The sequence below is a fragment of the Anaerotruncus sp. G3(2012) genome, from assembly GCF_000403395.2.
Taxonomy (GTDB): Bacteria; Bacillota; Clostridia; order Oscillospirales; family Ruminococcaceae; genus Anaerotruncus.
Genome location: NZ_KE159657.1, coordinates 147,413 through 205,083, shown reverse-complemented (window position 1 = coordinate 205,083; position 57,671 = coordinate 147,413). Strand labels below are relative to the sequence as shown.

Sequence of the window (57,671 nt, the reverse complement as noted above, 5' to 3'; positions counted from 1 at the left end):
TTGTCGCGAGTGGCGCAGAGATCAAGGGCAACATCCTGGCGGAGAAATCTGCGGTTCTGGGCGCCAACACGGTTGTGGACGGCAACGTCCGTACCGGCACGCTCAGTGTCAGCGGAAGGGTAACCGGTAATGTAATTGCGACCGAATCCGCAGTCATCAGCAGCACTGGTGCAATCACCGGTGACATTACCACTCCAGAGATGGAAGTCAGCAAGGGCGCGATTGTCTATGGTTCTGTGATTATGCAGCAGAAGGAACCGGAGCCGCCCGAGCCGCCGAAACCGGAAATCAAGATTGAGGCCCCAAAGCCGGATGACAAAGCCCCGGTTTTCTCCAAGCCGGACGACAAAACCCCGGATGGATCTGGATCCGACAGCAAAGCTGCGGACGATTCCAAGCCGGAGTTGAAGTTTGAGCGTCTGGATCCTGCTGAATCTGCCGCCAAGCCCAATGCAGAGCAGGAGAAAAAAGAGGAGCCTGAAAAGGCGACCGTTTAAATTCGAATGTCTGGTTCCCTGCGGGTCGGATGCGTTTTTCTCGCTTCGGGACAGTCAAAGCGGTTTCAGGCCAACAAATTGACTGCGAAATTCCACGGTATGCCGCTGGCAGAATTCGTGTTCAACCGGTTCCCGGTTGAACGGTTCTGCCAGACGGTTGCCGTTACCCGCTGTGCGCTGGTCTCTGCCAGTGCACAGCGCTATGGATTTCAGGTGGTCAAAAATCCCGATCCCGCCAGTGATATTGCGCAGACCATTCGTCTCGGTTTGAATGCATTCGATTGCTCGCTTGATGGCTGCCTTTTTTCAGTCTGTGACCAGCCCTTGGTGCGTGTGCGGAGCATCTATACACTGGTGGACCGGTTTTGTTCTGAACCGGATGCTATTGTTGCGCTCGGTTGGAAGGGCAATCGAGGTAATCCAGTCCTATTTCCCTCTTCCCTTTTCTCCGCACTCGCCACACTTGCACCGCACCAGTCGGGCAGCTCGGTGATCGCGCAGTATTCTCATCTGCTGCGGATTATCGAGGCAGAGGGACCGCAGGAATTGCTTGATATTGATACGCCAGCTGATCTCAAATATTTGGAGCAGCTATGTGTCAGTTTGCGCGCTGATTCTTAACCAAGGATCGTCTATCCCGGAAATGGTGACATTGCCGCAGCCTGTGCTGTTGACGACAGCTTCAGGGCTGTAACGCAAGAGCAATGCCGGCATACGGCAGCCAAAACCATCTGGATATAGCTGCCGGTTTTTTGTTTGTATACTATTGTGTATGCGAAAGCCCTCCCATTTTAGGGGAGGGCTTTCGCAATAGACAGACTCTAAAAGTTTACAAAATTAAGATAGAACATCCTCCATCTTCATGATATCCTTTTTAAAAGATCGGTGGAAGGGAGGTACTGGAATGAAAAAATGTCTTGTTCCCCTGCTCTGCATTCTTTTTCTGCTCACAGGCTGTGCAGTACAGCCTTCTCCACTTATGGGAAAGATTTCCTCGGAGCTTTCCTCAGTGGTTATGACACGCTACGACTGCGAAGGACAGACTGAATTTTCCCTTGCCGACGAACAGATAGAGATGCTCCGATCGTGGGCATCCGGGCTTTCCCTAAAACATGAGCGTTTCAAGGAGGGAGATTCCCCGAGTGATGTGAGCGGAGGAGAAGTCTACCATTTTTCACTTCCTGATGGCGATTTTTCCTATCGAATCAACGGGCCGGACAGCTGCTATCTATATACGGACGGCGAATGGTACAGGGTCAGAAATCCATCTTTCCCGTTCGTTTTGAAATAATAGGTGCATCTTGACAGATTGCACAAAAAACGAAAGGAAAATGTTTCTTTATTTTCTTCAATGCCATATTGTCAAAACTTTAACAATGTGGTATACTGATCGTAACAGCTAAAAGGCTGAACAGGCACCCCAATCTATAATTATTAAATTGAGAACCAAGGAGGTCACTGCGATGGAAAAGGCAAATACCCAGCCCGCTGTACCCGAAGTAGACATCGACAAGATGATTGACGATCTGGTACAAAAGGCTGACAAGGCGCTCAAACAGTATATGGAGATGGATCAGAAAACGGTCGACAACATCGTACAGGCGATGTCGCTTGCTGCGCTTGACCAGCATATGGCACTTGCGAAGCTCGCGATTGAAGAGACCGGTCGCGGCGTCTATGAGGATAAGATTACCAAAAACCTGTTTGCTTCCGAGTATATCTATCACTCGATCAAATATGAAAAGACGGTCGGGATTATCGACGAGAATGACATGGAAGGCTATGTCGAAGTTGCAGAGCCGGTAGGCATCGTCGCGGGCGTCACCCCGGTGACCAATCCCACCTCCACCACCATCTTTAAATCTCTCATCACCCAGAAAACCCGTAACCCGATCATCTTCGGCTTCCATCCGTCGGCACAAAAATGCTCCGCGGCGGCAGCAAAGGTGGTCTATGATGCGGCAGTCAAAGCGGGCGCTCCCGAAAACTGCATCCAGTGGATCGAATTCCCTTCGGTCGAAGCAACCGCAGCGCTGATGAACCATCCGCTTGTCTCGCTCGTCCTCGCTACTGGCGGCGCGGGCATGGTCAAGGCAGCCTACAGTTGCGGCAAGCCGGCCCTTGGCGTTGGCCCGGGCAACGTCCCCTGCTACATCGAAAAATCTGCCAACCTCGAGCGTGCCTGCACCGACCTGATGCTCTCCAAGACATTCGATAACGGTATGATCTGCGCTTCTGAGCAGGCGGTCATCGTCGACGAGGAAATCTCGGCTCCGTTCGAGTCGTTTATGAAAAAGCATGGCTGCTATTTCCTCACCGGTGACGAGATCGATAAGGTCACACGCTTTGTGATGCGCGCTGACAAGGGCGCAGTCAATCCGGATGTTGTTGGTAAATCCCCGTTCTGGATCGCAGAGCAGGCGGGCGTGAAAGTCCCTGAACTGACCAAAATCCTCATCGCGAAGCTGCCTGAACCCTCCCGCGAGTATCCGCTTTCTCTCGAGAAGCTCTCCCCTGTTCTGGCATACTTCACCGTCAAGGACTATCATCAGGGCTTCGAGTACGCCTCCCGTATGCTCGACCTCGGCGGGCTGGGCCACTCGGCGGTTATCCACTCGACCAATTCCGAGCTTTGCAATGCTTTCGGCGAGCAGATGAAGGTTGGACGTATCATCGTTAACTCTCCGTCCTCTCAGGGCGCGATCGGTGACATCTACAACACCAATATGCCATCTCTGACGCTGGGCTGCGGTTCGTTTGGACATAACTCTACCACTTCCAATGTCTCTTCGGTCAACCTCATCAACAAAAAACGCATCGCGAAAAGGAGAGTCAACATGCAGTGGTTCAAGATTCCGCCCAAAATCTATTTCGAGAACGATTCCATTCAATACCTCGAGAAGATGCCGGACATCAGCCGCGCGTTTATCGTTACCGACCCGATGATGGTTCAGCTCGGCAATGTTGACAAAATCCTCTACTATCTGCGCAAACGCCTTGAATATTGCCATGCCGAGATTTTCTCGGAGGTTGAGCCGGATCCGTCGGTCGAAACAATCATGCGCGGCGTCGCAGCCATGAACAGCTTCAAGCCGGATGTCATCATCGCGCTGGGCGGCGGTTCGGCGATGGATGCGGCGAAGGGCATGTGGTTGTTCTATGAGCATCCCGACACTTCGTTCGATGGCCTGAAGCTCAAATTCATGGATATTCGGAAACGTACCTATCATTTCCCGAAACTCGGCAGCAAAGCACAGCTTGTTTGTATCCCGACCACCTCGGGGACCGGTTCGGAGGTCACCTCCTTCTCGGTTATTACCGACAAGGCAAACGGCAATATCAAATATCCGCTGGCAGACTACGAGCTGACCCCGGATGTTGCAATCATCGACCCGCAGTTTGTTGTATCTCTGCCCAAATCCGCCACTGCGGACACCGGCCTTGATGTTCTGACCCATGCGCTGGAAGCTTATGTATCGGTGCTCGCTTCCGACTACACCGATGGTCTTGCAGTCCACGCGATCGAGCTGGTGTTTGAGTATCTCCCCCGCGCATACAAGAATGGTTCTACCGATTTTGAAGCGCGTGAGAAGATGCACAACGCTTCCTGTATCGCAGGTCTTGCGTTTACCAACGCATTCCTTGGCCTGAACCACTCGATGGCGCACAAACTGGGCGGCGAATATCACATCCCGCATGGACGCGCAAACGCGCTGCTTCTGCCGTATGTGGTTGAGTACAATGCAACCGAGCCGACTAAATTCACCATCTGGCCGAAATATGAAAAATTCATCGCCGATGAGAAATATGCGAAAATCGCCCGCTATCTCGGTCTGCCCGCCAAAACCACACAGGAAGGTGTGCAGAGCCTGATTAAGGCAATCCGCGACCTGATGAAAGAGGTCAACATTCCTGAGAGCATTCAGGCTTGCGGCATTGATGAGAAAATCTTTATGGCAGGGGTCGATCAGCTCGCTGACCGCGCCTATTCCGACCAGTGCACAACCGCGAATCCGCGCCAGCCACTCGTTTCGGAGATTGCCGAGCTTTACAAAAGAGCTTTCTACGGTAAATAAGCGCCGAACCCCCGCCGAATGGCGGGGGTTCCTCTTTTGGTATCTCCCCATTCTTTCGGAGGAGACGCTTCCGATCGGTACGGTACAAGCTCACAACAATTTCTACCTGCTGACCATTTGTAAGCAGGCTTTTGCCCTAATCCAAAATTTCAAAATGTTTCAGAACCAGCACATCTTTTGAGAAGGTACAGCGATTTTCAATCGTCATCCTCTTCCAGGTGGGTGCATCCATCACCATCATCAAGTATCTCTCCGACCCGCATCTGCCGGCTGCGCTTCATCTCTTCGACTTGGCGGTGGATCAGCTCCTTGACCTCGCGTGGCTGTCTGATATTTTTCAGTTCCAATACAGGGGTGGTCTTGTCCGAAGATGCGAGAACGACACTTCCAACTCTGAAAATCCTCTGCCCAAGCGAGATTTTCAAGGTCATATCCCGCACCCGATAGAGTATGACCTCCTCACTGCACAGGTTCAACAGGCCCGTTTCCATAAAAATACGGTCCTCGGTCAGTGCATATTTCGTGAATGAGATCGGCATTCCCAGAATGCGTTTACGGTCTTTCCACAGGTAAGTCAACGGTTCCATCAGTTTGCTCCTTTCAGCAGGGATGCGATCCGCTGCATTGCTTCCATCGTTTTTGGCTGACTGCCGAATCCGGTCAGACGGAAATAGCCTTCTCCATTTATACCAAAGCCTGCTCCGGGTGTGCCGACGATTGCGGCATTTTCCAGCAAATAGTCAAAAAAGGTCCAAGAGTCCATCCGATCAGGGCACTCCATCCAGAGATAGGGGGAATGCACACCGCCGAAAAAATGCACCCCACATCGTTCAAGGGTTTCCGCCATCACCGCGGTGTTCTTCTTATAATATGCGACCATTTCCTGAGACTGCCGGACCCCCTCCTCCGAAAAGGCCGCTTCTGCCCCTCGCTGGATGATATAAGGCACGCCATTAAACTTGGTGGCCTGACGGCGATTCCACATCCGGTTTGGGGACATCCCCTCAATCTTGAGCGTTTTGGGTATAATGGTATAACCACAGCGGGTTCCAGTAAATCCGGCGGTTTTAGAAAGGGAACAGAACTCGATTGCGCACCTTTTGGCATCGGGCAGCTCAAAGATACTGTGCGGAAGAGAAGAATCCCCAATAAACGCTTCATAGGCCGCATCGAACAGCAAGACAGCATCCTGCGCAAGCGCATAATCTATCCAAGCGGCAAGCTGCTCCCGTGTGTAAACCGCACCGGTCGGGTTATTGGGGGAGCAAAGATAGATCAGATCCGTGCGGACTTCGGGATCTGGCATCGGCAGAAATCCGTTCTCCGCATTGGCATTCATGTAAAGAATCTTTCGTCCATTCATCAGGTTGGTGTCAACATAGACCGGATAGACCGGGTCTGGAATCAGAACTGTATTATCAGCCGAGAACAGGTCGGTGATGTTCCCGAGGTCGCTTTTTGCACCGTCGCTCACGAAAATTTCATCCGGGTCGAGCTGTACCCCAAAACGAACATAGTATGCCCTGATTGCATCCCGTAAGAAGCCATACCCCTGCTCCGGGCCATATCCACGGAAGGTTGAAGCGTCAGCCATCTCCTCTACTGCGCTGTGCAGGCTGGAGATAACCGACGGCATCAAAGGGAGGGTCACATCGCCTATCCCCATACGGATGATCTCTTTTTCCGGGTGCGCCTGTGAAAATGCTGCTACCCGGCGCGCAATATCCGAAAACAGATAGCTGTCCTTCAATTGCCGGTAATGCTGGTTGATCTTTGCCAAAGCAATCCTCCCCTTTCAATCTCCATCCTAATATTGCTCTTTAAAAAACTGCCTTCGGCGCGGGCTGCGCTCAAAACATATGCTGCGGCCTGCAGACAAAAACCACAATTCAAAAAAATGTGCAAATGTTCGGATAACCAACCGCCTATTGTCCTGTTGGTTATAAATCGAGCTCAATCTCTCCATCAAATACATGGGTTGCAGGACCGCGCATCCGTACGGTGAAGTCTGAGGTACAGGTAATCTTGAGGTCTCCGCCGCGCAGGTGAACCGTGATCTCCCGGTCTGGATCACAATGGCCGTTCAGCACCGCTGCAACGACCGATGCACAGGCACCGGTGCCGCAGGCGAATGTTTCGCCGCTGCCCCGCTCCCAGACCCGCATGCGGAGCGTCTCCCGGTCGATCAACTGAATAAATTCGGTGTTGACCCCTTCCGGAAACCGTTCATGATGTTCGAACAGTGGCCCGATCACTGGCAGGTCGAGACTGTCAATCTCCTCGCAGAAGATAACCGCGTGGGGATTCCCCATCGAAACGCAGGTGACCAGATAGACCTCCCCACATACCAACATCGGCTGGCTGACGAAGTCATCGTAATCTGTGGCAACTGGGACCGACTTCGCACATGTGGAAGCCTCTCCCATATCGACCGACACCCACACAACTTGTCCATTTTCAACGGTCAGATCAAGGTATTTCACGCCGCTGCGCGTTTCGATGGCCAGACCCTGGGTCTTTTCCGTCAACCGGTGGTCATAGACGTACTTCCCCATACACCGGATACCATTACCGCACATATTGCCCTCCGACCCATCCATGTTGAACATCCGCATAGCAAAATCCGCCCGGTCAGAAGGACAGATCAGAATCAGGCCGTCTGAACCGACTCCGCAGTGCCGGTCACTGATCAGCCGCGCGACTTCCTGCGGATGTTTCAATTTTTCCGAAAGGCAGTTGATGTATACATAATCATTCTTCAGACCATGCATCTTTGAAAAGTGAAGTTTCAAGTTGATCCCCCCTGCTGAAAACGGCTCCGGTTTGAGTCGCATAAATGTCATCGTGAACTTGTCTAACTATATCGCAAAACTTCACCGATGTAAAGTGAAAAATGAAGAAACCTCCGTTTTTCATAAAAATACAGCCAAAACCGGGGAGAAATCCGGAAAGATTGCAGCCCGTCCCCCGCTTGTTTGAAGAAACGGATTGTGGTAAAATGAAAAAATGCGAAGAGGTGATTTGATAGATGAAAAAGATCGAGATTTTCGATTCCACTTTGCGGGATGGGGCACAGAGCGAAAATGTCTCCTACTCGGTGGAGGACAAACTGAACATTGTCCGCGCGCTCGACGCAATCGGGATCGATTACATTGAAGCAGGCAATCCTTACAGCAATCCAAAAGATGCGGAGTTCTTCCGCCGGAAAGGGGAGCTTTCACTGACCCGATCCAGACTGGTAGCATTTGGGTCTACCCGGCGTCGGGGCATCCCGGTCGCGGAGGACAAAAACTGCCAGGCGATGCTCGAAGCTGGGGTTGAGTGGGTCGCAGTGTTCGGAAAAAGCTCGGAATGGCAGGCGCGGGAGGTTCTCGGGACGACTCCAGAGGAAAATCTGGAGATGATTGCGGATACAGTTGCCTATCTCGCGCGGTTTGGGAAGCGGGTGATCTTTGACGCCGAGCACTTTTTTGATGGCTACAAGCAGAACCCCTATTATGCAGTACAGACCCTTCAGACAGCCAAAGACGCGGGTGCACGTAAGCTGGTGCTCTGTGATACCAATGGAGGCTGCTTTCCAGATGAAATCGGACGCATCACCGGGGATATGGTCCGGAAGTTTCCCGGCATGATCGGGGTGCACTGTCACGACGATACCGGTTGTGCGGTCGCAAATACGATTGCAGCTGTGCAGGCAGGCGCTGACCAGATTCAGGGCACCTACATCGGCTTTGGGGAACGGTGTGGAAATACAAATCTTTCCACTATGATTGCCGACCTTCAGATCAAGATGGACTATACCTGCATCCCTGAGGATCGGCTTCCCCAGATGACCAAGACCGCCCGTTTTATCTCGGAAGTATCCAATATGCGCCTGCCCCACTCGATGCCCTATGTCGGAAAGGCGGCATTTGCCCATAAGGGTGGGATGCATGTTGACGGCGTAAAAAAGAATACCGCTGCATTTGAGCACATCAATCCCGAGATGGTTGGCAACCGTCGGCAAATCCTGCTTTCGGAGGTTTCGGGCCGCACCGCCCTGATGACCAAAATTGTCGATCTGGTCCCCGGGCTATCTAAGGACTCGCCTGCGCTCGTCCGGCTGGTTGACCGGCTCAAGAAGCTGGAATTTGAGGGGTACCAATTTGAGGCTGCAACCGCCAGTTTTGAGCTGGTGGTACTCAAAGAACTGGGACGGTTTACCCCTTTTTTCCAGTTGGAATTGTTCCGGATCATCGGTGAGCAGGATTCTGCTGACAGACATATGGCGTCAGCGTTGGTCAAACTGCGTGTAGACGACCAGTTCGAGATCACTGCTGACGAGGGGGATGGCCCGGTGCACGCACTTGACCGGGCACTGAGAAAGGCACTCGAAGTCTTTTACCCCAGTCTCGGCGGGGTGCGTCTGATCGACTATAAAGTGCGGGTCATGGAGGCAGGACGCGCGACAGCGTCGCTTGTTCGGGTACTGATCGAATCGTCGGACGGGGAGACGAGTTGGACAACTGTGGGCGTCTCGACCGATATCATCAACGCTTCGATCCGCGCCCTGGTCGATTCAATGGAGTATAAGCTCTACCATGACCGGACTGGAAATGGTAACAAATCCTTTCAACCCTGATCGAGTCGTATCTGATGGACGAAACAACGCTGATGCCAGACAGCAAGCACTACAGCCAAAGTTCGCCAGAACGCCAGTGGAGCCAAAAAAGAGAGACTATTTTAAAGCATATTCTGGAAACACAAGATGATTTAAAGATTTTTCCATTTTTGGTGTTTTTTAAGGTGGCATTTTTTGGATATTTGCGTTTGGCTTGACGCGCCATAAAGTAAAAAAACAAGTAGGTATGACTTTTATTGATTGCCATACCTACTTGAAAAGCATCCTGTTTTGTAACTACACAATTTTCAATTTGTTAGTAGATGCTGTCTTGATAAGCAAGCTGCCTTTCGGGGGAGCTTGCTTTTTTATCCATGCATGGCAGCTTCTCGAAGTGCCACTTCAGAATTCTCCCGAAGCGCTTTCTGATAGTTCTCGTTTGCTTCTCGGATGAATTCCTCATCGTCCCGCTTCTCGGGCGGGATATATGCATGACCCATTCTCCGCTGACGCAGATTGAACTGACGCATCTCCTCTTCCAGCAGTTTCGCATTCTCTCTCATCTCGTTGCTTGCGGCGGCAGCTTCCTCACTTACCGATGCATTGGCCGTAATCGAATCTCTGATCAACTCGACCTGTGTATGCATGCGGGTAATTGCGTTCTCCTGTCTCTCGGACGAGTCAGAGATGTTTGAAACCACTTCAGTGATTCGGTCGAGGTCTTCGACAATATGCTGGAAGGTGTCAAACGCCTCTGAACTGATCCTGCTTCCTTCGGTAGTTGCACGCATTGTCGCCTCAATGAGATTTTTGCTCTCATCTGCAGCCTCCGAACTTCTGAGCGCGAGTGTACGCACTTCATCTGCCACAACCGCAAAGCCTTTTCCTGCTTCTCCGGCACGCGCCGCCTCTACCGCGGCGTTCAAAGCCAGAATATTGGTCTGGAACGCAATATCATCAATCAGCTTAATCACATTCGCGATCTTCCGGGAGGACTCATTGATCTCTTTCACCGAGCGGACAAGCATTTCCATCTTCTCATTGCTGTACTGCACATCCTGCCGAATCGACTGGGAAAGCCCGGTCGCATGTACCATCTGCTCTGCATTTTTCTCCACAAGCGCCTTGGTTTCCTCGGTGGAATCGTTGAGTTCCTGTACCGCAGCAGCCTGCTTCACAGAAGTATCCGCTAACATCTGGCTCGCATTCGCAATGTCATGTGAACTGGACGCAACCGACATCGCAACCTTAATAATCTTCGCAAACATGAAATCATTCGACTGCACAAGATGATAAAGGCTGCTTCCGAGCACATCGTCTTCCGAACGGATATTGACAAATACCGTCATATCTCCCTGGGCGAGCCGCTGAACTACCGACACATTTTCGTGTATGCTGTCCACCATTCTCTGGAACGAAAGAATCATCGCGCCAATCTCGTTATCCTGGTTGCCTGCCAGCATCTTTTCATCGAACTCGATCTCATCCGCACCCTGAGAAAGCCTGTTCGACCAGTCGGCTACAGCGACAATCGGACCGGAAATCTGTTTGGAAGAGCGATTGCCATAGAATGCCGCAACCAGAAAACCCACCAGAGCGCCAAGGATGCTAATTACAATCAGGGAAAAAATCGTACTCTCCAGTTTTTCAGAGGTTTCGTCCGCAACCTTCTCATACTGGCCTGAAATCCGCCCCAAGCCCTCGATTACCTGATTTACCAGCGGCTTGATCTCGTTCATGTACCGACCGCGCGCTTCCTCTCTGTCCCGCTTTGAAACGGACAAAACTTCGGTGGCCAGGGTATGCATCTGCTCATGCGGGGGCTTAATCATCTGCAATGTGCTTACAACCACCGGGTCAGAGAGATCCTCCTCATTCAGATCCGCGAGCCACAGCCCGAGCTGGCAGGTGTTGTGGTTCAGGCTACCTTTAAATTCTACCCCATCCTGTATACTGTCATTGAACAGCTCCAGCCACTCATAGTGTTTCGCCAGTGCAGACTGGGTGTGCGCCTGATTATTCCTGTTTCTGGAAACCACTCGATAACTTTGCTCAATACGCACCAGAGAGACCAACGAGAGGGCTACCAAGAGAAGCATCACCAGCATGATGCGGCTGTAACCCAACATAATTTGCTTTCGAATAGACTTGCTTTTTTTCTTCATGCGCTTAATCCCCTCTACTTGGTATTCTACCTGGAGACTGTTTGAAAAACGGAAAATGTTATCTCTCTTACAGAACAACAGATACCACATTGAAAACGTGTGGAGCACATCAGGCACTCCTGCATTTTTCATCCTGATATCCGCTTGTTATCTACAAAAATCCATCTACTTTCCTGTTTTCAGACAAACTCCTCGGGGGCATTTCATAGCCATCTCACGACGTCCAGAAACTCTCCCCCATGTTTCTGCTGGATACCGGAACGTCTGATATGATGAAATGTTTTTATCCAAAAGCAACTCTTCCCACGATGCTTTTATACATCTATATCATACAAACGGGTCCTTTTATTACTATAGCAGAGCATTTCCGTTTGGTCAAGCCTGGATTCCCAACAATCATTTTTTTCCCGAAACGCACAAAAAAGTGGCTTGTATCTATATCTTTTGGACATGGGTACATATCCGGTCCAGCAAAGATTGAGAATGGCTGACCACTACCAGACCGATTCCCCGCTTTTCGGTTTCGGTCATCAGAAAACGCCAAAGCTGGCTTTGGGTGATGAGATCAAGCATCGCGCTGATCTCGTCGGCAAGCAGGTAACGAGTGCCCCGGCCAAGTGCGCGAGCGATGCAGAACCGCTGCAGTTCCCCGCCGGAAAGCTCGGAAGGATACCGGCTCATCCATGCAGGCTCGATCCCCAGCCCGTCGATCACCCGTTGTTCCAGCCGGTCTGCCTCTGCAAGCGTCCTTCCCAGCCGCATCCTTGGATCGACTGCCAGTTCCGGATGCTGCCAGACCATCTGAACCGGACAGTATCCGCGGATGCTGTCCAGAGGCTTTCCATCGACCAGGACACACCCTTCATCCGGGTGCTCATAGCCCGCCAGAATTTTGCAGAGCGTTGTTTTTCCGCGACCGCTCGGGGCGGCAATCCCCAGCCGTTCCCCCGGCGCAACGGTCAAGTCGAGCTTTTGGAGAATCCTCCGTCCGCCCTTCTCATACCGGAACGAAATCTGTTCCGCTGTCAAAGCCATCCATTTCCCCCCTTATCCAGCCCGGTATGAAAACACCGCGCCCACCCGTCCCCAATCTCCCGGACCGGCGGCTCTGCTGCGCAGTCCGCATCGCGCAAAGGGCATCTCGGCGCAAACGGGCATCCTTCCCATTTTTTCCCCGCATCGGGCTGTACTCCCTCGGCCGGCTCGAATCCGTTCTGCGGCATGGCCCGCCAAAGCGCGCGGGTATACGGATGCCGCAGCGTTTCCTCCCGCGCAAAATCTGCTGCCGATGCCTCTTCGAGCGTCCTGCCCGCATAAAAGACCGCCACCCGGTCAGCAACAGCCAGAGCCAGCTCAAGGTCATGGGTAATCAGCAGAACCCCCGCCCCTCCATCGGCGATCTCCCGGAAGTGCCCTAGAATCCGTTGTGCGGCTTCGGGGTTTAACCCTGGCGTCGGCTCGTCCGCGATCACCAGCTTTGGTATACAGCGCACAGCCGCCGCGATCATCACCCTGCGCGCCATCCCGCCCGAAAGCTCGAACGGATACATCCGTTCGACCTCTTCCCCCAAGCCATACCGGGCAAGCGATTCCCGCGTGCGCCTTCGGGAATCGGGATCTCTTTTCGCTCCATTCAGCTGTGCGCCCACCTGCATCAACGGGTCGAGGTAGCTGACCCCCTGCGGCACCAGGACAATTTCCCTTCCCCGCAGTTTGCGCAGGCGTGCCTCATCCAGCGGTTCCCCCAGGAAGCTGCATGTCCCCTCCATATGGGCGTTATAAGGCAGCAGGCCGAGGATGGCATGGGCGAGCAGGCTTTTCCCGGAACCGCTCGCCCCCACAACCGCTACGACCTCCCGCTCATAGACCGACAGGTCAAGCCCGCGCACGACATGAAGCTGTTTCTGCCGCATCCCGTGTCCATACTGTAAAAACGACACAGAAAGACCCTCAACCTTTAGAATCGGGTCGGATTGCCGCATAACAGAACCCCCTATTCCTGTACGCTGCCCGGGTCAAGCAGACAGCGCAGATTCTCTCCAAGTGTAAAAAACAGCATCACTGCGAGAACCAGAAGCGCACCGGGAAAAACCGCCAGCCACCAGCGTCCCATGGCAAGATACTGCATACTCTCCGATAAAATGACCCCGATAGCAGGCTGCTCGGGCGGAAGCCCAAACCCCAGAAAGGTGATGCTCGCTTCGTGCAGGATTGCATGTGGGAAAAGGAGCACCAGCCCGACCAGAAACTGTGGAAGCAGGTGCGGGAACAGATGCTCTCTAACGATCCGCAGACGTCCGATCCCCAGTTTTTCAGCAATCCGGATAAACGGGCTTTCCCGCAGTTGGAGCAGCTCTGCACGAAGCAGGCGGGCCAGAGAAGGCCAATGGGTCAACGCAATGCCAGCCACCACCCCGGTAAGCCCTCTGCCGCAAGCCAGGGAGATCAAGATCAGCAGAAGGATATGCGGAATCCCCATCACCAGATCAATCAGCCAACCGGTCAGCGCGTCTCCGACGCGTCCGGAGGTTGCCGCAAAAAGCCCGATCACAAGCGCGGCAACCGCGCTGATTCCGGCAGTCAATGCGCCAAGCCGCAGGCTCATCGAAAGCCCTGCCAGCGTGCGTGCAAACATATCCCGCCCCATCCAGTCGGTACCGAACGGATAGGCCATGCAGGGCGCAAGATTTTTGCGGGAAAAGTCGGTGACCATCGCCTGTCCGGAAAGCAGACCGCCCGCGACCGTCACTGTGAGCAGTGCTATAACCGAACAGAACACCAGCAGGAGTGTCCGCTGCCGCCGGTTGAGATGTCGGCTCATCGGCGGGCACCACCTTTCCGGACGCGTGGGTCGACCACTCCATAAAGCAGGTCGGCAGCGAGGTTACCGCCAAAAACGATCCCTGCGCTGATGACGGAAATCCCCATCAAAAGCGGCAGATCGCTCCCCAGCCCCGCAGCCACCGCCGCCTGTCCCAGGCCGGGGTAGGAAAACACCTGCTCAACCAGCGTCGACCCGCCAAAAATCTCTCCGATCGCGCCAAACTGCAAGGTGACCGCAGGCAGCAGGACATTGCGCAGCCCATGCCGCAGGACGATCTGCGCTGTCCGTTCCCCCCTCGCCCGCGCAAACAGCACATAGTCGCTCTCGAGCACCTCCACCATCTTTTCCCGGGTGTGCAGGGCGATATTGGGAATCCCGGTAATGCTCAACACGAGTGCGGGAAGTGCCGCATGGTGCAGACGGTCGGCAAGGCTGACATACGCCGCCTCCATACCGATCGGGACACTCAATCCGATCGGGAACCACCCCAGCCAGACTGCGAACACAATCAGCGCCATCAGGGCAATCCAGAAGGACGGGGTGCCCGAAACCAGAAGACAGCCGCCCTGGATCAGCCGATCGGAGAGACTGCCGCGTCTCGCCCCGGCGATCATCCCGAGCGCGACCCCCAGCACCCCGGAGGCACACCATGCAAACCCCATCAGCCAGACCGAATGGACCATCTTTTCAGCGATCACCCGGGAAACCTCCTGCCGGTAGAGCAGCGAAACACCGAGGTCCCCCCGGAGGAATCCGGACAGCCAGTTCAGATACCGTTCTACCGGCGGCTGCCCCACGCCCCAGTAGCCCTGCAAACGAGCGATCTGCTCCGCGCTCATGCTGCCAAGGGCGGTTTGCCCGATGTTCGCCTGAAGCGGGTCGAGCGGGGAAAGCGAAACCAGCGCGAATGCCGCCACGCTCACCCCCAATGTCAGAACTACCATCCGGATCAGTTTCCCGCCGATCCACCAAAGACGTCTTTCCAGTTTGCATCCTCCTCTTTTTAGTCCCAGTTCCAGCGATCCACATTGTTGACGATCGACCAGCCATGTCCATGTGGATGAACCTTCTGTTCCGCAACCCGCAGCCCGTCCCGGACCCAATAAAGATGGTCGATGTTCACCAGCCAGACCCATGGGATATCCCCCTGCTGGGTCACACCGGTTTCCCCGTCCCACTGGGCAGCCTTCCACAATCTATAAGCCTCCTCAAGGGAATCCGCCGCGAGCGCAGCGTCCATATAGCGGTCGACCCTGCTGTTAAAATAGGGGGAGTAGACCGCCGACTCTCCCTCCGGCCTGCTATGATAGATGTTGTACAGCTCCATCGGCGTATGCGCACCCCATCCCCATGCAAGCGGCTCGGAAAGTGCGCGGTCGTAAGCGGTATCCCATCCAACCCCCTCCGGAACCGCTTCGATCCCCAGCCTTGCGAGCTGGTTGGAAAAATCTGCGGACAATGCCTGCCGCACCGAATCCCCCGCCGGATAAAGCAGGTGGAAGGATGCGCGCACCCCGTCCTTCTCCCGGATACCGTCTGTCCCTGCTGTCCAGCCTGCATCGTCGAGCAGCCGGGCGGCAGCATCCGGATCGTATGGTACCTCGGACGCCGGATTGTACCACGGCATCCGGTCGCAGACGCTGTAAGCCGGTGTTCCATAGCCGTTCAGAACATTTTCAATCATCTCCTGACGGTCCACCCCGATATTGATTGCGCGCCGCACCGCAAGGTCACCGGTCACCGCACTGCCCACCGGCACGCCATCTTCCTCCGGAAATACGCCCGGATACTCCGCCGGGAGGTTGAATCCCCGGTTATCCACCGTCTCGACCGCCATCAGCTGGTAGCCCGAAACCTTCTGGTCCGCATACGAAGCCGCCGTATACGCCAGATCAACCTGCCCCGCCTTTGCCGCCAGAAACGCAGCATCCTCTTCCATAAACAGGATCGTCACCCGTTTCATACGGGGCTGCTCGCCATAATAATCAGGATTTGCCTCAAGTACCACCTGCTGCCCGCGGTCCCACTGCCTGAGCAGGTACCGTCCTGAACCGATTGGGTGCTGCCCATAGGTGGACGGTTCATAGGCGTGCTCGGGCAGAATCCCCACAACTGCCATCGTGTAGGGCCAGATCGAAAACGGTTCCGACATATGAAACAACACCGTCGTATCCCCAACCGCTTCGGCATGGTCAAGCATTGTGAAGTCATTGACCGAACTGCCCGCCTTAACCGTATTATAGGTGAACGCGACATCCGAGGCGGTCAGCTTTTCCCCGTCCGAAAACCGGACGTCATCCCGGATTTCCACCGTCCAGAGCATCCCGTCCGCACTCGCATCCACTGCAACTGCCAGGTCATACCCAATCTCAAGGTCTTTGCCGGTCACCGTCAAGGTGCTTTGGATCAGCGGTTCATGTACGTGTTCGCCCGCGCCCCAGCCATAAACCGGGTCGAAGCCCGCTTCCGGTTCGGAGTTTGGCCCCATCGCCACCACAACTGCATCCCTCTCCGCAGGCTTCGAAACCGGTGGGACGCTGTTCTGGGATGCGCAGCCGGATACCAAGAGGCAGGCAATCAATATGCCTGCAAAAATCTGTTTTAACAAATGTATTCACCCTTCCAGGACGCAAAAAAGCGCCACGAATCAGGCGGCATCTGCTGCGCCGCACTGTACCTTCATGGCACCTGCTATTTTATCTTCTATTATAATAGTATAAGGAAAAACCGGCGATCTGTCAAGCCGCGCCCGACCATATAAATTCTCCAAAGGATTTTTAAAATTTTTTTGCAAAACCACTTTAGATAGCGTCTACACGCGTTAAATACGTATACGCCATCTAAGAACCTGTATTCATAACCATTCGACACCGTCTGAGCGGGTCTTTTGCCGGCCTGCTGCGTTGAAAAACCTTGCAATACACAAAGTATTGTCTGCGTTTTTTCGCCTTGCAGGACAGCAAAATCCCTCGCCCATCCGGTATCCTCTGATTATGAATACAGGTTCTAAGTTTGAAGCGAATCAAAATACTGAAGTTGAACTGGATGGTACTGGAACAGAAGGACTTGACTTCCAGAAAGTCGTGCTTGAGGCGCAGGAGCCTGCTGCCGGCGCTGCTAAAGCGGCTGTTGCTGATGCGCCTGAAAAGCCGGACTTCAGCGGGGCGACTGCACTCACTTTCGACGACGCAAATGGTAACGGTGCTTCCGCAGATGCTAGCGGTTTGAATGCGGATGCGACCCAGGCGGCGCTTGATGCGGCTGCGGCAGCAGATCCTACTGTGACTGGCGGCAATATCACGATTGAGCTGAATCAGGCAGGTGACGGATACGAGCTGAAAGCTGGCAATGTTCTGCTTGGCAGCACCGGCAATGCAGCAAATAATAGTATCGTTGGCGCAGACAATGCTGGTACGGACAAAGCATTGGTATTCACTACTGCGGATGGTACAGCACTTGGAAAATCCGAGAACATCCAGGCCGCGAACAGCCGTATCCGCGACACCGATATGGCCAAGATGATGATGGAATACGCCAAGGTCAACGTGGTTACCCAGTCTGCACAGGCGATGCTCACGCAGGCCAACCAGCAGCCCCAGAGCGTGCTCCAGCTCCTCCAGTAAGGATTGCCGCAAGCATTTTTCTGTGTCTCTTCTCTCAAAACAGCCGGACGGTAAAAACCGTCCGGCTGTTTCCTTTGGGAAATCGCACAAACAAATCTTGAATTGTTTGTGAATTTTTTTGGATTTTCTTGACTTCTCCCCCCTGTTTGGATACAATTCTGTTAGACGGTTAATTATTAGCCGTTTAATTTTTTTATCGCTGAAAGGAGTGTCCGCTTGGAAACGCTATGCGGTATCCTACAGATGGACTGGGAAATCCATGCACTGCAAAAACAGTGCCTCAACAAGCTGCTTTCCGACCGGGGCATCCACTTTGGGCAGCCACCGCTGCTCTTTACCCTGCGGCAGCTTGGAAGATGCAGCCAGAAGGACCTCGCAAAGTCGCTGTGTGTTTCCCCCGCTTCGATCGCCGTGTCCCTCAAGCGGATGGAGAAAGCCGGGTTGATTATGCGGGTGCCTGATCCGGACGATCTGCGCTCCAACCGGATCGAGCTGACCGAAGCCGGCAAAGCCTCTGCCGATTATGCCGAACAGGGGCTTCGGGAGGTTTCGGGCCAGAGCTACTGCGGGTTTTCAGAGGAAGAATTTTCGCTGCTGATGGATTTTTACCGACGTATGCGGCAAAACCTGACCGACTATAAAGAAAAACTGGAGGGATCCGATTGAAACTGCTTTTTCCCTATCTGAAACCTTATCGGAAATCGGTTGTCATCGCCATTCTGTTCATGCTCTTTGACGTGATCTGCGAGATTCTCCAGCCGATCCTGATGTCCAATATCGTTGGCGCCGGCATCCAGAGCCAGAATATCCCCTATATCCTCGGGATTGGCGCTGTGATGCTCCTGCTCGCCGTTTTTGCGATCTTCTCCGGGTTCGGCAATGCGAAACATTCTGCCACCGCAGGCGTAGGCTTTGCCGCCAATCTTCGCAAAGGACTGTTCACCAAGGTGCAGCAGTTTTCGTTCAAAAATATCGACGATTTTTCTACCGCCTCCCTCGCGACCAGGCTCACCAACGATGTGACCCTGCTGCAAAACTCCGCGATCATGGGCCTACGCATCCTGATTCGTGCACCGCTCATGTTCCTCTTCGGGCTGATGATGGCGCTGCGGATGAATCCCGAGCTGGCGATGATCCTTGTGGTTGCCATACCGGTACTGTTAATCGCGCTCGGGCTGATTATCCGCACTGCATTCCCGCTCTTCAACCAGATGCAGGAGCGGATAGATGGCCTGAACGGCAGCGTTCAGGAAAACCTGACCAATGTCCGGGTGGTCAAATCGTTTGTCCGCCAGCAGTTTGAAAAGCAGAAGTTCCGCACCTCCAATGATGGCCTTACCGATGCATCCCTGCGCGCAATGAATGTTGTCATCCTGAATATGCCGCTGCTCATGCTGGTCATGAACCTTTCTACCCTCTCGGTTATCTGGTTTGGCGGTCAGCAGGTGATCGGCGGATCGCTTGATGTCGCGCAGATGACTGCGTTCATCAACTATATTTTCCATATCCTCATGTCCCTGATGATGCTTTCGATGATGTTCGTGCTCCTTTCCCGCGCGTCCGCATCGCTCAAGCGCGTCACCGAGGTGCTTCGCACCACTGTCGATCTCACCGATTCCATCCATGCCGGGGAATATCCGATCCAGGGTGAGGTCAAATTTGAGGATGTATCCTTCAAATACGATCCCAAGCATCCGGAGAATATCCTGGAGGGCATCAGCTTTGAGGCGAAGCCGGGCGAGGTGGTCGCGATCATCGGCGGGACCGGCGCGGGCAAAAGCTCGCTGATCCAGCTGATCCCGCGTCTTTATGATGTGACCGGCGGACGGGTCTTGGTGGATGGCCGGGATGTGCGTGACTATTCTCTGGACTCACTGCGCGGCCAGATCGGCGTGGTGCTCCAGAAAAACACGCTTTTCTCGGGCACCATCCGCGACAATCTGAAATGGGGCAACCCAAATGCCACCGAGGAAGAGGTGGTCGCCGCGGCGCAGGCGGCGCAGGCACACGAATTCATCAGCAGTTTTCCGGATGGGTACGACACCTGGATTGAGCAGGGCGGTGTCAACGTGTCGGGCGGACAGAAACAGCGGCTCTGCATCGCGCGGGCTATGCTCAAAAAACCGCCCATCCTGATCCTCGACGACAGCACCAGTGCGGTTGATACCGCCACCGAAAGCAGGATCCGGGAGTCGTTCCATACGATGCTGGCGCATACCACCACCTTCCTGATCGCGCAGCGGATCAGCTCGGTGCGGGATGCCGACCGGATCATCGTCCTGGATGACGGGCGGATCGCCGCAGTCGGCACCCATGACGAGCTGATGAAAACCAGCGAAGAATATCAGGAAATCTACTACTCCCAGCAGGAAAAGGAGGCGGATGCATAATGGCTCCTCACAACAAACCCGCTGCCATCCGAAAGCCCAAAAATTTCGGTGCGTCAGTCTCATTCGTCTGGTCCTACCTCAAACGCAGGAAAGCCATGCTCTTTCTGGCCGCGGTTATGGTGGTCGTGAACATCGGCGCATCGCTGGCGGGGACTGCCATGCTCCAGCCGATTATTGATAACTTTTTACAGCCGGTGGAGCAAATCCCGGTTGCCGCGCGGTTTGCCGGACTGCTCAAAGGGGTCCTGACCCTCCTGTGCATCTATCTGGCCGGAGTTTGCGCAAGTTACCTGCAAATCCGCCTGATGCTTTCCGCTACCCAACGTTCGATCAATGACCTGCGAAGGGAGCTGTTCGATCACCTCCAGGACCTCTCGGTCCGCTACTACGACACCCACACCCATGGCGAGATGATGAGCCGGTTCTCGAATGACGTCGATACCCTCAACGACGCGCTTGCCAATTCGCTGACCTCCCTCTTTTCAAGTGTGATTACCCTGGCCGGTATCCTCTTCCTGATGCTGCGTCAAAGCTGGGTGCTCACCCTGCTTACCCTCGCAATGACACCTGTTATGTTCCTCGCGGCGGGCAGCCTGATGAAACGCAGCAGTAAATATTTCGTTGCGCAGCAGGCCAATCTCGGCAAGGTCAACGGTTATGTCGAAGAGATCATAACCGGGCAGAAGGTGGTAAAGGTGTTCTGCCACGAGCAGGACGCGATTGCGGAATTTGACGAATATAATGAGGCCCTCCGCCAGACCGCCACTACCGCACTCACCTATTCCGGCCTGATGATGCCGGTCATGATGAATATTTCCACCATCAATTATGCGCTTGTTGCAATGATCGGCGGCCTGCTTTCGATCTTTGGATATCTGAGCGTCGGCGGGCTGGTCGTTTTCCTCCAGCTCACCCGCCAGTTCTCGCGGCCGATCACCGAGGCTTCCAGCCAGTACAATGCAGTCATCACCGCAATCGCGGGCGCAGAACGGATTTATGAGGTCATGCTCGAACCCGCCGAGGAGCCTGACCCGCCGCATGCCGCTACGCTGGTGCAGGAGGAGCATGACTTTTTCTGGCAGCAGTATGGCGAAGACGGAAAACCATCCGGACGGGTGCCCGTTGCCGGGGATGTGCGGTTCGAGGAGGTCTCCTTTGGGTATGCCCCCGAAAAGCAGATTCTCAAACAGATCTCCCTCTATGCAAAACCCGGCCAGAAGATCGCGTTTGTCGGATCAACCGGTGCGGGCAAAACCACCATCATCAATCTGCTCACCCGGTTCTATGACATCGACCAGGGCAGGATTACGGTCGATGGAATCGACATCCGCAACATCCGAAAAGACAGCCTGCGCGAAGCAATGTCGGTCGTGTTGCAGGACACCCACCTGTTTACCGGCACTGTACGGGAAAACATCCGTTATGGCCGTCTTTCTGCCACCGATGAGGAGGTCGAACAGGCAGCCCGCCTTGCAAGTGCACATTCGTTCATCACCCGCCTGCCCCAAGGCTACGATACCGTGATCGAAGGGGACGGCGCAAATCTCAGCCAAGGCCAGCGGCAGCTTCTGAACATCGCACGAGCAGCGGTTGCAGACGCGCCGATCTTGATTCTGGATGAAGCGACCAGCTCGGTCGATACCCGGACCGAACGCCATATCGAGCATGGACTGGACCGTTTGATGCAGGGGCGCACAACGTTCGTTATCGCGCATCGGCTCTCAACTGTCCGCAATTCCAAAGCTATCATGGTTATGGAACATGGACAGATTATCGAGCGCGGCACCCATCACGACCTTCTCGAACAGAAAGGCCGATACTACCAGCTCTATACCGGCGCGGTTGAACTGGACTGACTACGATCGGTAACTAAAAAAACGACCCTCTCAGGCCGGCACCGCATAGAGCAGTGCCGGCCTTCCTCTTAGAACCTGTTCCGTATTTCTTTATGCAAGGGGGCTTTTTCACTTGCAAAAAGCCCCCTCTTGCCGCTTCGCGGCAATTCACCCGAAAAACGCGCTTCACAGGATAAAGGATTTCGCTCATTGCGATGAGCGACCAAAGGCTCTGCCTTTGGAAACCGCGATTTTTTGGAAAAAATCGAGTAAAACTTTAATTTTGGAAAAAAGCGGCACCCAGCCCGAAAGGGAGGGGCCTACGGGGAGGGGTCACCGACCCCTCGCCCGTAAGGCAAACTGAGGGGGCGTCGCGCGAAGCGCGCTTCGGGCTGAAAGCCCGAGAAGACCCCCGAAGAAGGGCGCTTGCGCCCCGGAAGTTTGGTCTGGAACCCAAACTTCCGTTGCCTCACTGCCCTTGGAAACCGCAATTTTTTGAAAAAAATTGAGTAAAACTTTAGATGTTAAACAGGATCTTAAAAATCTATAAAGGACATACTGTCTGCGGGAAATGCCTGTACCGGAACATCTTCCATCAAGGGAACGATTTCTTTCTGCGAAAAACCTCGGCATAACAGGAAAACTTAAAATCACCGGCAATAGGGGGGCTTGCAAACCTTGAGCCCGCCGCAAGTTCTTATTCCGTTTTTCTCTGCCGTCCCGTATGGTCAAGCGCATAGGGCGGCTGATAGATCAGCTCTCCCACCGTCACAAACCGGTATCCCTCAGCGGTCAGGCGGTCGAGAATCTGCTCTAATGCCGCAGGAGTATTCGCCTTTCCCGCATGGAAAAGCATGATATCTCCGTTTTGCGCCCTTCCGCAGACCCGCTCGACCATCTCCCCGACCGGCGGGGTCTTCCAGTCTACACTGTCATTCGACCACTGAATCACCTCAAATCCCAGTTCCCGAGCGGTCGCGACGACCAGATCATTATAAGCTCCGGACGGTGGACGGAACAGTTGGATCTTCTGCCCGGATGCTGCCTCAAGTTTCTCCTGGGAGCGGGTAAGCTGCTGGACGATCTCCTCCCTGGAAAGCCGGGTCATATCGGGATGCGTGTCCGAATGACTGCCCAGCTCATGTCCTGCCTCCGCGATCTGCCCAACTGCTTCGGGATAGCGGTCACACCAATCCCCCACCACAAAAAAAGTGGCTTTTATCTTCCGCGCGTCAAGCAGTCCAAGCAGACGGTCGATGTCGCTGTCATCCCACGCACAGTTAATCCCAAGTGCAGCCGTTTTTTCGGAGGTCTCAACCGAATAGATGGGCAGTTCCCGCGGGCGTACGGAAGCCCCTATCGCCCTGCCTGCCGCCCCCGCTATGCCAAATCCCGCAAAAACCAACAGACCGAGCACAGCAATCGCTTTTTTCCATGAAAAAACGCCGTACATAAACTTTCACCTCAGTGCAGTTTATGCGGCGTTTTCCAGTCTATGCCTGCGCGGCGAGGTAGCCGCCTGCTTCAAATGCGGCGATTGCCCCATCTCCGGCGGCAGTCACGATCTGACGCAGGGTCTTTGTGCGGGTATCCCCCGCTGCGAATACGCCGTCCAGGTTGGTCCGGGTATCCTCCCCTGCAACAATATAGCCGGATGGGTCAAGGGTGAGCTGTCCGGCAAAAAGCTGGTTATCCGGTTCGAACCCAACCGCGACAAACACCCCCTGAACCGGGATTCCGGTTCGGCCGCCCGTCTTGACATTCTCTACCTCGATTTCTCCCACCATCGGCTTTCCTTCGGCCTGCCGGATTTCCACGGGAATCGTGTCATAATGGATCGTAATATTTTCCCGCTTTTGCAGGGCATCGGTCAGCACCCTACCCGCGCGGAATTCATCACGGCGGTGAATAATGTGCACCCGCTCGCAGAGGTTGGAAAGATAAAGCGCATCCTCGACTGCTGTGTTGCCGCCCCCCACAACAAGGGTATGTTTCCCCTTATAGAATCCACCGTCACAGGTCGCGCAATAGGATACCCCCCGCCCCGCAAGCTCCTCCTCACCAGGAATCCCCAGCTTGCGGCGTTTTGCACCGTTCGCGACGATCACTGCACGCGCACGAAAAGTCCTGCCCGACTGGGTTTCAACCGTCTTTTCCGCCTCATAAAGCCGAACAGCGGATACCCCGTCAAACTCGATTCTCGCACCCTGCTCAACCGCTTGGTTATACAGGCTGGTGCTCAGCTCCACCCCGCTGATCCTGCTGTATCCGGGATAATTTTCGATCTCGGGGGTATTTGCCATCTGCCCGCCGCAGACATACGCCTCGAGCACAACGGTTCGCCAGCCCGCCCGCTGCAGGTAGATCGCCGCTGTCAAACCTGCCGGCCCTGCGCCGATAATGATTGCATCATATTGTTCCACTGTTTGTTTCCTCCCGCTATCATCGAAGTAGTTGAAAAGAATCTTTCTGACCCTTTTTAGGCCTGCCAATATATCCGATGTGCCGGCAGGCTTTCGCCCATCCCCAAAAAACAAACGCTTTTTTTGGGGACTGTCTATCGGCCTTGTGTGGTTTCTATTGTATCCCAATCGCCCGGGATATGCAACCTTTTCCAAAAATATCTGCCATTCTTTCTATCAGTTGTTTAAATCGCTACTATCTTTTTTGAGTACAATTTGCTATACTGGAATCGAATCCTCTGAAGAGAATCAACTGGTGGTGAAATCATGGCATTTTCAGAACAACTGTCTCTGCGCGCGGTCGGGATCGTTGGCCTTGGATTGATCGGCGGTTCGATGGCGCGTGCTTTTCAAAAATATACAACCTTGCGGGTCTACGGCTGTGACACCAACCCACAGACCGCCATGCAGGCCGAGCGGGACGGCGCGGTCGATGCCGCAGGCGGTCCGGAACTGCTCTCCCGGTGCGGCCTGGTGCTGGTCGCACTTTATCCCCAGCAGACGGTCACCTTCGTCCGGGAACAGATCGAACGGTTTGCGCCGGGAAGCATCCTGGTCGACCTGTGCGGGGTCAAACGCTATCCGGTGGAAAACCTGACCTCTCTCTGTGCCGAGCATGGGGTCACCTTTATTGGCGGGCATCCAATGGCAGGGAAAGAAACCTGGGGATTTTCCGGCTCGGATGCCGATCTTTTCCAGCAGGCAAGCATGATCCTGACCCCGGACGACCACACCCCGCCGGACGCACTTGCGCTGGCTTCTGAGCTGTTCCGGCAGATCGGGTTCGGGCGGATCACCCTGACCACCCCCGAAGCGCATGACCGTATGATCGCGTTCACCTCCCAGCTGGCACATGTGGTCTCGAGCGCATATATCAAAAGCCCGCGTGCGCTCCAGCGCAGCGGCTTCTCAGCAGGCAGTTACAAAGACCTGACCCGGGTAGCCAAACTCAACCCGGAGATGTGGACCGAGCTGTTTCTGGAAAACGGGGACGACCTGGTGGAAGAGATCGACGAGATCGTCCTTCATCTGAATGAATACCGGGATGCGATCTCCCAAAAGGACGGAACCCGTCTTTACACCCTGCTGGACGATGGCAGACGGATCAAGGAGGCTTTACAATGAAAACCATACAGGTCAATACGGGCAGGCCGTACCGGATTCAGATTGGCAGCGGGCTGCTCGATCAGGCGCCTGCATTGATTGCGCAGGCCTACGGGGATCGGCGCCCCCGGCTCGCAGTCATCACCGATGATACGGTCGACCAATTCTATGGGGACCATCTGACCGCTCTGCTCGAAAGGGCAGGGTATCCGGTCTGTAAATTTGTATTTCCACATGGGGAGCAGTCCAAAAACCTGCAAACTGTCCACGCGGTATACGGATTCCTCTCGGAAAACGGGATCACCCGGACGGACGTCATGGTTGCGTTGGGCGGTGGGGTGGTTGGCGACCTCGCGGGCTTTGCTGCCGCAACCTGGCTGCGGAGCGTCGATTTTATCCAGATTCCCACCACCTTTCTTTCCATGATCGACTCGTCGGTCGGCGGCAAGACCGGCGTTGATATTCCACAGGGAAAAAACCTGGTCGGCGCGTTCTGGCAGCCGTCCCTGGTCATCTGCGACCCTTCAACCCTCGATACCCTCCCCGCTGTATATTTTTCCGACGGGATCGCCGAAGCGGTCAAATACGGCGCTATCCTCGATGACTCCCTTTTCCGGCTGTTCGAGGAGGGCAGGCTGCGCGAACAGCTCACCGAGGTAATCGCCCGGTGCATCGACCTGAAACGGCTGGTCGTTGAGCAGGACGAACGGGACACAGGGCTTCGCCAGCAGCTGAATTTCGGCCACACCTTCGGCCATGCGATCGAAAAACAGGCACAGTTCACGATCACCCACGGGCAAGGGGTTGCAATCGGGATGGTGCTGATCTCCCACGCCAGCGAACGCGCCGGCCTGACCCCATCCGGAACCGCCGACCGAATCCGCTCCTGCCTGTGGCAGTACGGGCTGCCAACCTCCACCGACTACCCGATCGGCCTGCTCTGTCAGAATGCAATGGGGGATAAAAAACGCTCCGGTTCGAAGATCAAGCTGGTCGTGCTCGAACGGATCGGCCAAGCCACCCTGCATCCGGTCGATACCGACCGCCTGCTCTCCTTTATGACGGAGGAATCCGATGCCTGATTATCTTCTGACCCCCGCCCGCCCGCATGGGGAACTGCACGCGCCTCCTTCCAAATCTGCGGCGCACCGGGCGCTGATCTGCGCCGCCCTTTCAGGGGAGCCCTGCCGGGTCTCCCCGGTGTCGAGATCGGCGGACATGGATGCGACCATGGGGGTGCTCGCCGCAATGGGCAGCCGGTTCACGCGGGAGCAGGCTGCGGTCGTCTTTTCAGGCGCAGGCTGGGCCGCTGCGCCTGCCCTGCTCAACTGCATCGAAAGCGGCTCCACCCTGCGGTTTCTGCTGCCCGTTGCCGCCGCGCTCGGCATCCCCGCAACCTTCACCGGGGAGGGCCGGCTCCCCGACCGCCCAATCGGGGTGCTCGCCGAGCAGATGAAACGACATGGCGTTTCGTTCTCTTCCGATCGGATGCCGTTTACCCTCTCAGGACGTCTGACCGGTGGTCAATACCTGCTGCCCGGAAATGTCAGCTCTCAGTTCATCTCGGGGCTGTTGTTTGCGCTCCCGCTCCTGCCCGAAGGCGGGGAAATCCTGCTCGATTCCCCGCTTCAGTCGGCCGGATATGTCGAAATGACGCTCGAGTCCCTGCGTGGCTCGGGCATCCGGGTGGAGGAACTCCAAAACGGCTGGCGGGTTCCTGGCGGACAGGCATACAGCAGCGGAGACCGAACGGTTGAGGCAGACTGGTCCAACGCAGCCTTCTGGCTCTGTGCGGGGGCAATCGGCGGAAAGATCCGCCTGACCGGGCTTTCCCCCCATTCTGTACAGGGGGACCGGGCGATTCTGGAAATCATCCGGCGGTTTGGCGGGCAGGTTTCGCAGGATGCGGATGGGGTATGCACCTGCGCCGCGCCGCTGCATGGCTGTAGGGTGGACGCAGGGCCGATCCCCGACCTGATCCCGGTGGTTGCGGTGATGGCAGCATTCGCCCATGGTGAAACCGAAATTTACAATGCCGCCCGCCTGCGGATCAAAGAGAGCGACCGGCTTGCAACGGTCAGCGCCCTGCTCCGCAGCCTCGGCGGGACGGTTGCTGAATACCCCGACCGCCTGGTCATCCAGGGCGGCGGGTTGCATAGCGGAACGGTCGATGGTGCAAACGACCATCGGATCGTGATGGCGGCTGCGGTCGCAGGGATGTTCTCCGACGGACCGGTAACAGTCACCGGTGTGGAGGCGGTAGGAAAGTCCTACCCAGACTTTTTTGCAGACTACCAAAAACTAGGCGGCTTTTACGCCCCGACAGGAGGTTAACAGCATGTCATCCAGATGGGGCAGACAGTTTCAGATTTCGATTTTCGGAGAGAGCCATGGGGCCGGGATCGGCGTCGTGATCGACGGCGTCCCCGCTGGGTTCACGCTCGATCTCGAAGAACTATACGCATTCCTGAAGCGGCGCGCACCCGGCAGGAACCGCGCCAGCACCCCGCGTCAGGAATCCGACCTGCCGGAACTTGTTTCGGGCGTGCAGGATGGACGGACAACCGGCGCACCGCTCACCGCATTGATCCGCAACAGTGACCAGCACTCGAAGGATTATTCCGAGCTGGCCAGCACCGCACGTCCCGGGCACGCCGACTATACCGGCTACCTGCGTTATGCAGGCTGCAATGATGTGCGGGGCGGTGGGCATTTCTCCGGGCGGCTGACCGCACCGCTCTGCTTTGCGGGCGGGGTCGCCAGACAGCTCCTTGCCGCACGCGGCGTTCTGGTGGGGGCACATGCCGCGCGTATCGCAGGGATTGACGACGCCCCATTCGACCCGGTTGGCTTGGATGCTACAACCCTGCTCGCCCCCGGGAAAGCGGAGATCCCTGTCCTAGACCCGGAATCAGGCAGGCGGATGCTCGATGCGATCGAACTGGCGCGGATGGAGCAGGACTCGGTGGGCGGCGTGGTCGAATGTGCGGTGCTCGGGATGCCTGCGGGCGTTGGCTCTCCGATGTTTGATGGGTTGGAAAACCGGATTGCCTCGATCGTATTTGGCATCCCGGCGGTCAAAGGGATCGAATTTGGAGCCGGATTTGATGCTGCCGAACTGCGCGGGAGCCAGAACAACGACCCGTTTCGTATCCGTGACGGGAGGGTTGTCTGCTCCACAAACCATGCGGGCGGCATCCTTGGGGGCATCTCGAACGGTATGCCCATCCTGTTCCGGGCCGCGTTCAAGCCCACCCCGTCGATCTCCCAGCCGCAGCAGACGGTCGATTTTGTCCGGCATACCGAGCGGGACCTGACCGTCCATGGACGGCATGATCCATGCGTTGTCCTGCGCGCGGTCCCGGTGGTGGAAGCCGCAGCCGCAATCGCAGCCGCCGACTGCCTGCTCGAGGCGGATGGTTACCGGCACTTCTGAGTGCCTGCCCTTACGGAAAAAAGTGCTCTTCCAGAGCGAACTGATCCTAAAAAAGCCCCCGGAACCGTTTCCAAGCGGTCCCGGGGGCCTCCTCTTTTCACCTATTATTTCCCTGTCGCATTGCGAAATGCCTGCCGGGTCGCCTTGATCTCGGTCAGGGACTTGACCAGCACTTCCTCGGTCTTGTAAAGGCAGTTGTCCGAAAACTCCTGCGCCGCCTGACGGATCTCACGCGATTTCATCTGCGCTTGGGTCAGGATTTCGGATGCTTTGGCCTGTGCCGCCTTGACGACCTGTTCCTGCGCCACCAGGCTGCGTGCACGATCCTCAGCCTTCCGGATGATCGATTCCGCTTCCTTTTTCGCGCCCGAGATAATGTCGGTACGGTCGGAGACAATCGCTTTCGCCTGCTTGATCTCAGACGGGATGTTCAGGCGGATATCGTCGATCAGGTCGCGCACCTTGTCCGCATCTACCACGCAGCGCCCCCCTGAAAGCGGAAGGCTCCAGGAACGGTCAAGAAGCTCATCTATAACGTCCAGAATTTCATCAATATTCATCTGAGGTTTCTCTCCTTTTTCGGAACTGTTTGCAACTCAAAACGGTTAGATGTCCGCATGGTACCGTCTGGCGATCCCCTGGGACACCGTCTCAAGGATGCAGTCGGGTACAAACGGGCTGATGTCCCCGCCAAAACGTGCAATCTGGCGCACCATACTCGAGGACAGATACATCATCTCACTGCTCGAGGTGAGAAAGACCGTTTCGGCGTCCGGCTCCATCTTGCGGTTGGTGAGCGCCATCTGGAATTCATAGTCGAAATCCGAGACCGCGCGCAGCCCTTTAATGATCGCAGCCGCCGAACGCCTCCTTACATAGTCTATCAGCAAACCACTGAACTTGTCAACTTCTATACCGGGAAGCCCGCCAAACACGGTACGGATCATCCCAACCCGCTCCTCCACCGAAAAGACCGGATGCTTGTCTGGATTCTCGCTGACCACGACGATGACCCGGTCAAACAGTTTGCGGGCCCGCAGGATAATCTCCTGATGCCCCTTGGTGATCGGGTCAAAACTGCCCGGACAGATTGCGATTCGCTCCATCCTTACTCGTCCTCCGCTGTCTTTTTGTAGGTGGTCACCTTGGCCTTGCCATAGCGGTAAACCTTATAGATCGAAAATTCCCCTGCCTGCTCGGGCAGCTCCTCGGTGCGCTCGGTCTCACAAACAATGATCCCGTTTTCGTTCATCCGTCCAGCGAGCTGCGGGAGCACTTCGTCGATCTTTTTCTGCCCATAGGGTGGATCGACCAGCGCGATGTCAAACCGATCGGTGCATCCTGCGAGATAAGCGGAAGCATCCATCGCGGCAACCCGGCTGTTCTGGGCGAGCCGGGTAGCATTCAGGTTGCGCCGGATGATCTCCTGTGCCTCACGGGAACTGTCCACGAACACCGCGAATCGTGCCCCCCGGGAAAGAGCCTCTACCCCGAGCTGCCCGCTGCCCGCAAACAGGTCGAGCACCATCGCCTGTTCGATCTCAAATTGCAGGATACTGAAGATCGCTTCCTTGGCCATATCCGAGGTTGGGCGGGTATCGGTGCCCGCGGGCGCTTCCAGACGCATCCCCCGCGCCGAACCGGTAATTACTCTCATAATTTTTTCTCCTGTTTTCTATTTCATCTGTTCGGGTCTTTTGGAACCTGTTTTATATCTTGGACCCTGCGCTTGTTTAACCGCCGCAGCGACACATTGTGACTCTATTATCCGCAATTTATGCGGATTTGTCAATCTTCCTCATGCAGAAACTGGTACAACCGCTCCGCTGCCGGGTGGGACATCCCCTTGACCTGCGCCAGCTCATCGACCGAAGCCGCCCGGATCGCCTTGACCGTTTTGAACTGTTTGTAGATTTCCGCAGCGCGCTTATCGCCGATCCCTTCGCATTGGGTGAGCGAGAGGGCGAATGCGCTCTTCTGGTGTTTCGACCGGGAATACTGGATCGAAAACCGGTGCACCTCCTCCTGAATCGAGGAAACGAGGGTAAATGCACTGCGGTGGGAGGCGATTGCAATTTCACCGCCGCTTTCAGCGATCGCGCGGGTGCGGTGCTTATCATCCTTGACCATACCGAACACCGGCACCGAGATCCCCATCCCTGCCAGCATGGGTACAATCGTCCCCACATGCCCCTTGCCGCCGTCGAGCAGAATCAGGTCGGGCAGCCGGTCAAATGCCTCGTCCTGTTTGTCCGGGTCGAGATACCGCTCAAACCGGCGGCGGAGCACCTCGCTCATGCTTGCATAGTCGTCGGTGCCTGCCACCGTCTTGATGCTGAATTTGCGGTAGCATTTGCGCAGCGGACGCCCGTTTTCAAAGACAACCATCCCCGCAACCACCGTATCCGAACCGATGTTGGAAATATCATAGGACTCGATATACCCGGGCGGTTTTTCCAGCCCGAGCAGACGCGCCAACTCATCGAGTGCGGCGACCTCCCGCCCGGTCCGCTGGCCGCGCTGGGAGAGTTTTTCCGCTGCGTTCTTTTTGGCCATTTCCATCAGTTTGAGCTGTTCCCCGCGCTGTGGGATGCGGATTTCGACCTTATGGCCCGCCTGCTCGCTCAATAGCTGGGCCACAATCTCCACATCCTCCACCGGCCCGTCGAGCTGGATCTTCCGGGGGAGGTCCTGACGGTTGGAGGTGGTATAATACCGCAGCAGGAATTCCTGCCGGGCTTCGTCCAGATCGTCTACCGCGCCGAGCAGGAAATCCTGCTTGTCCACCAGGCGCTCGGTGCGGAATTTCAGCACCACTGCACAGGTTTCGGTATCAGTCCGCTGCAGGGCAATCACATCCTGGTTCGCAACGCTCGTAAAGACCACCTTCTGTGACTCGCTGATCTTCCCGATCGCCCGGATACGGTCCCGAAGCTGCGCCGCCTTCTCAAACTGCATATTTTCGGCGTATTCATTCATCTGGCGGGTCATCAACTCGACACTCTGCGAGCTGCCGCCTTTGATATACTCGAGCGCCTGCGCCAGAATTTCATGATACTCTTCGAGCGAGATCCTGCCCTGGCAGACCCCCATGCACCGTTTGATATGGAAGTTCAGGCAGGGGCGCCCCTTCCCGAACTCCTGCGGGAACCGTTTTGAGCAGGTGGGCAGCAGGAACACCCGGTTTGCCTCGTCGATCGTCTCCTTGACCACATAGGCCGAGAGGTACGGCCCGATATATTCCGCACCATCCTCCTCCCGCTGGAAGGTCTGACGGATCCGGCTATATTCTTTCGGGAAAATTTTGATATAGGAATAGCCCTTGTCATCCTTGAGCAGGATGTTATATTTGGGGGTATGCAGCTTAATCATGCTGCATTCGAGCACCAGCGCTTCGAATTCGCTGTCGGTCACAATATAATCGAAGTCAAACACCTGCGAGACCATCCGGTATACCTTTGGCAGATGCTTTTCCACCGAGCGGAAATAACTGCTCACCCGGTTTTTGAGCGCTTTTGCTTTGCCGATATAGATGATATCGCCCGCCTTGTTCTTCATGATGTAGACTCCCGGCAGCAGCGGCAGCCCATGTGCTTTGTCCGAAAGGTACGGAAGCCTTGGGTTGTCCATCCGATCCCCCTTTTCCAACTTTCCCGATGGTTTACAAAAAATGCACCGTCCTACACAGGAACGGTGCAATTTTCAGGCATCAAAACCAAACTTACTCTGCGAAGCCCGACTCTACGAGCTTGACCAGCCCATCTACTGCAAGCTGCTCGTCCGAGCCGTCCGCGATGATCCGGATGGTAGTGCCGCCCACGATTCCGAGCGAAAGCACACCGAGCAGGCTCTTGGCATTGACACGGCGCTCCTCCTTCTCAACCCAGATCGAGGATTTGTACTCATTCGCTTTCTGAATGAAGAAGGTTGCAGGGCGTGCGTGAAGGCCAACCTGGTTCTGGACAGAAACTTCTTTTACAAACATAGCAATACTCTCCCTGTTCTAAAAAATGTAAATGTACTGGTTTGCCTGCGACTTATTTTTATTATAAGCGGAAGTTCCCCGAGCGTCAATCGAATTCGGGTTCGATTACAAATTTTTCGGGATTTTTCTGCTTGTTCCCCAATTCCTTTCAGATTCTAAAGCAAGATAATTGTGCAAGTTTACCACAAAGTTTTCAACAATTGTGACAAGATACCCTGTCGAAACGTTGTATTTCGTCGAATCGCAATTAAATAACAATCAGTCCCGCACAGGAGTGAAGCAGCTGCCAGGCCACCGGAACGGCCAGAGCGGGGAGCAAATTTGCGGTGCGGATGGTGGTAAACTCGAGAAAATTGATCCCGATACAGAGGACAATCGCATAGCCAACCATGCAGATTCCGCCAAGCAGTGCGTCCGAAACGAACGGGGACAGAACCCCCGCAAACAGGGTAATCCCACCCTGATAAAGCGCGACTGGCAGCGCGGAAAAGAGCACACCAAATCCGAGTGTCGAAGCAAGGATGATCGAGCAGACGAAATCGAGCGCACTTTTAATGTAGAGGATGCTGCTGTCCCCGGTGAGGCCATCGTTCAGCGCACCGATAATCGCCATTGCGCCGATGCAGTAGATCAGGGAACCGTTGATAAAGCCCTTGGCAAATCCCTCTTTTCCAAACCGTTCTTCGATCCGTTTGCCCATCCGGGTGAGTTTGTCGTCGATCTCCCACAGCTCACCCGACACACCGCCAATCACCAGGCTGGCGATCAACAGGAGAGAGCCGTCCGACGAGAGGGAGCCGTCTGCCCCGACCGTAACCATCGAAGTCACCACCCCGTTGAAGCCGATGATAAGCACCGAAAGCCCCAACAGCTTCATTGCAGCGCCCTCGACCCGCTCGGGCAGGCCGCGGCGGATCAACAGCCCGATCAGGCTACCGGCTACCACCGCGATTGCGTTCACCAATGTCCCCATCTCATGGCTCCTCCTTCCAGCCGAGTGTCCGCAGATACCACCGGTCTTTCTCGGTGAGCGGAGCGGTTTTCAGCATCTCCGGACGTTTTTCCCAGGTATTTTTGAGAGACATCTCCCTCCTCCAGCGGGCGATCGCCGCATGGTTGCCATTGGTGATGATCTCAGGAACAGCTATGCCATGCCAGACCGCGGGTTTGGTGTACTGCGGGTATTCGAGCAGACCGTTAAAATGGCTCTCCTCGGTGAAGCAGCTCTCATCCGCCAGAACCCCGGGACAGAGACGGCTCACACAGTCGATCAGCACGAGTGCGCCCAGTTCACCGCCGGTCAGCACATAGTCGCCGATCGAGATTTCCTCGTCCACGATCTCGTCAAGCACCCGCTGGTCCACCCCTTCGTAGTGCCCGCACATAATATAGAGATGTTCGAGTTTGGACAGCTCAAGCGCACGCTGCTGGGTCAGCGTGCGGCCCTGCGGGGACATATAGATGACATGCGGCCTGCCTCCGCGCGCTTCACATGCCGCCTCCCAGGTGCGGAACATGGGGTCTGCCTGCATCAGCATCCCCTTGCCGGGGCCATAGGGGGTATCGTCCACATTGTTGTGCTTGTCCACCGTATAATCCCGGATCTGCCAGCAGCGGATGTCCAGATAGCCCGCCCTGCGTGCGCGCCCGACAATGCTTGTCCCCAGCACTGTCTCGCACATCTCGGGGAAGAGCGTTGCAAGGTCAATCTTCATCATCAAACAATCCCTCCAACGGCCGGATGGTCACAATCCCCACATCCAGATCACGGGAGAGCACCACATCCGGGATCGCAGGGACAAGCCGCTCAACCCCCGCCGCATCTTTCAGATAATAGACATCGTTCGCCCCGGTCGGGCGTACATCGTAAATTTTCCCGTAGTCCCGCCCGGTATCCGCGTCGAGTACTGTACAGCCGATCAGGTCCTGCACAAAATACTCCCCTTCCTTCATTGGAACATCCGCCCGGTCGAGATAGAGCACCTTTCCACGCAGCGTGACCGCCTCTTCCACCGTCTCGGTCCCTTTGAATTTGAACACTACCACATTTTTCTGTACACGGGAGCGCTCGATCTCAAGAGAGGACCTGCCGCCATCGAGATAGAGGGTATCGAACCCCAGCAGAAAATCCGGGGAATCGCACCAGGGCTGCACCCGGACTTCGCCTTTGATCCCCTGCGTTGTGACAATTTTACCACATTCCAGAAACTGCTTACGCAATCTACCGCCTCCTCTCCGGCCCTTTCAGAGCCTGTTTGATCTATAAAATAGTTACCCATTTTCCACTTCCGCCACAGCGATATGCACAGCCCAACCGGCGTGAAGCGGCAGCTTTTAAATTGAGGGAAACAACCACAGTTTCAAAGGAAATGCCTTCGGCGCAGAGACTGCGCAAAATACGCTATCCTGTGAAACACCTTTTGGGGAGGAATGGCCGCCCAACATGCGGCAAAAAGGGGCTTTTTGCGAGCGAAAAAGCCCCCTAAAAAACAGGGCATGAAAAAAGAGGAGCAGTCTGCTCCCCCTCTTTTCAGTCGATTTCGACGGCAACCTTCGTCTCGGTTTTGTTGGCTGCCGCTCTGACAACGGTGCGGATCGCCTTGGCAATCCTGCCCTGTTTGCCGATGACACGGCCCATATCGTCGGGAGCAACGTGAAGATGGTAAACCACCATTCCTTCGTCATCCGGCGGATCAACAGTAACGTTGACCGCGTCTTTGTTCTCGACCAGTCCGCGTGCAATAGTAACGATCAGCTTATCCAAAACGACTTACCTCCACCCGCAGATTAGAGCACGCCTTCAATTTTCAGCAGCGCCTTTACGGTATCGGTCGGCTGGGCGCCATTGGAAAGCCACTTTTTCGCCTTCTCGGCATCAATCTTGATAACCGACGGGTCCTTAGTCGGATCATAATACCCAACTTCCTCAATGAATCTGCCGTCTCTGGGATAACGGGAATCCGCTACAACGATCCGATAGAACGGAGCCTTTTTTGCACCCATTCTTCTGAGTCTGATTTTAACAGCCATGTATGTCACCTCCTAATGATTTTGTTTCGTCTAATCAGGTCCTGCTTGAAAGCCAGAAAGCACTCAAACAGCCCTGCTTCAGTCAACCGGTCAACCGGATGAAAGTGAATTAAAAGGGCATTCCACCCGGCGGCATCCCCATTCCGCCCATCCCCGCGAAGGGATTCCGACGGCGCTTACCGCCTTTTTTGGAGCCGCCCGCAACGCTCCGGAACAGCTTCTGCATCTGGTCATTCTGCTTGAGCACCCGGTTTACGTCTGAAACTTCGGTCCCGCTGCCTGCCGCAATCCGGCGCTTGCGGGAAGGATTGATCAGAGCCGGCTTTTCCCGTTCTGCCGGGGTCATCGAAAGGATAATCGCTTCCACCTTTTTCAGTTCGCGTTCGCCCTGTTCGGCATCCTCATCCTTCAGCTTCCCGGCGACCCCCGGGATCATATTCATCACACTCGAAAGCGGCCCCATCTTTTTGAGCTGCTGCATCTGCTCGAGCATGTCGTTGAAATCAAACGTGTTGGCCTTCATTTTTTGGGCCATCTCGAGTGCCTTTTTCTGGTCGAAGTCGCTCTGCGCCTTTTCGATCAGGGTCAGCACATCGCCCATCCCCAAAATACGGGAGGCCATGCGGTCGGGATAGAATGGTTCCAGCTCATCGAGCTTTTCGCCAGTACCCACAAACTTGATCGGCCTGCCCGTGACCGCACGCACCGAAAGTGCTGCACCGCCGCGGGTATCACCGTCCAGCTTGGTGAGGATCACCCCGTCGATCCCCAGTGTTTCATTGAATTTTTCCGCCACATTGACTGCATCCTGGCCAACCATCGAATCGATTACCAGCAGGATTTCATGCGGCTGAACGGTGGATTTGATCGTCTGCAGCTCGCCCATCAGCGTCTCGTCGATATGCAGCCGCCCGGCGGTATCGAGGATCACCAGGTCGTTCCCGTGGTCCTTGGCGTGCAGCACTGCCCGCCGCGCAATCTCAACCGGGTCATCCTGCCCCATTTCAAACACCGGGACGCCTGCCTGCTCACCGACCACTTTCAGCTGGTCAATCGCCGCCGGACGATAGACGTCGCACGCAACAAGCAACGGGCGTTTGCCCTGTCCCTTGAAATGGAGTGCGAGTTTTGCCGAATGGGTTGTCTTACCGGAACCCTGCAATCCACACATCATTACAATCGTCGGGGGCTTGCTTTGGAAGTTCAAACGGGCATTGCTTTCCCCCATCAGGGTAGTCAGCTCGTCATTGACGATCTTAATGACCATCTGTGCCGGGGTGAGGCTCTCAAGCACCTCGTCGCCGACCGCCTTGGCAGTCACATTTGCGACAAACTCTTTGGTTACCTTGTAGTTGACGTCCGCTTCGAGCAGCGCAAGCCGCACTTCCCGCATTGCTTCCTTGATGTCGCTCTCCTTCAGTTTCCCTTTGTTCCGCATCCGCTTGAATACGGCGGAAAGTTTGTCAGAAAGCCCTTCAAACGCCACAAAGCCTGCCCCTTTCCTGTTTGAGATTCGATTGATCCATCAGCCTGTTCTACTCGTTGATACTGTTCGCGATCCGGACGATCTCCGCGCTCCGCTCACTGATCTCTTTTGAGATCCCATAGCGGCTGCTGTAGTCGCCAATCTGTTTCGCGTTGCGTATGATCTGATCCAGCCCATCCTGTATCTGGCGAAACTTCCGCGCCAGCCCGAGCCGTTCCTCCAGATCAAGCAGCACACTCTCTGCACGCTTGATCGAATCGCGTACCCCCTGCCGCGTGATGCCGCTGTGTGCGGCGATCTCCGAGAGGGAGAGGTCCTCGTTGTAGTAAAGCTCGACTACGTCCCGCTGTTTTTCGGTCAGCATATCTCCATAAAAGTCGAGCAGCAGGGAAATTTCCAGATTTTTCGCCACAGCGTTCCCCTCCAAAGATGTAAAGCCATCCGCTTTACATGTTCCCTCTTGTGGTATTATACAGGAAGCATTTCCCGATGTCAAGGCTTTTTTCTTTACAAAACCAAAAAGCGTCCATCAGAGGCGAGGCTTTTCTCTTGATCCTCCTCTTTCGATAGAAACACAGCGTTTGTCTGCCGCTGCCCTTCGGGCCAGAGCCGGATTTCCAAAGAAATGTCCCGGCAAGCCTGCCGGGACATTCCGAACCGATTACCAGATACCGGATTATTGGCCGAGTACCTTCTTATACATATTGATATACTCCACAGCCGAACGGCCCCAAGTAAAATCGCTCTGCATCGCCTGATGGACTGCCTTTTTCCACTCATCGCGGTTATAATACAGCCCGCCAGCACGATCGATCGCTCCGAGCATATCGTGGGCATTATAGGTCTTGAAGGTGAAACCATTGCCGCCCTCCGGACTGCCCATATCGATGATCGAATCTTTCAGCCCACCGGTTTCACGAACGATCGGCAAAGTGCCGTAACGCAGGGAAACCATCTGAGCAAGGCCGCATGGCTCGCTCTTGGAGGGCATCAGGAATACATCCGAACCCGCATAGATTTTGCGCGCGAGATCGGGGATGAACCCAATCTTAACCGCCATCTTGCCCGGATATTTGGCCTGCATTTCCTGGAAGAAACTCTCAAAGATATAGTCGCCCGAACCGAGCGCGACCACCTGAAGCTGACGTCTCATCAGCTCTTCAAAGATGTACTGGATCAGGTCAATCCCCTTGTGCGCCACAAACCGGGTTACAATACCGATCAGCATGATGCCTTCATCCTGTTGGAGCCCCATGCTCTTCTGAAGCTCAACCTTGTTGATCTGTTTTTTCTCGATGGTATCCAGTCCATAATTCTCGTAGAGTGCCGGGTCGCTCTCAGGGTTATAGCTGACCGTGTCGATCCCGTTCAGGATGCCGACCAGTTTTCCCTGATGGTTGCGGAGCAGACGGTCCAGACCATGTGAGAACCACGGATCGGTGATCTCATTGGCATAGGTCGGGCTGACGGTCGAAACATAGTTGCTGACCTCGATCGCCGCTTTCATCATGTTCAGGCATCCATCATACATCATGGTCGGTGCGGCATAGTAAGGCAGGCCGAGCACATCGGTTGCGATCTCCATGCCATATTTGCCCTGATACTGGATGTTGTGAATCGTAAAGACCGTTCTGATCTTCTGATATTTTTCGATCTCGCGGTAGAACAGGTTCAGATAAACCGGCACCATCGCAGTCTGCCAGTCGTTGCAGTGGAGGATGTCTGGATCATAGTCAACATACTGAATCATCTCGCAAACCGCTTTGGAGAAAAACGCAAACCGCTCTGCATCATCATAGAAACCGTAGATGCCTCCGTCGCGTTTAAAATAATACTCATTATCCAATAGGTAATATTTCACACCATTGCTGCTCGCTTCAAAGACACCACAATACTGATTGCGCCAGCCAAGCGGCACATAAAAACTGCACAGAAACTTCATATCCTCGCGAAGCTCCTGTTTGATCGCGCTGTAGAGCGGGATCACCACCCGGCATCCCTGCTGGTTTTCACGGATTGCGCGGGGCAGAGAACCCGCAACATCGGCAAGGCCGCCAGTTGCGATAAACGGGGTTGCTTCGGAAGCTACATATAAAATTTTCATGGTATTCCTTCCTCCCTAACGATTTGCGGATGCAAGGCAGGGGCGGTCATCGTCTACCGCCCCCGCTGCCATTTTCAAGATCAGATTGCACTGCCTTTGGAGATATAAGTCGGGTAGGTCTCATACCCAATCAGCGTGCGGGAATCCTTAATCAGCACGTCTTTATCGGTAATGACATACTCCAGATGCGCATTGTCTCCAATATAGGTATTCTGCATGATAATGCAGTTTTTCAGCACAGCGCCCTTACCGATCTTAACGCCGCGGAAGATCACACAGTTTTCGACCTCTCCATTAATGATGCAGCCATCTGCGATCAGCGAATTGCCAACCTTGGCCGAGAGGCCGTATTTGACCGGCACCTGATCGCGTACCTTGGTGAATACCGGTTTATCTGCCGGGAACAGCTCCGCGCGCACTGCCGGGTCAAGCAGCTCCATGTGCGCCGCAAAATAGCTCTTCATCCCACAGATCTTGTGCGTATAGCCGGTAAACTCATACGCGCGGATGTCGAGCACCCCAATCGAAGGCTGGATCGCGTGGCGGACGAGCGAATAACTGTCGTGGCTCTTGCCCTCGGAAATCAGCCGCTCAAGGAGCGTTTTCTCGGCAATCATCACGTTCATGTAGACGTTCTGCTCTCCCTTGACCTCGGGATTGACCATCGCATCGGTAAGTTTCTTGGTCTCAGGATCAAAAGTCAGGGTCGTGGTATCGGCGCGTGCTTCGTCGCGCACCTCGGTGCGTTTGCACATCATTGTAATCTGTGCGCCCGAACGGATATGCTCGTTGATAAAGTCGCGCAGGTCCATATTGGCGATCACATCACAGTCACAGAGCAGAACATATTTCGCCTTATTGTGGCGGATATAATCCAGACCGCCCTGAAGCGCTTCCAGGCGTCCGCGGTAGATGCCATGTGCGCCGTCGTTGTTGGCGAACGGGGGCAGGATGGTCAGGCCACCGCGCTTACGGGCGAGGTCCCATGCCCGGCCTGCGCCGACATGGTCCATCAGGGACTGATAGTTCTGCTTGGTGATGATGCCGATATCGGTGATATCCGAATTAACCATCCCCGAAAGCACAAAGTCGATCAGGCGGTAACGGCCGCCGTAAGGCACCGAGCCGGTGGTACGGTGCTCGGTCAGCTCGCCGAGCACGCTGTCATGCATATTGGAAAATACGATTCCTAAAACTTTATTCTGCCGCGTCATAACCTTAGCGCACCCCCTCAACATCTTTATCGACCATCGCCTTGGGCGGGACAACCGCGCCTGCGCCAACGGCCACGCCGTTGCCGACAACGGTTACGCCCCAGTCGTCGCGGTTGGAGGCGTCCTCCGGGCGCATACCGACCACTGCATTTTCGCCGATGACACAGTTCTCCGCGACAATCGCGTATTCAACCACTGCACCCTTTTTGATCACTGTGCCGGGCATGACGATCGAATCGTGCACGACTGCGCCTTCCTCTACCGTAACACCTGCAAACAGGATTGAGAAATCAATGTCGCCGCTGATGTGGCAGCCCTCGGTAATCATCGAGTTTTCCACCTTTGCGCCGGACGCGACAAAGTGGGGAGGCATGACCGGGTTGCGGGAGTAGATTTTCCAGCTGTCGTCATAAAGGTCGAGCGGGACATTTGGGTCGAGCAGGTCCATATTGGCTTCCCACAGGCTGTCGATCGTCCCGACATCCTTCCAGTAGCCTTCAAACGGATATGCTACCATCTTCTGCCCATCCGCCAGCATGGCCGGCAGGATGTTTTTACCAAAATCCTTGGACGAGTTCGGGTTGCTCTCGTCGTCAATTAGATATTTGCGCATCTTCTTCCAGGAGAAGATATAAATACCCATTGAGGCGAGGTTGCTCTTGGGCTTGGGCGGCTTCTCCTCAAACTCGTAGATGGTGCCGTCCGGATATGTATTCATGATGCCAAACCGGGACGCCTCCTCCAGCGGAACCTGAAGGACCGCGATGGTGCAGTCCGCTTCCTTTTCCTTGTGGAAATCAAGCATCTTTTCGTAGTCCATCTTGTAGATATGGTCACCCGACAGGATCAGGACATATTCCGGATCATACCGCTCGATAAAGTTGATATTCTGATAGATCGCATTTGCGGTGCCGGTGTACCAGTCGGAGCCGGAGCTTTTCTGGTAGGGCGGCAGGACAAACACGCCGCCGTTGCTGCGGTCGAGATCCCACGGCTGGCCGTTGCCGATATACTCATTCAGGACCAGCGGCTGATACTGGGTCAGCACGCCCACAGTGTCGATCCCCGAGTTGACGCAGTTGGACAGCGGAAAATCAATGATCCGATATTTTCCGCCGAACGGAACTGCCGGTTTTGCAAGGTTTTGGGTCAGCGTATAAAGCCGGCTGCCCTGACCGCCTGCCAACAGCATGGCAATCCATTCCTTTTTGCAAAACATGGTTGATTTACCCCCTCTATTATCATACAGTCAGAAACTGCTTATTTGGACGCTTTGGATTTGACAGCCCGCGCCTTCGAGGCCGGCTTGGATTTGGCTGCGGTTTTTCTGGTTGTCTTTGCCGCAGGCTTGACCGCCTGTTTGACCTTGCGGGGCCGCCCTTTCAGATAGATGGTTGCAAGCGGCGGAACGGTCAGGCTGATCGAGTGGTCAAAACCGTGTTCCGCTACATTTTTTACCCGGATCGCGCCTTTGTTGACCACACCGCTGCCGCCGAACCGGATATCGTCGGTATTGAAAATCTCGTCATAGGAGGTCGCATCCGGCACACCGATCCGATAGTTTTCGCGGGTGACCGGCGCGAAGTTGCAGAGCACCACAATGTCGTTGCCCTCTTCGTCGATCCGGCGGAATGCGATGATATTCTGGGTGTTGTCGTCATGGGAAATCCAATTAAAGCCATCCCATGAATCCTCCACCTGCCAGAACGCCGGTGTGTTCAGATAGAACTGGTTCAGCTCCTTGACAAACGACTGCATCTGACGATGCGCATCATAGCCGAGCAGCATCCAGTCGAGCTGCTGTTTATAATTCCACTCGATGAACTGTGCAAATTCACAGCCCATAAAGAGCAGTTTTTTCCCTGGATGGGACATCATATACGCAAGGAACGCGCGGACCCCCGAGAATTTCGTCTCATACTCGCCGGGCATCTTGTTGATGAGCGAGCACTTCCCATGGACGACCTCATCGTGTGAGATCGGCAGGATGAAGTTTTCGCTGAACGCATAAAACAGGCTGAAGGTCAGCTTATCGTGGTTGTAGCTGCGGAAATACGGGTCAAGCGAATTGTAGGAAAGCATGTCGTTCATCCAGCCCATATTCCATTTGAAGTTGAAGCCCAGGCCACCGACCGATGCCGGTTTGGTGACCAGCGGCCACGCGGTGGATTCCTCAGCGATCATCAGCGCACCCGGATGCTCGGTCAGCACCGCGGTATTGAGCTTCTGGAAAAACGCGACCGCTTCAAGGTTTTCCCGCCCGCCGTTGACATTGGGCATCCACTCCCAGTCCTCGCGGCCATAGTCGAGGTAGAGCATGGAAGCGACCGCATCGACGCGCAGACCATCCACATGGTATTTCTCGATCCAGAACATGGCGTTCGAGACGAGGAAACATTCGACCTCGTTGCGCCCAAAATCAAAGATGCGGGTTCCCCAATGTGCGTGCTCACGCTTGTGCACATCCTGATATTCATACAGGGGTTGTCCATCGAACTCGTACAGCCCATGGGCGTCCTTCGGGAAGTGCGCCGGGACCCAGTCCATGATAACACCGATCCCTGCCTTGTGCAGGGTATCCACCAGATGCATGAAATCATGCGGCGTCCCATAACGGGAGGTAGGCGCATAATAACCGGTCACCTGATATCCCCAGGAACCATCAAACGGATATTCCATCAGCGGCAGGAACTCCACATAGTTGTAGCCCATCTCTTTGAGATAGCTCACCAGTTCATCCGCAACCTGACGGTAACTGTAGGGGTTTCCATCCTCATGCCTGCGCCAGGAACCCATGTGCAGTTCATAGATGTTGACCGGGCTGCGATAAGGGTTATAGTCTTTGCGTTTGTCATACCAGTCCTTATCCTTCCACTCATATCCCTCGATGTCATAGAGCTTGGAGGCATTATCAGGAGCGGTTTCGGCATGGAATGCATAAGGGTCGGACTTCATCAGAGTGCGCCCGTCCCGGGTTTTGATGCAGTATTTATAAATGTCATACTGGGCAAGGTCGGGGATCATCAGCTCCCAGACGCCGCTCTTTTCCAGCAGTTCCATTGGATTTGCATCGGGATCCCAACCGTTGAAATTTCCAACGACCGACACCTCTGCGGCGTTCGGCGCCCATACGCGAAAAACATAACCCTGTACTTTCCCTTTTTTACAGGGATGCGCACCAAGAAATTCATAGGATTTATAGTTGGTACCCTGATGAAAAAGATACAATGGTAAGTTGTCCTGCGTTTTTGACGTTGACTTTGCCATTGTCTTCACCTCCCTCGTATGTATTTTAGCATTTTCTGGTGCAGTTTTCAATAGGTTCTTGTGAAATTTCCTATAAAAAAATCGGATTGCCAGATTTCATTTTGTGCGTTATGCATACAAACTTTACACATTCCTATGCTATTCGCCCATACCAAAAGAAAATCACTCATTCAACCCCATGAATCCACAGCATAACACACCTGCCTCCTCCTATTTTGTCGGAAGATGCAGCCACGCCCCAATACAAAAACAGAGAGCAGGCTGTCCTTTCGAACGGCCTGTTCTCTGCCTGTCTGTTTGCAATGCCATACCGCGTTTTTGTCCTGTCACCACAGGCCCAAAAACGGAGCGTCAGGCTTCCGAGGCGTACGCCTTAAACGCCTGATAGGTCGCATAAACATCGTTTTTAGAGACCACCTCAAACGGGGAATGCATCGAGAGGACCGGGACCCCAACATCCACCACATCCACATCGAGCGCCGCGATAAACTTGGCCACCGTTCCGCCGCCGCCCAGATCGACCTTGCCCAACTCGCCGGTCTGCCACGAGACCTGCGCCCCGTCCAGCGTCCGGCGCACCTGTGCCATGAATTCCGCAGACGCCTGGCTGGTGCTGTATTTGCCGCCTGAACCGGTGTACTGGGTTACGACAACGCCATAATTCAGGTAGGCGCAGTTGCGTTTCTCAAGGGTATCGCCAAAGGTCGGGTCGAATGCCGCATTGACATCCGCCGAAAGACAGGTGGAGTTGCTGAGTACCTCATGGCCCGCGAACCCGCCCAGCGCGGATGCAAGATCCTTGATGAAGAATTTCAGATAATGGGAGTGCAGGCCGGTGTTGCCGTCCGAGCCGGTCTCCTCCTTGTCGGCGAAGACGGTGACCGTCGTATAGGAGGGGGCGGAAACCTCGAGCGCTGCCATCAGGGACGTGTAGGCGCATACCCGGTCGTCATGCCCGTAAGCGCCGATCATAGAGCGGTCGAAGCCGATGTCCCGCGCCTTAAAGGCCGGTACCACCGAAAGCTCTGCCGACAGGAAATCCGCCTCGACAATCCCATATTTCTCGTTGAGCAGACGGATAATGTTCAGCTTGACCTTCTCGCTGGCCTTATCATCCTTAAACGGGCGGCACCCGACCAGGACATTCAGCTCTTCGCCCTTCAGCCCCTGTGAGAGCGGGCGTTTCATCTGTTCCTGTGCAAGATGTGGGAGCAGGTCTGTCACCGTAAAGACCGGGTCGCCCTCCCCTTCGCCGATCGCAACGGTGAGCGTCTCCCCATCCTTTTTCACAATTACCCCATGCAGTGCAAGCGGGATCGCCCCCCACTGGTACTTTTTAATCCCACCGTAATAGTGGGTTTTGAACAGGGCAATCTGCCCCTCCTCATAGAGCGGGCTGGGTTTGAGGTCGAGCCGCGGGGAGTCGATATGGCTCGCCATAATCCGCACCCCGTCGACGATCGGGCGGGTGCCGATCGTTGCAAGGATGAGCGCCTTGCCGCGGTTGTTGTAATAAACCCGATCACCCGGACGGTAGGCGGTATGCCGGCTGAACTCCCGGAATCCCGCGTCCGAAGCCATGCGCACGATCTCGGAAACCGCTTCCCGTTCGGTTTTGCACCGGTCGAGGAACCCCTTGTACGGCTCGCAGAACGCCTGGGCTGCCTGTTCTGCGTCATCGTCGTTGGTCATGCCCATATTCTTGCGGTTCAGCAGCAGTTTTTCCTGCAAAAGTTCGCCTGTACTTTTCTCATTTTCCATCTGAAATACCTCCCATATCTGTCTGATTCACAGCCCGTAAAGGCGGCGGTAGATTTCCATTGTTTTGTTCACCCGTTCGACATACGCGCGCGTGTCTGCAAACGGGATGTTGGTGACATTCTCCCCATCGGGCGCGTACTCCGGGTCGTCCAGCCACTGCTTGACACTCCCCCAGCCCCCATGGTATGCCGCAAGCGCATTGTCCACTGTGCGGAACTCGTCGAGCAGCATCCGAAGCATCTCGGTGCCGTAGTCGATACTGGTCGGGGGATCAAAAAGCGGGGAAAAGTCGTCGGTTTCGGGTTCGCCGCGGCGCATCCGGACCCAGTTGTAGGCGTCGGGCATCATCTGCATCAGGCCCAGCGCCCCCACCGACGAAACCGCATCCGGCCGGAACCGGCTTTCGGTATGCACCACAGCCAGAACCAGCGCAGGGTCGAGTGACCGCTCCTCGCACGCCTGACCGATCAGCTCTTCATACCGGATCGGGTAAGCCCGGCGGTAGTACGCATCAAAGCCCCGTTTCAGCAGCAGGGACGCGCCGCCAGCAATCCCGAGCAGCCCCACCAGCGCGCATAAAAAGGCAACCGCCCTCTGCCAGAACATCCTTTTCCGGCTAATCTTCCTGTTCTGCAAGCTCTTCCAGCTCCCCGCTATCCGGTGGCTCCTCCGGTTTCTCGTCCGGCGGTTGATCCGCGGACGGCTCCTCTGTCACAGGTGGTTCTGTCTCCGGCTCCTCTTCCGCAGGCGCCGGTGCGGGCGGCTCCAGCGGCAGACGGTAGGACCCGTCCTCCCACGACCGCTCCAACCGGTCGTAGAGCGCCAGAAACGCGGCTTCAAACGCTGCAAAATCCGTATCGTTGTGCAAAACCTCATGGGAACGCCCGGTGTAAAAAGCGTCCGGGTTCTGCGCATTGATCCGCAGTTCCGCATCCTCCCGGCTGATCTGGTCGCGGGCGATCACCCGCTCGATACGGGTGTCCCGGTCGGCGATTACTGCAATGATCCGGTCACACCGGCGGTTCAGCCCGGATTCAAAGAGGGTGGGTGCATCGAGCACCACCATCGGCAGGCGGCGGGCCTTCGCGTTTTCTAGTTTATGCACAATCGCTTCAATGATGTACGGGAAAGTAATATCATTGAGGCGTTTCAGCTTGTTTTTGTCCCCGAAACAGAGTTCGGCGAGCCGGGCGCGGTTCAGGCTCGCGTCCGGATGGATCACCTCGGTAGAAAATTCCAGCACGAGGTCCATCAGGCAGTTGGCCGACTGTTCGATCGCATCCCGCGCGACCCTGTCAGCGTCGATCACCTCGACCCCGCGCGCGGCAAACATCCTGCTCAGGCTGGACTTCCCCGCTCCCGACTGCCCGGTCAGCCCGACCACCATCGTTCCGCTTTCGTTCACGTTGCTGATTCCTCCCATCCAAGTCTGATCTCTGTAAAGCCCGCGGCGCGCAGAAGCCGGTTATAGACCGCCTGTCCAACCCCATCCGGGCTGTCCACCCGGGCATAGACCGACGTAAGCCCCAGTTCATCGATCCGGCGGAGCGCCCCGAACAGCGCCTGCGCCTGCGAAACGGGGTCATCCCGCCTCCCATAGGTGACGCAGGGATGTCCGCCGAACCGCGCCTGTTCCCCCTCAAAACAGAGCACCCCGCACCCGGGCGGCTGCGCCTCGAGATAAGCGGCAAACTGCACAAGGGTCCCCCAGAGCAGGACCACCCGCGCCTTGGGGGCGTAGTGGCGGTATTTCATGCCGGGGGACGCGGCCTTTGCCCCATCCGGCAGATGGGCAAACACCCCCGGGTCGAGCCGGATGTCCGGCAGCACCTCCCTGAGCATCTCCAGCGTGACCGCACCTGGGCGCAGGATGGCGGGCGGGTCGGTGCAGAGGGTCAGGACGGTCGACTCCACCCCGACTGTGCAGCTTCCTCCGTCTATGATCGCGTCCACCCGGCCGGTCAGGTCCTGGATACAGTGTCCGGCACAGGTCGGGCTTGGCGAACCGGAAAGGTTGGCCGACGGCGCGGCCAACGGTGTCCCGGCGCGCCGGATCAGCTCCCGCGCAACCGGGTGGGAAGGCATCCGCAGCGCGACCGTCTCCAGCCCGCCCGACGTCTCGTACGGCACCCGCGCGGACTTCTCAAGGATCACCGTCATAGGGCCGGGCCAGAACCGTTCTGCCAATGCAAAATAAGCATCCGGCAGGCGTTTAACCAACGGGCGCGCCTGTTCGGGGTCCGCGATATGTACAATCAGCGGGTTGTCGCTCGGGCGCCCTTTGGCCGCATAGATCGCCGATGCTGCCGACGGGTTGAGCGCATCCGCCGCCAGCCCATAGACTGTCTCGGTCGGGATCACGACCAGACGGCCCGCACGCAGCAACGCAGCGGCCCGGTCGAGCGCCGCTGCATCCTGTTCGATGTCAAAAACCCTGTATATGCTTGTCTCCAATCTTCCATCCCCCACCCGGTCAGGCATCCTGCGAAGCCTGCAATTTTTCCGCCTGATCGAAGGTCATCAGCGCGTCAAGCAGCTCGTCCAGGTCCCCGTCAATGATGCTGTCCAGTTTATAAAGGGTCAGCCCTATCCGGTGATCGGTACACCGTCCCTGCGGGAAGTTATAGGTGCGGATCCGCTCCGAGCGGTCCCCGGTCCCCACCTGTAACTTCCGTTCGCTTGCGATCCGGTCATTCTGTTCCCGCACTTTGATGTCCAGCAGACGGGACCTCAACACCTTGAGCGCCTTGTCCTTGTTCTTGTACTGGCTCCGCTCGTCCTGACACTCGACCACCATGCCGGTTGGCAGATGGGTAACCCGGATTGCGGAGGAAGTCTTGTTGACATGCTGCCCGCCGGCTCCACTCGAACGGAATACGTCGATCTGGAGGTCCTTGGGATCAATCTCCAGCTCAACCTCCTCCGCCTCGGGCAGCACCGCGACAGTCACCGTCGAAGTGTGGATGCGGCCCTGTGCCTCGGTCTCGGGCACCCGCTGGACCCGATGCACCCCGCTTTCGAATTTCAAGCGGGAATAGACCCCATCCCCGTCAAGCGAGAAGCTGACCTCCTTATAACCGCCCAGCTCGGTCTCATTCGCACTCAAAATCTCGCTCGTCCAGCCCCGGCTCTCGGCGTACATACTGTACATCCGATAGAGCGAACCCGCAAAGAGTGCCGCTTCATCCCCGCCAGCGCCCCCGCGGATTTCAATAATGACATTCTTTTCATCGTTCGGGTCCTGCGGCAGCAGGAGAACCCGCAGCTCCTGCGAGGCGGTTTCGATCTGGTCACGGCTGGCGTCAAGCTGCTCCTGCGCCAGTTCACGCAGTTCTTTGTCCAATCCGCCCTCCCCCAGCATCTCCCGCGCTTCCTCAAACGACTGCTTCGCTTGACGGTATTCCTGGTATTTTTCTACGATCGGGGTCAGACGCTTATATTCTTTCATCAGGGAGGTATACAGCTCCTGATCGTTGGTCACATTCGGCTCCATCAGCTTGTGGTTGATCTCGTCATACCGCGCTGCGACCGCTTCCAGTCTGTCTAACATCTTCCGGCTCCTTTATCAAATACTGCTGTCCTGCGAGGGCTTTGGCGGATTTTTCTCGACCTCTTCCCCATTGCGGAAAATCTTTTTGATGTTCCGTTCTACCTTGGCGCGCGGGATCATCACTTCCCGTCCGCACCCGGTACAGCGGATCCGGAAATCCATCCCGACCCGCCCGACTGAAAACTGCCGTTCCCCACAGGGATGCGGCTTTTTCATCAGCAGGATATCCCCCACTTGTACATCCATCCAAACCCACCTCCGCAAGCTATTTTTCCGATCTGCTATAATCTATTATTATACAAAATTCCCGCCGGTTACGCAATAGGTGCCTATTCTTTTTTCTTGTCTGAAAAGTGTAAAAATAAATTGCGAAAGAGGCCTTTCGCAAAAAGTGCCTCTTTCGCAATCCTTTTGATATCACTAAAAAAGGGTTGGCTGCGACCGTGTATGACCTGCTCTGCTCCGGTTTTATCCACACGGCCCTCTTTTTTTCCGGTCTGTGCCCATCCGTGTAAATAGCTCCTTCAAAAAACGCATCTCAGGCATTCGCCAATAAACAACCAGACAAACCATGTTTGGCACCACTGCACAGAGCAGAGCCTTCCACAAAAATCCCAAAATGTTCGTTTCCGTTATTCCGCACAGCAGCTTTGTCAGCCCTCCGGCAGCGGCGGCCACCGCCAGATGGAAGAAATAGCACGAGAAATACTCGCCGGGCGCCTGCTTCAATCCATAGCGGAAGAGCCCCAGCGGTTCGATCCAGAAGGGCATGGACATCGTACTGATCAGCGTCCCGGTCAAAACGCCGGCAATCCCCCATCTTCGTGCAAGAACAATGGAAACCCCCAGATTGACCAGTGCCTCAAAGATTGATTTATAGCGCTCGTCCCAAAACAGCCCCATAACACTTTTGCTGTTTGCCACCGGGATCCGCATACTGGTTATGTAAAAATTCACCACAATCAACAGGACCGTCCCGGAGGGAAGCAGATATCCGGCCCCCAGCCAGAGCTCGATAAATGGATCATAGAGACACAGCAGACAGATGCTCATCCACCCGAACAGCCACGCCGCACAGAAATTGAGACGACGGAAGGCCGTTCTTTTCTCCTGCACTGTAGAGGTGACAGTCAGATTCCCCAAGACGGGCATAACGGCATTGGACAGGGCATTGACCGCTATATTCAAAAGGCCCCGGAGCATCATGTAGTTGGAGTACAGCCCGGTGGTTTCAATGCCCACAAATTTGGAGATGAGAAGATTATCCGTACTGAACACCGCTACGGATCCAATCCGGTGGAGGATCATGGCCCCTACATTCCGGCGGATATCTCCCAGCACTTCCTCCGGAAGGGGGCGGGCCTCCCGCTCCCGCAAAAAGGGATATAACCGATCGGCCTGGGCCGAGACCACCATGTTCTGCACCAGAGTGGCCACAACAGCGATGTACAGATAATACACATAGTTATGGGTGAGCAGCAGCACCGTGATCTGCGCCCCGGTGGCGAACAATGCCACCACCGTACGGACCGTGGCGTCGATGTACTTCTTTTGATACACGAACAGCAGCGTGGACTTATAGGACCAGAAATAGGAGATGCCGGTATTGACTACGGTCAGGGCATAGATCAGGGGGATGCTGGGGATGTCCCCCGGCATTTCCTTTACAAAAAAGTTTAGAAACGGCGCCAGCGCCAGCCCCGCCGCCAAGACCGCCGCGCCCACCGCTCGATAAACCCGGCGGTACAGCCGGACCAGGGATTTGATGAGCTCTGTATCCCCCTGGGCCACAGGCCGGTACAGGCTATAAGTGATGGATACCCCAAACCCCAGCTCCGCTAGTGAGAGCGCGGATAGAATATCTGAGAACAGCCCGTTTAGGCCTAAATACGCTTTTCCCAGTGTGAAAACGAACACCCGGCGGGATGCGAACTTCAGCGCGGCCAATATGAGTTCACTGGCCAGTATAAACTTTAGGTTTTTTGCCACATGCTTTGTTGCATCCATGCGATTCCCTCACTCCGCCCCCGATCTCAGCCGCTTGACCCAGCAGTAGACAGTGCCCGCAGCCCAAAAGAGGGCAGCGTGAGTTCGCAGTGTCAGCACTGCCGCTATGGTCTTTCTCTTCCGGCAGAAGGACAGTGCCCGCCAGCTGAAATGGCGGCGGCTGTGGTTCTGAAACAGCTTCAGATACTCCCAAAGCGGCCCATCCGTACCGCCCTCCACCGCCTGCATGGCCAGACGCACCCCGGTTTCCAACGCCAACAACCGGAAGCAGGACACCGCCTCGGGGGAAAGCCAGCTGGGCGCTTCGGTGCAGATATTGTCCAAAACCGACAGTACAGTGCATCGCTTTTCGTTTACACCGCTGTTGATCAGGCTGCCTGTACGGTAGGTATAGTGGTACAGCCGGCAGGGGATGCAGCTGATTCGCTCCACACGCTTGAGCAGCTGATAAAAAAACAGAAGGTCCTCACAGCATAGCGCTTCCTCGATGAAAGGCGTTTCCTTCACCAGCTCCATAGGATAGATTTTACCCCACACCGTCCACAGGAAGGAAGTTCTCTGGGCCAAGCATTGGACCGCCTCCGTCCGGGAATAGACAGCGGCAGGGCTTTCCTCCAGCCCCATACCCTCATTCCCGCACACGCAGATATCCGCTCCGGTCTCCCGCCAATTACGGTACAGCGCCTCCAGAAGACATGGCTCCACGTAGTCATCCGCGTCGATAAAAACAGCGAATGCCCCCGCCGCCCTGCTTACACCCTGGTTTCGGGCGGCGGATACCCCTCGGTTGGACAAAAGATGCACACACTGAAACCGTTTGTCCCGGGCCACCCAACCGTCGCAGATCTTGCCGCTGCCATCGGTGGATGCATCATCCACCAGGATAACCTCCATATTGGGATAGGTCTGGGCCGCGATGGAACCGAAGCATCGCTCCAGATATGGCTCCACGTTGTACACCGGCACGATGACGCTGATCTTTGGGGAATTCCGTTCCATGACCTTACCCACCTTTCAGCCCTTTGAGACGCAGAAAGGCAGCGGCGATCCCCCAAAACACCATCGCTCCCACACACAGCGCCAGTGCAGCTGCCGCATCCTTTTTGGATGGAAAGAGGGACAGCGCCCTCCAGCTGAAATGCCGCCGGGCGTCATTGCTCAGCTTCTTCAAATATGCATAAGCAGCCCCATCCTCCGCCCCTGCTTTCACGGTCAGCATAGCCATGCATCGGTCGGTTTCCAATGCCAGCCGTCGGAAGTGAGGTTCGGCCTTCGGGAAAGCGATGGCGGCGTCCCGGCAGACCAGCTCCTGAACAGCAAGAGCGGTGCACTTGCGCCCACTCATCCCGCTGCGCATCTGACTGCCTTCCCGGCTGACGTAGTGATACAGCACATCGGGAATGCAGCTTACCTTCTCTGACCGTTTGAGCGCCTCATAGAGAAAGAGAAGGTCCTCGCTGTAGAAAACATTTTCGTCGAAGGGGCACGCGCGCGCCAGCTCGGCACAGTAGAGCTTGCCCCACGGAACATGGTTGAAGGGCGCGCCCTTAGCCAGACAGCATACCGCCTCCGCCCTGGAATAGGTCCGGGCCGGACCGCTCTCCAGCCGGATTCCGTCCGCCCCGCAGGTGCTGATATCCGCACCGCTCTCTGTCAGGCTGCGGTACAGTTTTTCCAGCAGGTCAGGTTCCACATAGTCGTCTGCGTCCACAAAAGAGAGGAACGCCCCTGCCGCCCGCCCTACGCCCTCGTTCCGAGCGGCGGACGGTCCCCGGTTGGCGGGGAACCTCACATACTGAAATCTTTCGTCCCGCTCTGCATACTCCTTGCATATCTGGCCGCTGCCATCGGTGGATGCGTCATCCACCAGGATAACCTCCATATGGGAATAGGTCTGGGCTGCGATAGAATCCAGGCACTGCCGCAGATATGGTCCGGCATTATATACCGGTACCACCACACTAATCAGGTTCATTTCTTCACCTTTCCTTCCGCTGTCCAGCGGTAGTACTCCGCCAATCTCTGATGCATTTCCTGTACACTGAACAATGCCTCCGCCCGCTCCCTGTTGTTGACGGACATGTGGTTCAGCTTCTCCACATCACTGCCGCACCGCAGCAGAGCCTGCGCCAGGGCAGGGACATCGCCGGGCTCTACCAGGATGCCGTTCGCCTCCGTAACCACCTCCGGGATGGCCCCCACACGGGTGCTGATGACAGCCTTCCCTGCCGCCATTCCTTCTAGGATGGCCATGGGCAAGCCCTCATGATAGGAGGGCAGGACCACAGCGGCGGCATTTTTCAGCAGCTCCAGCTTTTTTTCTCCGTCCACCCAGTCCAACACTGTGACGTGGCTGCCCAGCTCCTTTTCCGCCACCATGCCCCGGATCCGCTCCACCTCACCGTCTCCCGCTATGCAGATGGTCAATCCCGGGGCTTGTTTCACTGCCAGAGCCGCTGCCTCTATGAAATCGTAGGTCCCCTTCCTGGCCCCCATGCGGCCCAGCATAACAAAAGAATGGAGGTGCTCCGCCGGGTCGGAGACTGCCGCCTGAAACGCGGCGAGGTCCACACCATTGTACAGCACCTGGCAGATTCCGGTATGGAACCGCTCCTCCAGTTCCCGCCGCCATCCCTCCGACAGGGCTAAAACCAGGTCCGCACGATGAAAAAAGCGGTCTACAATCGCTTTCCCCCAGAATCCCAGACTGTCGTAAAAGTCCAGAAACTCCGCACCGTGTATATGTATAACTGCCTTTTCCCCGCACGCTTTATTTTGCGCAGGTAGAGGTTTTTACGAAAAACGCTTCCCTTTTCCGCGGTATGTATATGGAAAAGGTCGTATTCCCGATAGCAGGCCAAAAAGCGAAGATAGGCATATGCGCAGTACAGCAGCCGCCGGAGCAGGCTGCCATCTATGCAGGAGGGAAAGACGGTAATCTCAAACTCCCGGCTTAGTGTCCTGCTCTCCCGTATGCCCCGGATCACCGCAGCCATCCCGCCCCGGGAACCCGTCTCGCTGGGACCGATCACCAGTACCTTCATGAGACGCCTCCTTTACTCATAAAGCATTGAGAAACGCGTCCAGCGATGCCAGAAACGCCTCTGTATTGGAACGAAACGGCGCGGGCCTGTAATCCTGAACCCATTGCAGGGCTTCGGCCAGCCGTTCCACCTCCGGACAGGCACAGACCAGACCCATTTCATGGAAACGCTGCGTCAGCTCCAGCTGGTGGTCATCCACATATTGTTGTAAAAGCGTTGCTTTTTCAAGTTGTTTCTGCCTGTTTATACAGTTCTGCCCGGTAACGAAAGGTGGCCAGCACCATTCCGCATTCCTTGGCGGCAGCTGTTCCCGTGATCGTTCCAGCCTTCCATCGTTGGTAGGCGCTGTGATAGTTATCCGGCAGGGGCTTTGGGGGCCTGCCGAATCTAACGCCTCGGGCTTTTGCCGCTGCAATGCCCTCCGCTTGGCGTTGGCGGATATTGGCGCGCTCGTTTTCCGCCACAAAGGACAATACTTGGAGGACAATATCGCTGAGGAAGGTTCCCATCAGGTCTTTGCCCCGGCGAGTGTCCAACAGCGGCATGTCCAGCACCATAATGTCAATCCCTTTTTCTTTGGTCAGCACTCGCCACTGTTCTAAAATTTCTCCGTAGTTGCGTCCCAGACGGTCGATGCTCTTGATATAGAGCAGATCGTCTTTTTTCAATTTCTGCACCATCTGGCGGTATTGCGGGCGTTCAAAGTCTTTGCCGGACTGCTTATCCATAAATAGGTTTGCCTCCGGCACTGCCATCTCCCGCAAAGCAATAATCTGCCGGTCCTCGTGTTGTTCCCGTGTGCTGACGCGGATATAGCCGTAGATCATGTTGAAATCCCTCCTGTCATTGTTTGAAACACTCCCCTTACTGTTCCCCGTTTGATTCGGATAATTTGTAATGGCTTTCCTGGAAAAGACCGCTCCACGCGCTTGTAGAGCGGTTTTTATCATACAATATTCTCATTCTGCTGTCCAGGCAGCGTCATCACGAGGCCGGCGTCTTTCGCACATCTGAGGGACAGTCAGGTGTTCTTCGTTTGATTCAACTGGCTATATAAAAACCATATTTAAATTTATTTTTCAAAATAAAACGCCCGCCGGACCATCCATCCGGCGGGCATTTTTCAGCTCCTTTTGACCCCAATACAAAGTTCTCCGCGAAACAGCCGCACCTGGAAAGCAGATGCGGCTGTCCTGATCTGTTCAACGAAATTCCGGGGGAATTGCCATCCCTTCGCTGGTCTGCGGCTGCTCGCGCCGGTTACGGCGGAAGAGAGAGCGTTTCCCTGTCTGGCCGCCCTTTCTCCGGCGGTCCTCACCGTCAAATGGCAGGAGAAGCAGCAAAACCAGAGGATTCTTTATAGCGAATATTTTTCACACCAGCAACAGATGCAATCGCGGCTTTGTTTTCATCCGAAGTATCGCTGGTATAGACAGACAGGGCATTTTCCGGTTCATACAATCCTACAGCAACGATTGCCAGCTCATTCTGATGCTCGAGAAGCCGTTTCTGCGCAGATTCTAACTCGTCCAAAGAATATTCCGCCTCTTCAATTATAATTTCCATCTCTCGGTTCCTAACTACATTTTGAAGCCTCCGGGATTTCAGAAGTGCTTCCCGATCCTTGGCAAAAATATGGAGAACCCCGTCTTCATCATAAAATACCCCCCCGTATGCGGAAGAATCCAAATCATCAATCAGTTCACTTACAGAACTTTTACCTGCTACAGCTATCTCATCAGCAGCAGACGCGACAGATATTGTTCCAACGCAACACATGATCCCTGCGGCAAGTAATAATGCTAATTTTTTTCTCATCGTTAGCCCTCCTATCATTAATTTTATAATACAATAAATAAATTAAAATTTCAATTGATAATAAATACAAATTGAAATATTTTGCAAATACAAAAAACCAGTTGTAGTGATAACAACTGGTTTTTATGTTTCTATATTTTCAACGAAATTCCGGGGGAATTGCCATCCCTTCGCTGGTCTGCGGCTGCTCGCGCCGGTTGCGGCGGAAGAGGGAGCGTTTCCCTGCCTGGCCGCCCTTTCTCCGGCGGTCCTCACCGTCAAACAGAAGATAGACGGTCGGAATCAGGATGAGGGTCAGCAGGGTCGAGAAGGTCAGACCGCCGATGACGACAATCGACATCGACTGCATCATCTCGACCTGCCCGCCGATCCCGATAGCGGTCGGGAGCAGGCCAAGAACGGTGGTGAGGGTGGTCATCAGGATCGGGCGCAGACGGGTGCGTCCCGAGCGGATCAGCGCATCGCGGGCGGACATACCGTGTTCGCGCCGCAGGACATTGGCATAGTCGATCAGCACGATCGCATTGTTGACCACGATGCCGACCAGCATGACCAGCCCGATCAGGGAGGTCATCGAGATCGACTGCCCGGTGATCATCAGCGCGAAGAATGCGCCTGTCATCGAGAACGGCACCGACAACATGACCACCAGTGAAAACCGCATCGACTCAAACTGCATTGCCATGACCACGAACACCAGAAAGACCGCTGCAGCAAGCGCGCTGTAGATCGCGTTGAACTCATCGTTCATCATGCGCATGTTGCCGCCCTGGCTGATGTTCACCCCCTCGGGCAGATCCATCTGCTGGATCCGCTGCATGATCTGGTTGGAAAGGGCGGAATCCGACATACCGGTCGCTGTCTGCCCGGTCACCGAAACCTGATAATCCCCGTCCTGCCGCTGAATCTGGGACGGGCTGTTGTTGTAGACAATCTCGGCCACGTCGGTCAGCGGCACCTTCCCGCCCGAGCTGGTTGAGATCATCAGTCCGGAAAGGTCGCTCACATCGTGATAGCGCCCCTCGGGATACATTACCTTGATGTTGTATTCCTCGTCGCTCTCCTGAATGCTCCCTGCCTGAGTGCCCGAAAGCATGTTCCGAACGGTCGAGACAACCGCTGACGGGGTGGTACCGATCGCAGCGGCCTGCACCGCATCGACTACGATCTCTGCACGCGGGCTGCCGTCCGACAGACTGGTCGACGCGGACACGACCCCTTCAAACGACTGCATGACGGTTTTGACCTCATTGGCAGTCGATTCGAGTGCGCTCAGGCTGCTGCCGGTCAGATTGATCGTGACCCCGCGGCTGCCAAACGACATGCTGCTGCGTTCCGAAACCTCGACACTTGCATTGTCGATCCCCTTGGTCTGCTCCCGCATCAGGGTAAT

56 protein-coding genes (1 of these 56 cut by a window edge) are annotated in these 57,671 nt (G+C 55.4%); 14 read left to right on the top strand and 42 right to left on the bottom strand.

From position 1 onward, the window contains the following. The 4 genes from C814_RS06955 to adhE all read left to right on the top strand — a co-directional run. Window positions 1-497, top strand: the 3' portion of a protein-coding gene (locus C814_RS06955) for a bactofilin family protein (RefSeq protein ID WP_016314918.1). Its footprint begins 316 nt before the window's first position; only the last 497 of its 813 coding nucleotides appear in the window; its start codon lies beyond the left edge, outside the window; it ends in the stop codon at window positions 495-497. Between the two features lie 6 nt (window positions 498-503). Next, a complete protein-coding gene (locus tag C814_RS06950; protein ID WP_016314917.1) occupies window positions 504-1,118 on the top strand; it encodes a nucleotidyltransferase family protein in 615 nt (204 codons plus the stop codon). A gap of 283 nt (window positions 1,119-1,401) precedes the next feature. After that, entirely contained in the window at window positions 1,402-1,788 is a 387-nt protein-coding gene (locus tag C814_RS06945; RefSeq protein ID WP_016314916.1) for a hypothetical protein, read from the top strand. A gap of 172 nt (window positions 1,789-1,960) precedes the next feature. Further along, entirely contained in the window at window positions 1,961-4,573 is a 2,613-nt protein-coding gene (gene adhE / locus C814_RS06940; protein ID WP_016314915.1) for a bifunctional acetaldehyde-CoA/alcohol dehydrogenase, read from the top strand. A 197-nt stretch (window positions 4,574-4,770) separates the two neighbouring features. On the opposite strand, the gene C814_RS06935 is transcribed toward adhE, so the two are convergent. From C814_RS06935 to dapF, 3 genes are all read right to left on the bottom strand, one after another. Continuing rightward, window positions 4,771-5,160 carry a PH domain-containing protein gene (locus tag C814_RS06935; protein WP_016314914.1) on the bottom strand — a complete coding sequence of 130 codons (390 nt, stop codon included), beginning with the start codon at window positions 5,158-5,160 and terminating at the stop codon, window positions 4,771-4,773. Further along, window positions 5,160-6,353: an LL-diaminopimelate aminotransferase gene (locus C814_RS06930; protein ID WP_016314913.1), complete on the bottom strand. Its 1,194-nt coding sequence runs from the start codon at window positions 6,351-6,353 to the stop codon at window positions 5,160-5,162. Before C814_RS06930 ends, C814_RS06935 begins: the two co-directional genes overlap by 1 nt. Window positions 6,354-6,513: 160 nt before the next feature. Continuing rightward, on the bottom strand, window positions 6,514-7,344 hold the full coding sequence (dapF, locus tag C814_RS06925; RefSeq protein WP_031219394.1) for a diaminopimelate epimerase: 831 nt from the start codon (window positions 7,342-7,344) through the stop codon (window positions 6,514-6,516). A 257-nt stretch (window positions 7,345-7,601) separates the two neighbouring features. Between dapF and cimA the strand changes: the two genes are divergently transcribed. Together cimA and C814_RS23375 are read left to right on the top strand one after the other, a co-directional pair. After that, window positions 7,602-9,194 carry a citramalate synthase gene (cimA, locus tag C814_RS06920; RefSeq protein ID WP_016314911.1) on the top strand — a complete coding sequence of 531 codons (1,593 nt, stop codon included), beginning with the start codon at window positions 7,602-7,604 and terminating at the stop codon, window positions 9,192-9,194. A 14-nt stretch (window positions 9,195-9,208) separates the two neighbouring features. Beyond that, window positions 9,209-9,391, top strand: a complete 183-nt coding sequence (locus tag C814_RS23375) for a hypothetical protein (RefSeq protein ID WP_155846315.1) — start codon at window positions 9,209-9,211, stop codon at window positions 9,389-9,391. A gap of 150 nt (window positions 9,392-9,541) precedes the next feature. Here C814_RS23375 and C814_RS06915 read toward each other — a convergent pair whose 3' ends face one another. The 6 genes from C814_RS06915 to C814_RS06890 all read right to left on the bottom strand — a co-directional run bounded on the left by C814_RS06915 (window position 9,542) and on the right by C814_RS06890 (window position 16,770). Continuing rightward, window positions 9,542-11,338 carry a methyl-accepting chemotaxis protein gene (locus C814_RS06915; RefSeq protein ID WP_022788189.1) on the bottom strand — a complete coding sequence of 599 codons (1,797 nt, stop codon included), beginning with the start codon at window positions 11,336-11,338 and terminating at the stop codon, window positions 9,542-9,544. A gap of 435 nt (window positions 11,339-11,773) precedes the next feature. Further along, window positions 11,774-12,373: an ABC transporter ATP-binding protein gene (locus tag C814_RS06910; protein WP_016314909.1), complete on the bottom strand. Its 600-nt coding sequence runs from the start codon at window positions 12,371-12,373 to the stop codon at window positions 11,774-11,776. Then, window positions 12,364-13,320 carry an ABC transporter ATP-binding protein gene (locus C814_RS06905; RefSeq protein ID WP_016314908.1) on the bottom strand — a complete coding sequence of 319 codons (957 nt, stop codon included), beginning with the start codon at window positions 13,318-13,320 and terminating at the stop codon, window positions 12,364-12,366. Before C814_RS06905 ends, C814_RS06910 begins: the two co-directional genes overlap by 10 nt. A gap of 11 nt (window positions 13,321-13,331) precedes the next feature. After that, a complete protein-coding gene (locus tag C814_RS06900) occupies window positions 13,332-14,159 on the bottom strand; it encodes an ABC transporter permease (RefSeq protein ID WP_016314907.1) in 828 nt (275 codons plus the stop codon). Next, window positions 14,156-15,106: an ABC transporter permease gene (locus tag C814_RS06895; RefSeq protein ID WP_016314906.1), complete on the bottom strand. Its 951-nt coding sequence runs from the start codon at window positions 15,104-15,106 to the stop codon at window positions 14,156-14,158. The genes C814_RS06900 and C814_RS06895 overlap by 4 nt, the downstream gene beginning before the upstream one ends. Before the next feature lie 59 nt (window positions 15,107-15,165). Next, window positions 15,166-16,770: an ABC transporter substrate-binding protein gene (locus C814_RS06890; protein ID WP_022788187.1), complete on the bottom strand. Its 1,605-nt coding sequence runs from the start codon at window positions 16,768-16,770 to the stop codon at window positions 15,166-15,168. A 385-nt stretch (window positions 16,771-17,155) separates the two neighbouring features. Between C814_RS06890 and C814_RS24850 the strand changes: the two genes are divergently transcribed. From C814_RS24850 to C814_RS06870, 4 genes are all read left to right on the top strand, one after another. Then, complete coding sequence (locus C814_RS24850; protein WP_016314904.1) at window positions 17,156-17,785, top strand: flagellin; 630 nt, start codon at window positions 17,156-17,158, stop codon at window positions 17,783-17,785. 216 nt (window positions 17,786-18,001) lie between these two features. Then, window positions 18,002-18,451, top strand: a complete 450-nt coding sequence (locus tag C814_RS06880; protein ID WP_016314903.1) for a MarR family winged helix-turn-helix transcriptional regulator — start codon at window positions 18,002-18,004, stop codon at window positions 18,449-18,451. Further along, complete coding sequence (locus C814_RS06875) at window positions 18,448-20,175, top strand: ABC transporter ATP-binding protein (protein WP_016314902.1); 1,728 nt, start codon at window positions 18,448-18,450, stop codon at window positions 20,173-20,175. Before C814_RS06880 ends, C814_RS06875 begins: the two co-directional genes overlap by 4 nt. Further along, window positions 20,175-22,031 (top strand): ABC transporter ATP-binding protein, encoded by a 1,857-nt coding sequence (locus C814_RS06870; RefSeq protein ID WP_016314901.1) that lies wholly within the window; start codon window positions 20,175-20,177, stop codon window positions 22,029-22,031. Before C814_RS06875 ends, C814_RS06870 begins: the two co-directional genes overlap by 1 nt. 676 nt (window positions 22,032-22,707) lie before the next feature. Here the strand turns inward: C814_RS06870 and C814_RS06865 are convergent. Further along, entirely contained in the window at window positions 22,708-23,463 is a 756-nt protein-coding gene (locus C814_RS06865) for a polysaccharide deacetylase family protein (RefSeq protein ID WP_016314900.1), read from the bottom strand. Window positions 23,464-23,503: 40 nt separating this feature from the next. Next, window positions 23,504-24,433, bottom strand: coding sequence for a thioredoxin-disulfide reductase (gene trxB, locus C814_RS06860; protein ID WP_016314899.1), 930 nt, complete (start codon window positions 24,431-24,433; stop codon window positions 23,504-23,506). Between the two features lie 306 nt (window positions 24,434-24,739). Here trxB and C814_RS06855 point away from each other — a divergent pair, with 306 nt between their 5' ends. Genes C814_RS06855 through aroC form a run of 4 tightly spaced genes read left to right on the top strand, consistent with a single transcriptional unit; the run spans window position 24,740 to window position 29,012 of the window. Next, a complete protein-coding gene (locus C814_RS06855; protein WP_016314898.1) occupies window positions 24,740-25,597 on the top strand; it encodes a prephenate dehydrogenase in 858 nt (285 codons plus the stop codon). Further along, window positions 25,594-26,658, top strand: a complete 1,065-nt coding sequence (gene aroB / locus C814_RS06850; protein ID WP_016314897.1) for a 3-dehydroquinate synthase — start codon at window positions 25,594-25,596, stop codon at window positions 26,656-26,658. The genes C814_RS06855 and aroB overlap by 4 nt, the downstream gene beginning before the upstream one ends. Continuing rightward, on the top strand, window positions 26,651-27,910 hold the full coding sequence (aroA, locus tag C814_RS06845) for a 3-phosphoshikimate 1-carboxyvinyltransferase (protein ID WP_016314896.1): 1,260 nt from the start codon (window positions 26,651-26,653) through the stop codon (window positions 27,908-27,910). The genes aroB and aroA overlap by 8 nt, the downstream gene beginning before the upstream one ends. Before the next feature lie 4 nt (window positions 27,911-27,914). After that, entirely contained in the window at window positions 27,915-29,012 is a 1,098-nt protein-coding gene (gene aroC / locus C814_RS06840; protein ID WP_016314895.1) for a chorismate synthase, read from the top strand. Between the two features lie 104 nt (window positions 29,013-29,116). Here aroC and C814_RS06835 read toward each other — a convergent pair whose 3' ends face one another. The 31 genes from C814_RS06835 to C814_RS06695 form a co-directional block, all read right to left on the bottom strand. Continuing rightward, window positions 29,117-29,572, bottom strand: a complete 456-nt coding sequence (locus C814_RS06835) for a hypothetical protein (protein WP_016314894.1) — start codon at window positions 29,570-29,572, stop codon at window positions 29,117-29,119. A gap of 45 nt (window positions 29,573-29,617) precedes the next feature. Beyond that, complete coding sequence (gene coaD, locus C814_RS06830) at window positions 29,618-30,118, bottom strand: pantetheine-phosphate adenylyltransferase (RefSeq protein ID WP_016314893.1); 501 nt, start codon at window positions 30,116-30,118, stop codon at window positions 29,618-29,620. A 2-nt stretch (window positions 30,119-30,120) separates the two neighbouring features. After that, window positions 30,121-30,669 (bottom strand): 16S rRNA (guanine(966)-N(2))-methyltransferase RsmD, encoded by a 549-nt coding sequence (gene rsmD, locus C814_RS06825; protein ID WP_016314892.1) that lies wholly within the window; start codon window positions 30,667-30,669, stop codon window positions 30,121-30,123. A 131-nt stretch (window positions 30,670-30,800) separates the two neighbouring features. Further along, complete coding sequence (gene uvrC / locus C814_RS06820; RefSeq protein ID WP_016314891.1) at window positions 30,801-32,642, bottom strand: excinuclease ABC subunit UvrC; 1,842 nt, start codon at window positions 32,640-32,642, stop codon at window positions 30,801-30,803. 91 nt (window positions 32,643-32,733) lie between these two features. Continuing rightward, window positions 32,734-32,997 (bottom strand): HPr family phosphocarrier protein, encoded by a 264-nt coding sequence (locus C814_RS06815; RefSeq protein ID WP_016314890.1) that lies wholly within the window; start codon window positions 32,995-32,997, stop codon window positions 32,734-32,736. A gap of 247 nt (window positions 32,998-33,244) precedes the next feature. Further along, window positions 33,245-33,970: a DUF554 domain-containing protein gene (locus C814_RS06810; RefSeq protein ID WP_016314889.1), complete on the bottom strand. Its 726-nt coding sequence runs from the start codon at window positions 33,968-33,970 to the stop codon at window positions 33,245-33,247. 1 nt (window position 33,971) lies between these two features. Continuing rightward, window positions 33,972-34,712, bottom strand: a complete 741-nt coding sequence (gene trmD, locus C814_RS06805) for a tRNA (guanosine(37)-N1)-methyltransferase TrmD (protein ID WP_037375368.1) — start codon at window positions 34,710-34,712, stop codon at window positions 33,972-33,974. Further along, the gene (gene rimM / locus C814_RS06800) at window positions 34,702-35,217 is read right to left on the bottom strand and encodes a ribosome maturation factor RimM (RefSeq protein WP_016314887.1); all 516 of its coding nucleotides are present in this window, start codon (window positions 35,215-35,217) and stop codon (window positions 34,702-34,704) included. Before rimM ends, trmD begins: the two co-directional genes overlap by 11 nt. Window positions 35,218-35,527: 310 nt before the next feature. Continuing rightward, window positions 35,528-35,761, bottom strand: coding sequence for a KH domain-containing protein (locus C814_RS06795; RefSeq protein ID WP_016314886.1), 234 nt, complete (start codon window positions 35,759-35,761; stop codon window positions 35,528-35,530). A gap of 23 nt (window positions 35,762-35,784) precedes the next feature. Then, on the bottom strand, window positions 35,785-36,027 hold the full coding sequence (rpsP, locus tag C814_RS06790; protein WP_016314885.1) for a 30S ribosomal protein S16: 243 nt from the start codon (window positions 36,025-36,027) through the stop codon (window positions 35,785-35,787). Between the two features lie 109 nt (window positions 36,028-36,136). Beyond that, entirely contained in the window at window positions 36,137-37,513 is a 1,377-nt protein-coding gene (ffh, locus tag C814_RS06785; RefSeq protein ID WP_016314884.1) for a signal recognition particle protein, read from the bottom strand. A gap of 49 nt (window positions 37,514-37,562) precedes the next feature. After that, window positions 37,563-37,925, bottom strand: a complete 363-nt coding sequence (gene ylxM, locus C814_RS06780; RefSeq protein WP_016314883.1) for a YlxM family DNA-binding protein — start codon at window positions 37,923-37,925, stop codon at window positions 37,563-37,565. A 264-nt stretch (window positions 37,926-38,189) separates the two neighbouring features. Then, the gene (gene glgA, locus C814_RS06775) at window positions 38,190-39,617 is read right to left on the bottom strand and encodes a glycogen synthase GlgA (RefSeq protein WP_016314882.1); all 1,428 of its coding nucleotides are present in this window, start codon (window positions 39,615-39,617) and stop codon (window positions 38,190-38,192) included. A gap of 80 nt (window positions 39,618-39,697) precedes the next feature. Then, a complete protein-coding gene (glgD, locus tag C814_RS06770) occupies window positions 39,698-40,831 on the bottom strand; it encodes a glucose-1-phosphate adenylyltransferase subunit GlgD (RefSeq protein ID WP_016314881.1) in 1,134 nt (377 codons plus the stop codon). Between the two features lie 4 nt (window positions 40,832-40,835). Next, window positions 40,836-42,050, bottom strand: coding sequence for a glucose-1-phosphate adenylyltransferase (locus tag C814_RS06765; protein WP_016314880.1), 1,215 nt, complete (start codon window positions 42,048-42,050; stop codon window positions 40,836-40,838). A gap of 41 nt (window positions 42,051-42,091) precedes the next feature. Beyond that, window positions 42,092-44,098: a 1,4-alpha-glucan branching protein GlgB gene (gene glgB, locus C814_RS06760; protein WP_016314879.1), complete on the bottom strand. Its 2,007-nt coding sequence runs from the start codon at window positions 44,096-44,098 to the stop codon at window positions 42,092-42,094. A gap of 351 nt (window positions 44,099-44,449) precedes the next feature. After that, window positions 44,450-45,859, bottom strand: coding sequence for an aminopeptidase (locus C814_RS06755; RefSeq protein ID WP_016314878.1), 1,410 nt, complete (start codon window positions 45,857-45,859; stop codon window positions 44,450-44,452). A gap of 27 nt (window positions 45,860-45,886) precedes the next feature. After that, window positions 45,887-46,465, bottom strand: coding sequence for a lytic transglycosylase domain-containing protein (locus C814_RS06750; RefSeq protein WP_016314877.1), 579 nt, complete (start codon window positions 46,463-46,465; stop codon window positions 45,887-45,889). 10 nt (window positions 46,466-46,475) lie between these two features. Further along, entirely contained in the window at window positions 46,476-47,264 is a 789-nt protein-coding gene (gene coaE, locus C814_RS0103635; protein WP_016314876.1) for a dephospho-CoA kinase, read from the bottom strand. After that, window positions 47,261-48,313 carry an L-threonylcarbamoyladenylate synthase gene (locus C814_RS06745; RefSeq protein WP_051142429.1) on the bottom strand — a complete coding sequence of 351 codons (1,053 nt, stop codon included), beginning with the start codon at window positions 48,311-48,313 and terminating at the stop codon, window positions 47,261-47,263. Before C814_RS06745 ends, coaE begins: the two co-directional genes overlap by 4 nt. A gap of 19 nt (window positions 48,314-48,332) precedes the next feature. After that, window positions 48,333-49,409: a peptide chain release factor 1 gene (gene prfA / locus C814_RS06740; RefSeq protein WP_016314874.1), complete on the bottom strand. Its 1,077-nt coding sequence runs from the start codon at window positions 49,407-49,409 to the stop codon at window positions 48,333-48,335. Between the two features lie 15 nt (window positions 49,410-49,424). Beyond that, window positions 49,425-49,655, bottom strand: a complete 231-nt coding sequence (locus tag C814_RS06735; RefSeq protein ID WP_016314873.1) for a DUF951 domain-containing protein — start codon at window positions 49,653-49,655, stop codon at window positions 49,425-49,427. Between the two features lie 83 nt (window positions 49,656-49,738). Beyond that, the gene (locus C814_RS23370) at window positions 49,739-49,885 is read right to left on the bottom strand and encodes a hypothetical protein (protein ID WP_022788182.1); all 147 of its coding nucleotides are present in this window, start codon (window positions 49,883-49,885) and stop codon (window positions 49,739-49,741) included. Then, the gene (locus C814_RS06730; protein ID WP_016314872.1) at window positions 49,878-51,416 is read right to left on the bottom strand and encodes a lipopolysaccharide biosynthesis protein; all 1,539 of its coding nucleotides are present in this window, start codon (window positions 51,414-51,416) and stop codon (window positions 49,878-49,880) included. Before C814_RS06730 ends, C814_RS23370 begins: the two co-directional genes overlap by 8 nt. A gap of 9 nt (window positions 51,417-51,425) precedes the next feature. Next, a complete protein-coding gene (locus C814_RS06725) occupies window positions 51,426-52,415 on the bottom strand; it encodes a glycosyltransferase family 2 protein (RefSeq protein ID WP_016314871.1) in 990 nt (329 codons plus the stop codon). Between the two features lie 4 nt (window positions 52,416-52,419). Then, complete coding sequence (locus C814_RS06720; RefSeq protein WP_016314870.1) at window positions 52,420-53,391, bottom strand: glycosyltransferase family 2 protein; 972 nt, start codon at window positions 53,389-53,391, stop codon at window positions 52,420-52,422. Then, window positions 53,388-54,122 (bottom strand): glycosyltransferase family 4 protein, encoded by a 735-nt coding sequence (locus C814_RS24460; protein WP_369750544.1) that lies wholly within the window; start codon window positions 54,120-54,122, stop codon window positions 53,388-53,390. Before C814_RS24460 ends, C814_RS06720 begins: the two co-directional genes overlap by 4 nt. Then, window positions 54,095-54,460, bottom strand: coding sequence for a hypothetical protein (locus C814_RS24450; RefSeq protein ID WP_016314868.1), 366 nt, complete (start codon window positions 54,458-54,460; stop codon window positions 54,095-54,097). Before C814_RS24450 ends, C814_RS24460 begins: the two co-directional genes overlap by 28 nt. Window positions 54,461-54,684: 224 nt before the next feature. After that, complete coding sequence (locus tag C814_RS06705; protein ID WP_016314867.1) at window positions 54,685-55,287, bottom strand: recombinase family protein; 603 nt, start codon at window positions 55,285-55,287, stop codon at window positions 54,685-54,687. Window positions 55,288-55,780: 493 nt separating this feature from the next. Next, a complete protein-coding gene (locus C814_RS06700; protein ID WP_016314866.1) occupies window positions 55,781-56,278 on the bottom strand; it encodes a hypothetical protein in 498 nt (165 codons plus the stop codon). 139 nt (window positions 56,279-56,417) lie between these two features. After that, on the bottom strand, window positions 56,418-57,671 hold a 1,254-nt coding region (locus tag C814_RS06695), incomplete at its 5' end, for an efflux RND transporter permease subunit (RefSeq protein WP_196809893.1).

What these genes read in the sequence shown, in the direction of transcription:
- C814_RS06735 (WP_016314873.1), bottom strand. Translation starts at nt 49,655, where the DNA reads ATGGATGTACAAGTGGGGGATATCCTGCTGATGAAAAAGCCGCATCCC.
- C814_RS06905 (WP_016314908.1), bottom strand. Translation starts at nt 13,320, where the DNA reads ATGCGGCAATCCGACCCGATTCTAAAGGTTGAGGGTCTTTCTGTGTCG.
- C814_RS06730 (WP_016314872.1), bottom strand. Translation starts at nt 51,416, where the DNA reads ATGGATGCAACAAAGCATGTGGCAAAAAACCTAAAGTTTATACTGGCC.
- rsmD (WP_016314892.1), bottom strand. Translation starts at nt 30,669, where the DNA reads ATGAGAGTAATTACCGGTTCGGCGCGGGGGATGCGTCTGGAAGCGCCC.
- C814_RS06750 (WP_016314877.1), bottom strand. Translation starts at nt 46,465, where the DNA reads ATGTTCTGGCAGAGGGCGGTTGCCTTTTTATGCGCGCTGGTGGGGCTG.
- C814_RS06900 (WP_016314907.1), bottom strand. Translation starts at nt 14,159, where the DNA reads ATGAGCCGACATCTCAACCGGCGGCAGCGGACACTCCTGCTGGTGTTC.
- glgD (WP_016314881.1), bottom strand. Translation starts at nt 40,831, where the DNA reads ATGACGCGGCAGAATAAAGTTTTAGGAATCGTATTTTCCAATATGCAT.
- glgB (WP_016314879.1), bottom strand. Translation starts at nt 44,098, where the DNA reads ATGGCAAAGTCAACGTCAAAAACGCAGGACAACTTACCATTGTATCTT.
- trmD (WP_037375368.1), bottom strand. Translation starts at nt 34,712, where the DNA reads ATGAAGATTGACCTTGCAACGCTCTTCCCCGAGATGTGCGAGACAGTG.
- dapF (WP_031219394.1), bottom strand. Translation starts at nt 7,344, where the DNA reads ATGCATGGTCTGAAGAATGATTATGTATACATCAACTGCCTTTCGGAA.
- cimA (WP_016314911.1), top strand. Translation starts at nt 7,602, where the DNA reads ATGAAAAAGATCGAGATTTTCGATTCCACTTTGCGGGATGGGGCACAG.
- C814_RS06870 (WP_016314901.1), top strand. Translation starts at nt 20,175, where the DNA reads ATGGCTCCTCACAACAAACCCGCTGCCATCCGAAAGCCCAAAAATTTC.
- rpsP (WP_016314885.1), bottom strand. Translation starts at nt 36,027, where the DNA reads ATGGCTGTTAAAATCAGACTCAGAAGAATGGGTGCAAAAAAGGCTCCG.
- C814_RS24450 (WP_016314868.1), bottom strand. Translation starts at nt 54,460, where the DNA reads ATGAAGGTACTGGTGATCGGTCCCAGCGAGACGGGTTCCCGGGGCGGG.
- C814_RS06915 (WP_022788189.1), bottom strand. Translation starts at nt 11,338, where the DNA reads ATGAAGAAAAAAAGCAAGTCTATTCGAAAGCAAATTATGTTGGGTTAC.
- C814_RS06945 (WP_016314916.1), top strand. Translation starts at nt 1,402, where the DNA reads ATGAAAAAATGTCTTGTTCCCCTGCTCTGCATTCTTTTTCTGCTCACA.
- prfA (WP_016314874.1), bottom strand. Translation starts at nt 49,409, where the DNA reads ATGTTAGACAGACTGGAAGCGGTCGCAGCGCGGTATGACGAGATCAAC.
- C814_RS06935 (WP_016314914.1), bottom strand. Translation starts at nt 5,160, where the DNA reads ATGGAACCGTTGACTTACCTGTGGAAAGACCGTAAACGCATTCTGGGA.
- C814_RS06765 (WP_016314880.1), bottom strand. Translation starts at nt 42,050, where the DNA reads ATGTTTTGCAAAAAGGAATGGATTGCCATGCTGTTGGCAGGCGGTCAG.
- C814_RS06755 (WP_016314878.1), bottom strand. Translation starts at nt 45,859, where the DNA reads ATGGAAAATGAGAAAAGTACAGGCGAACTTTTGCAGGAAAAACTGCTG.
- C814_RS23375 (WP_155846315.1), top strand. Translation starts at nt 9,209, where the DNA reads ATGGACGAAACAACGCTGATGCCAGACAGCAAGCACTACAGCCAAAGT.
- C814_RS06725 (WP_016314871.1), bottom strand. Translation starts at nt 52,415, where the DNA reads ATGGAACGGAATTCCCCAAAGATCAGCGTCATCGTGCCGGTGTACAAC.
- C814_RS24850 (WP_016314904.1), top strand. Translation starts at nt 17,156, where the DNA reads ATGAATACAGGTTCTAAGTTTGAAGCGAATCAAAATACTGAAGTTGAA.
- aroB (WP_016314897.1), top strand. Translation starts at nt 25,594, where the DNA reads ATGAAAACCATACAGGTCAATACGGGCAGGCCGTACCGGATTCAGATT.
- C814_RS06705 (WP_016314867.1), bottom strand. Translation starts at nt 55,287, where the DNA reads ATGATCTACGGCTATATCCGCGTCAGCACACGGGAACAACACGAGGAC.
- C814_RS06895 (WP_016314906.1), bottom strand. Translation starts at nt 15,106, where the DNA reads ATGGTAGTTCTGACATTGGGGGTGAGCGTGGCGGCATTCGCGCTGGTT.
- aroC (WP_016314895.1), top strand. Translation starts at nt 27,915, where the DNA reads ATGTCATCCAGATGGGGCAGACAGTTTCAGATTTCGATTTTCGGAGAG.
- C814_RS06950 (WP_016314917.1), top strand. Translation starts at nt 504, where the DNA reads ATGTCTGGTTCCCTGCGGGTCGGATGCGTTTTTCTCGCTTCGGGACAG.
- C814_RS06855 (WP_016314898.1), top strand. Translation starts at nt 24,740, where the DNA reads ATGGCATTTTCAGAACAACTGTCTCTGCGCGCGGTCGGGATCGTTGGC.
- adhE (WP_016314915.1), top strand. Translation starts at nt 1,961, where the DNA reads ATGGAAAAGGCAAATACCCAGCCCGCTGTACCCGAAGTAGACATCGAC.
- C814_RS06865 (WP_016314900.1), bottom strand. Translation starts at nt 23,463, where the DNA reads ATGTACGGCGTTTTTTCATGGAAAAAAGCGATTGCTGTGCTCGGTCTG.
- aroA (WP_016314896.1), top strand. Translation starts at nt 26,651, where the DNA reads ATGCCTGATTATCTTCTGACCCCCGCCCGCCCGCATGGGGAACTGCAC.
- C814_RS06835 (WP_016314894.1), bottom strand. Translation starts at nt 29,572, where the DNA reads ATGAATATTGATGAAATTCTGGACGTTATAGATGAGCTTCTTGACCGT.
- C814_RS06910 (WP_016314909.1), bottom strand. Translation starts at nt 12,373, where the DNA reads ATGGCTTTGACAGCGGAACAGATTTCGTTCCGGTATGAGAAGGGCGGA.
- coaD (WP_016314893.1), bottom strand. Translation starts at nt 30,118, where the DNA reads ATGGAGCGAATCGCAATCTGTCCGGGCAGTTTTGACCCGATCACCAAG.
- glgA (WP_016314882.1), bottom strand. Translation starts at nt 39,617, where the DNA reads ATGAAAATTTTATATGTAGCTTCCGAAGCAACCCCGTTTATCGCAACT.
- C814_RS06720 (WP_016314870.1), bottom strand. Translation starts at nt 53,391, where the DNA reads ATGAACCTGATTAGTGTGGTGGTACCGGTATATAATGCCGGACCATAT.
- uvrC (WP_016314891.1), bottom strand. Translation starts at nt 32,642, where the DNA reads ATGGACAACCCAAGGCTTCCGTACCTTTCGGACAAAGCACATGGGCTG.
- C814_RS06700 (WP_016314866.1), bottom strand. Translation starts at nt 56,278, where the DNA reads ATGAGAAAAAAATTAGCATTATTACTTGCCGCAGGGATCATGTGTTGC.
- C814_RS06815 (WP_016314890.1), bottom strand. Translation starts at nt 32,997, where the DNA reads ATGTTTGTAAAAGAAGTTTCTGTCCAGAACCAGGTTGGCCTTCACGCA.
- C814_RS06810 (WP_016314889.1), bottom strand. Translation starts at nt 33,970, where the DNA reads ATGGGGACATTGGTGAACGCAATCGCGGTGGTAGCCGGTAGCCTGATC.